General features: G+C 59.2%; 43 protein-coding genes. 28 read left to right on the top strand and 15 right to left on the bottom strand.

The features are described 5' to 3' along the window. The 8 genes from AB9K37_RS08055 to AB9K37_RS08020 form a co-directional block, all read left to right on the top strand. Positions 1-196 (top strand): hypothetical protein (locus AB9K37_RS08055; protein WP_369836946.1); only part of this gene is annotated, 196 nt, incomplete at its 5' end. A gap of 80 nt (positions 197-276) precedes the next feature. Continuing rightward, positions 277-1,152 (top strand): LysR family transcriptional regulator, encoded by an 876-nt coding sequence (locus AB9K37_RS08050; RefSeq protein WP_369836943.1) that lies wholly within the window; start codon positions 277-279, stop codon positions 1,150-1,152. A 101-nt stretch (positions 1,153-1,253) separates the two neighbouring features. After that, on the top strand, positions 1,254-2,687 hold the full coding sequence (ccoG, locus tag AB9K37_RS08045) for a cytochrome c oxidase accessory protein CcoG (RefSeq protein WP_369836940.1): 1,434 nt from the start codon (positions 1,254-1,256) through the stop codon (positions 2,685-2,687). After that, positions 2,687-3,160, top strand: a complete 474-nt coding sequence (locus AB9K37_RS08040; RefSeq protein ID WP_369836937.1) for a FixH family protein — start codon at positions 2,687-2,689, stop codon at positions 3,158-3,160. The genes ccoG and AB9K37_RS08040 overlap by 1 nt, the downstream gene beginning before the upstream one ends. Positions 3,161-3,164: 4 nt before the next feature. Beyond that, positions 3,165-5,357 (top strand): heavy metal translocating P-type ATPase, encoded by a 2,193-nt coding sequence (locus AB9K37_RS08035; protein WP_369836935.1) that lies wholly within the window; start codon positions 3,165-3,167, stop codon positions 5,355-5,357. 3 nt (positions 5,358-5,360) lie between these two features. Then, the gene (gene ccoS / locus AB9K37_RS08030) at positions 5,361-5,519 is read left to right on the top strand and encodes a cbb3-type cytochrome oxidase assembly protein CcoS (RefSeq protein ID WP_369836932.1); all 159 of its coding nucleotides are present in this window, start codon (positions 5,361-5,363) and stop codon (positions 5,517-5,519) included. Positions 5,520-5,681: 162 nt separating this feature from the next. Continuing rightward, complete coding sequence (locus AB9K37_RS08025) at positions 5,682-7,253, top strand: hypothetical protein (protein WP_369836929.1); 1,572 nt, start codon at positions 5,682-5,684, stop codon at positions 7,251-7,253. Between the two features lie 12 nt (positions 7,254-7,265). Then, positions 7,266-8,162, top strand: coding sequence for a hypothetical protein (locus AB9K37_RS08020; protein WP_369836926.1), 897 nt, complete (start codon positions 7,266-7,268; stop codon positions 8,160-8,162). Here the strand turns inward: AB9K37_RS08020 and AB9K37_RS08015 are convergent. The 3 genes from AB9K37_RS08015 to AB9K37_RS08005 form a co-directional block, all read right to left on the bottom strand. After that, on the bottom strand, positions 8,159-10,396 hold the full coding sequence (locus tag AB9K37_RS08015) for a glycosyltransferase family 2 protein (RefSeq protein WP_369836924.1): 2,238 nt from the start codon (positions 10,394-10,396) through the stop codon (positions 8,159-8,161). The two genes, AB9K37_RS08020 and AB9K37_RS08015, sit on opposite strands and share 4 nt — an antisense overlap. A gap of 122 nt (positions 10,397-10,518) precedes the next feature. Then, positions 10,519-11,964 carry a D-alanyl-D-alanine carboxypeptidase family protein gene (locus AB9K37_RS08010; RefSeq protein WP_369836922.1) on the bottom strand — a complete coding sequence of 482 codons (1,446 nt, stop codon included), beginning with the start codon at positions 11,962-11,964 and terminating at the stop codon, positions 10,519-10,521. A gap of 209 nt (positions 11,965-12,173) precedes the next feature. Further along, complete coding sequence (locus AB9K37_RS08005) at positions 12,174-12,875, bottom strand: HAD family hydrolase (protein WP_369836919.1); 702 nt, start codon at positions 12,873-12,875, stop codon at positions 12,174-12,176. Positions 12,876-12,963: 88 nt separating this feature from the next. On the opposite strand from AB9K37_RS08005, the gene clpS reads away from it, so the two are divergent. The 3 genes from clpS to AB9K37_RS07990 are packed head-to-tail and all read left to right on the top strand — an operon-like array spanning position 12,964 to position 15,145. Continuing rightward, positions 12,964-13,302: an ATP-dependent Clp protease adapter ClpS gene (clpS, locus tag AB9K37_RS08000; RefSeq protein ID WP_072708530.1), complete on the top strand. Its 339-nt coding sequence runs from the start codon at positions 12,964-12,966 to the stop codon at positions 13,300-13,302. A gap of 19 nt (positions 13,303-13,321) precedes the next feature. Then, a complete protein-coding gene (locus tag AB9K37_RS07995) occupies positions 13,322-14,305 on the top strand; it encodes a class I SAM-dependent methyltransferase (RefSeq protein ID WP_369836916.1) in 984 nt (327 codons plus the stop codon). Between the two features lie 30 nt (positions 14,306-14,335). After that, positions 14,336-15,145: an SDR family NAD(P)-dependent oxidoreductase gene (locus tag AB9K37_RS07990; RefSeq protein WP_369836914.1), complete on the top strand. Its 810-nt coding sequence runs from the start codon at positions 14,336-14,338 to the stop codon at positions 15,143-15,145. A 7-nt stretch (positions 15,146-15,152) separates the two neighbouring features. Here AB9K37_RS07990 and AB9K37_RS07985 read toward each other — a convergent pair whose 3' ends face one another. The 3 genes from AB9K37_RS07985 to AB9K37_RS07975 all read right to left on the bottom strand — a co-directional run bounded on the left by AB9K37_RS07985 (position 15,153) and on the right by AB9K37_RS07975 (position 16,628). After that, positions 15,153-15,521, bottom strand: a complete 369-nt coding sequence (locus AB9K37_RS07985) for a hypothetical protein (RefSeq protein ID WP_072708536.1) — start codon at positions 15,519-15,521, stop codon at positions 15,153-15,155. A gap of 63 nt (positions 15,522-15,584) precedes the next feature. Further along, on the bottom strand, positions 15,585-15,818 hold the full coding sequence (locus AB9K37_RS07980) for a DUF2798 domain-containing protein (RefSeq protein WP_369836911.1): 234 nt from the start codon (positions 15,816-15,818) through the stop codon (positions 15,585-15,587). 195 nt (positions 15,819-16,013) lie between these two features. Continuing rightward, positions 16,014-16,628 carry a DUF3047 domain-containing protein gene (locus AB9K37_RS07975; protein ID WP_369836908.1) on the bottom strand — a complete coding sequence of 205 codons (615 nt, stop codon included), beginning with the start codon at positions 16,626-16,628 and terminating at the stop codon, positions 16,014-16,016. Between the two features lie 178 nt (positions 16,629-16,806). Here AB9K37_RS07975 and hemF point away from each other — a divergent pair, with 178 nt between their 5' ends. Then, a complete protein-coding gene (gene hemF / locus AB9K37_RS07970; protein ID WP_369836905.1) occupies positions 16,807-17,700 on the top strand; it encodes an oxygen-dependent coproporphyrinogen oxidase in 894 nt (297 codons plus the stop codon). 78 nt (positions 17,701-17,778) lie between these two features. On the opposite strand, the gene nagA is transcribed toward hemF, so the two are convergent. From nagA to hemE, 3 genes are read right to left on the bottom strand one after another with little or no spacing between them, the layout of a single operon-like run. Next, positions 17,779-18,888, bottom strand: a complete 1,110-nt coding sequence (gene nagA, locus AB9K37_RS07965; RefSeq protein ID WP_369836902.1) for an N-acetylglucosamine-6-phosphate deacetylase — start codon at positions 18,886-18,888, stop codon at positions 17,779-17,781. Continuing rightward, positions 18,885-19,721 (bottom strand): BadF/BadG/BcrA/BcrD ATPase family protein, encoded by an 837-nt coding sequence (locus tag AB9K37_RS07960; protein ID WP_369836899.1) that lies wholly within the window; start codon positions 19,719-19,721, stop codon positions 18,885-18,887. Before AB9K37_RS07960 ends, nagA begins: the two co-directional genes overlap by 4 nt. A 4-nt stretch (positions 19,722-19,725) precedes the next feature. Beyond that, positions 19,726-20,760 (bottom strand): uroporphyrinogen decarboxylase, encoded by a 1,035-nt coding sequence (gene hemE, locus AB9K37_RS07955; RefSeq protein WP_369836896.1) that lies wholly within the window; start codon positions 20,758-20,760, stop codon positions 19,726-19,728. A gap of 122 nt (positions 20,761-20,882) precedes the next feature. Between hemE and hemC the strand changes: the two genes are divergently transcribed. After that, positions 20,883-21,842, top strand: a complete 960-nt coding sequence (gene hemC / locus AB9K37_RS07950; RefSeq protein ID WP_369836893.1) for a hydroxymethylbilane synthase — start codon at positions 20,883-20,885, stop codon at positions 21,840-21,842. Positions 21,843-21,971: 129 nt separating this feature from the next. Here hemC and AB9K37_RS07945 read toward each other — a convergent pair whose 3' ends face one another. Further along, the gene (locus tag AB9K37_RS07945) at positions 21,972-22,784 is read right to left on the bottom strand and encodes an LOG family protein (protein ID WP_369836890.1); all 813 of its coding nucleotides are present in this window, start codon (positions 22,782-22,784) and stop codon (positions 21,972-21,974) included. 162 nt (positions 22,785-22,946) lie between these two features. On the opposite strand from AB9K37_RS07945, the gene dapD reads away from it, so the two are divergent. The 7 genes from dapD (at position 22,947) to rnr (ending at position 29,596) form a co-directional block, all read left to right on the top strand. Further along, positions 22,947-23,774, top strand: a complete 828-nt coding sequence (dapD, locus tag AB9K37_RS07940) for a 2,3,4,5-tetrahydropyridine-2,6-dicarboxylate N-succinyltransferase (RefSeq protein WP_369836887.1) — start codon at positions 22,947-22,949, stop codon at positions 23,772-23,774. Between the two features lie 132 nt (positions 23,775-23,906). Then, positions 23,907-24,158, top strand: coding sequence for a GlsB/YeaQ/YmgE family stress response membrane protein (locus AB9K37_RS07935; protein WP_369836885.1), 252 nt, complete (start codon positions 23,907-23,909; stop codon positions 24,156-24,158). A gap of 76 nt (positions 24,159-24,234) precedes the next feature. Further along, positions 24,235-25,266 carry a sodium:calcium antiporter gene (locus AB9K37_RS07930; protein ID WP_369836883.1) on the top strand — a complete coding sequence of 344 codons (1,032 nt, stop codon included), beginning with the start codon at positions 24,235-24,237 and terminating at the stop codon, positions 25,264-25,266. A 60-nt stretch (positions 25,267-25,326) separates the two neighbouring features. Then, positions 25,327-25,662: a hypothetical protein gene (locus AB9K37_RS07925; RefSeq protein ID WP_072708474.1), complete on the top strand. Its 336-nt coding sequence runs from the start codon at positions 25,327-25,329 to the stop codon at positions 25,660-25,662. Positions 25,663-25,719: 57 nt separating this feature from the next. Beyond that, complete coding sequence (gene dapE, locus AB9K37_RS07920) at positions 25,720-26,865, top strand: succinyl-diaminopimelate desuccinylase (RefSeq protein ID WP_369836880.1); 1,146 nt, start codon at positions 25,720-25,722, stop codon at positions 26,863-26,865. Next, positions 26,862-27,287 carry a GNAT family N-acetyltransferase gene (locus AB9K37_RS07915; protein ID WP_369836877.1) on the top strand — a complete coding sequence of 142 codons (426 nt, stop codon included), beginning with the start codon at positions 26,862-26,864 and terminating at the stop codon, positions 27,285-27,287. Before dapE ends, AB9K37_RS07915 begins: the two co-directional genes overlap by 4 nt. Before the next feature lie 53 nt (positions 27,288-27,340). Beyond that, the gene (gene rnr, locus AB9K37_RS07910) at positions 27,341-29,596 is read left to right on the top strand and encodes a ribonuclease R (protein ID WP_369836874.1); all 2,256 of its coding nucleotides are present in this window, start codon (positions 27,341-27,343) and stop codon (positions 29,594-29,596) included. Here the strand turns inward: rnr and AB9K37_RS07905 are convergent. Further along, positions 29,577-30,281 carry a glutathione S-transferase family protein gene (locus AB9K37_RS07905; protein ID WP_369836871.1) on the bottom strand — a complete coding sequence of 235 codons (705 nt, stop codon included), beginning with the start codon at positions 30,279-30,281 and terminating at the stop codon, positions 29,577-29,579. The two genes, rnr and AB9K37_RS07905, sit on opposite strands and share 20 nt — an antisense overlap. Before the next feature lie 315 nt (positions 30,282-30,596). Here AB9K37_RS07905 and AB9K37_RS07900 point away from each other — a divergent pair, with 315 nt between their 5' ends. After that, complete coding sequence (locus AB9K37_RS07900; RefSeq protein ID WP_369836868.1) at positions 30,597-31,823, top strand: lytic murein transglycosylase; 1,227 nt, start codon at positions 30,597-30,599, stop codon at positions 31,821-31,823. A gap of 15 nt (positions 31,824-31,838) precedes the next feature. Here AB9K37_RS07900 and AB9K37_RS07895 read toward each other — a convergent pair whose 3' ends face one another. After that, positions 31,839-32,882: a succinylglutamate desuccinylase/aspartoacylase family protein gene (locus AB9K37_RS07895; protein WP_369836866.1), complete on the bottom strand. Its 1,044-nt coding sequence runs from the start codon at positions 32,880-32,882 to the stop codon at positions 31,839-31,841. A 117-nt stretch (positions 32,883-32,999) separates the two neighbouring features. On the opposite strand from AB9K37_RS07895, the gene AB9K37_RS07890 reads away from it, so the two are divergent. The 3 genes from AB9K37_RS07890 (at position 33,000) to AB9K37_RS07880 (ending at position 35,287) form a co-directional block, all read left to right on the top strand. After that, positions 33,000-34,022 (top strand): aspartate-semialdehyde dehydrogenase, encoded by a 1,023-nt coding sequence (locus tag AB9K37_RS07890; RefSeq protein ID WP_369836863.1) that lies wholly within the window; start codon positions 33,000-33,002, stop codon positions 34,020-34,022. Positions 34,023-34,185: 163 nt separating this feature from the next. Continuing rightward, positions 34,186-34,638 carry a hypothetical protein gene (locus AB9K37_RS07885; RefSeq protein WP_369836860.1) on the top strand — a complete coding sequence of 151 codons (453 nt, stop codon included), beginning with the start codon at positions 34,186-34,188 and terminating at the stop codon, positions 34,636-34,638. A 178-nt stretch (positions 34,639-34,816) separates the two neighbouring features. Continuing rightward, entirely contained in the window at positions 34,817-35,287 is a 471-nt protein-coding gene (locus AB9K37_RS07880) for a hypothetical protein (RefSeq protein ID WP_369836857.1), read from the top strand. 404 nt (positions 35,288-35,691) lie between these two features. Here AB9K37_RS07880 and AB9K37_RS07875 read toward each other — a convergent pair whose 3' ends face one another. Next, entirely contained in the window at positions 35,692-36,342 is a 651-nt protein-coding gene (locus tag AB9K37_RS07875) for a carbonic anhydrase (protein WP_369836855.1), read from the bottom strand. Positions 36,343-36,877: 535 nt separating this feature from the next. On the opposite strand from AB9K37_RS07875, the gene AB9K37_RS07870 reads away from it, so the two are divergent. From AB9K37_RS07870 to AB9K37_RS07860, 3 genes are all read left to right on the top strand, one after another. After that, positions 36,878-37,507 (top strand): response regulator, encoded by a 630-nt coding sequence (locus tag AB9K37_RS07870; protein WP_369836853.1) that lies wholly within the window; start codon positions 36,878-36,880, stop codon positions 37,505-37,507. A 69-nt stretch (positions 37,508-37,576) separates the two neighbouring features. After that, positions 37,577-38,959, top strand: coding sequence for a M17 family metallopeptidase (locus AB9K37_RS07865; RefSeq protein WP_369836851.1), 1,383 nt, complete (start codon positions 37,577-37,579; stop codon positions 38,957-38,959). Next, positions 38,956-39,795, top strand: coding sequence for a C40 family peptidase (locus tag AB9K37_RS07860; RefSeq protein WP_369836848.1), 840 nt, complete (start codon positions 38,956-38,958; stop codon positions 39,793-39,795). The genes AB9K37_RS07865 and AB9K37_RS07860 overlap by 4 nt, the downstream gene beginning before the upstream one ends. Here the strand turns inward: AB9K37_RS07860 and AB9K37_RS07855 are convergent. Both AB9K37_RS07855 and AB9K37_RS07850 read right to left on the bottom strand, forming a co-directional pair. Then, positions 39,782-40,117, bottom strand: a complete 336-nt coding sequence (locus AB9K37_RS07855; protein ID WP_369836947.1) for a DUF2794 domain-containing protein — start codon at positions 40,115-40,117, stop codon at positions 39,782-39,784. The genes AB9K37_RS07860 and AB9K37_RS07855 overlap by 14 nt on opposite strands. A 181-nt stretch (positions 40,118-40,298) precedes the next feature. Further along, positions 40,299-40,607, bottom strand: coding sequence for an I78 family peptidase inhibitor (locus AB9K37_RS07850; protein ID WP_369836845.1), 309 nt, complete (start codon positions 40,605-40,607; stop codon positions 40,299-40,301). Between the two features lie 163 nt (positions 40,608-40,770). Here AB9K37_RS07850 and AB9K37_RS07845 point away from each other — a divergent pair, with 163 nt between their 5' ends. Beyond that, positions 40,771-40,923 (top strand): hypothetical protein, encoded by a 153-nt coding sequence (locus tag AB9K37_RS07845; RefSeq protein ID WP_369836842.1) that lies wholly within the window; start codon positions 40,771-40,773, stop codon positions 40,921-40,923. Positions 40,924-41,037: the final 114 nt, after the last annotated feature.

The following is a 41,037-nucleotide window of genomic DNA, read 5'->3' as shown; positions in this document are numbered from 1 at the left end:
CTTCAAATACAAGTCCACGGTGTATATCCCCAAGCCCTCCCGAAATCCGAAAGGGCAAAAGTGGACGACTTTTACGCCGCCCGCGACAACACTATGCCGTCGCTACCGTGGCCGAGTATTGCTCCGCCGTTCACAATCATTTATATACATGCGGGTAGGAAAAATAGAAATTTCACCTGTTTTGCTGCTTGAGTAAGTATGTAATGGTCATATTAAACTTGTATGAGTGTGTTTTTTCCACGCTGCTTTTGTAATATTGTTAGTCGAGATTAATAAATGGATTGGCTTCGCATGCCTTCTTTGCCCGCGCTCCGGGCATTTGCTGCCTTGGCGCAGTCGGGGAGTGTCTCTCGCGCAGGGGCACTTTTAAACGTAACACACGCTGCAATCAGCCAGCAGATCCGGCAGCTCGAGGGGCATTTGGGGACGCCTCTTGTCGCACGCCAGGGTCGTGGTGTCATGCTGACACCAGAAGGCACGCAGCTGGCACAGGTCTTGTTGCCTGCGCTTGAAACTATCTACCAAAAAGTCGAGGAAATGACCGACGGTGATGAAACGCGCCCGCTGCAGGTTGCTGCCGCGCCGCTGTTCACCATCAACTGGTTGATGCCGCGCCTGGATAGCTTCCGCCAGCAACATCCCGAGATCGAGGTCCTCCTCAACCCAACCGCCGAGATTGTTGACCTGCGCCCTGCAGGGATCGACATGGCTGTACGCTATGGGGCAGGGGTGTGGCCAGCGCTCGAAGCGACGCTGCTGTTGCCATCGGATCTGGTTTTGGTGGGCAGTCCTTCGCTTGTCGGGGATCGTGAATTCACTGGGCCCGCAGATGCGCTTGACCTCAAGTGGCTGATGGAAACCGGTTCGAACGAAACCGGCGTCTGGCTCGATGTGCACGGCATCACCGCTGCCAAAGGTCCTGATGTGACGCAATTGCCCAATGCACAGCTGATCGATGGATTGCTCGATGGCGAGGGCATCGCACTGGTCAGCCGCGCCATGGTCCGCCGCCCACTCAAGGACGGTTCGCTCAAGGTTCTGTTCGAATCGCCGAACGAGGCACTGGGCTACTACTTCGTGACCCGTCCCGGTGTTCAGCGGAAATCTCTGTCGACATTTGCCGAATGGCTGAAGGGCCAATTGTCGCAATAGCTATGGCAGAGATTCGGGTTTGACCTGTGTCAAAGCCCGAAGACACGGCTCCTGCAAAAAGGGCAGCATCAAATGCCCTTTTTTTACATCGGAGCGATTCCGTGAGCCAAGCCGAACAGCCAGAAGACCAACTTTACGCAGCACGCGAACCCGTGTTTCCCCGTCGCGTCAGCGGCAAATTCCGGAACCTCAAGTGGGTGATCATGGCGATCACTCTGGGCATCTACTACATTACGCCTTGGCTTCGTTGGGATCGCGGCCCCAACCTGCCCGATCAGGCCGTTCTGGTAGATCTGGCGAACCGCCGCTTCTTTTTCTTCTTTATCGAGATTTGGCCCCACGAATTCTACTTCATCGCGGGTCTCTTGATCATGGCGGGCCTTGGCCTGTTCCTTTTCACATCTGCGCTCGGACGTGTCTGGTGCGGCTATACCTGCCCGCAGACGGTCTGGACCGACCTCTTTATTCTGGTCGAACGCTGGGTCGAAGGCGACCGCAACGCGCGTTTGCGCCTGCACCGACAGAAGAAGATGGACCTGCGCAAAGCGCGACTCAGGGCAACCAAATGGGCATTGTGGTTCCTAATCGGCCTCGCGACCGGCGGCGCATGGGTGTTCTACTTCACCGACGCGCCAACCCTGCTCAATGATCTGCTGCATTTCCGCGCGCACCCTGTGGCCTATACCACTATGGGCGTTCTGACCCTGACCACCTTTGTCTTTGGTGGCTTCATGCGCGAACAGATCTGCATCTACGCTTGCCCTTGGCCCCGTATTCAGGCGGCCATGATGGACGAAGACACCATTACCGTGGGCTACCGCGAATGGCGCGGCGAACCCCGAGGCAAGCACCGCAAGGCCGAAGGCGCCGAGAACCTAGGTGATTGCATCGACTGTATGGCCTGCGTGAACGTCTGCCCTGTCGGCATCGACATCCGCAACGGCCAGCAGTTGGAATGCATCACCTGTGCGCTCTGCATCGACGCCTGCGACGACATCATGGCCAAGGTGGGCAAGCCCCGCGGCCTGATCGACTACATCGCGCTCTCGGACGAGAAGCTCGAGCGCGAGGGCAACGCCCCCCGCCCGATTATGAAACATATCTTCCGCCCGCGCGTCCTGCTGTACACAGCACTGTGGTCGCTGGTCGGCGTTGGCCTGATCATCGCGCTTCTCAGCCGTCAGGACATCGACATGACCGTCGCGCCTGTCCGCAACCCGACTTTTGTGACCCTGTCCGATGGCTCGATCCGCAACACCTATGACGTACGCCTGCGGAACAAACATGGCGAGGATCGTGGATTTGTCGTAACCGTCGCGCCCTCTGATGTGTTCGAACTGAAGCTCGAAGGCTATGATGAGAACGTGACCGACGTTCCGGCAGACAGTACCAAGCTGCAGCGCGTCTATATCGTCGCCGCACCAGACACCGACGCCGCCCAAGCGGAGCGGACCGAAATGACCATCACGGTCACCGATCCGGTCGCCGAAGAGCAAGTCAGCAAAGACACCGTCTTTAACGGAAGGGATAATTGATGGCCCAAGCAGCGAAACAGGAATTCCGCCTCAAGGGATGGCACGTGTTTGCCGGATTTGTCGCGGCCTTCGGTGTGATCATCACTGTAAACCTTGTGATGGCGTACAACGCCATCCATACCTTTCCCGGGCTCGAGACCAAGAATTCTTATGTCGCCAGCCAGAAGTTCAACGAAGCACAAAAGGCGCAGCTTGCCTTGGGCTGGGATGCCCAGATCCGTTTGGAGCGGGGCAATCTGATCCTGTCGATCCGCGATGAAAACGGCCGCCCCGTAAACCCCGTGATCGAAGAGGCGATCTTGGGCCGCGCGACCGAAGCGCGGGACGACACCACACCCGTCTTTGCGTGGACCGGCACCGACCTGTCGGCCCCCGTCACTCTGGGCCGTGGCAACTGGAACCTGCGCCTTAAGGCGCGGTCCGAAGACGGAACTCTGTTCCAGCAGCGCCTTGTGCTGCACGTGAAAGGCTAATCCAATGACAGTCGCGATCAGTCGTCAGGCCCCTTCGGCGTGTCCGGCCTGTGTTGCTGCCCCCTCGGCCGAGGCGATCGCCGCCCGCGCCGAGGCGCTCAAAGACACACGGATCGCGCTGTCCTTGCCTACCATTCACTGCTCGGCCTGCATCAGCGCGGTCGAGTCTGCCCTCAACGCCTATCCGGGCGTCAAGGATGCGCGGGTTAACCTGACCCTTAAGCGCGCCAATGTGGACGCCGAGATGTCCGTCGACCCCTCCGATCTGGTCGGCTTGCTCGAAGGGATCGGCTACGAAGCGCACGAGCTTGACGTGGCCACGATCCAGTCCACCGCCACGGACAAGGCGGGCCGCGATCTGCTTATGCGTCTGGCCGTTGCGGGCTTTGCCTCGATGAACGTGATGCTGCTGTCGGTGTCGGTCTGGGCCGGTGCCGCCGACGCCACCCGTGACATGTTTCACTGGATTTCTGCGGCGATCACTCTGCCTGCCATCGGGTTCTCGGGGCAACCCTTCTTCCGCAACGCGTGGAAGGCGCTGTCGGCAGGTCGCCTGAACATGGACGTTCCGATCACGCTGGCGATCCTGCTGGCCGTCGTCATGTCCGTCTGGGAAACCGCCCTGTCCGGCCACCACGCCTATTTCGACGCCGCGCTCACCCTGACCTTCTTCCTACTGGCGGGCCGCTATCTGGATCATCGCACCCGCGCCGTCGCCCGCTCCGCCGCCGAAGAACTCGCGGCATTGGAAGTCCCCCGCGCCATCCGCCTCACCGACGGGGCAGAGGAAACCGTCGCCGCCGCAGACCTGCGCATCGGGGACATGGTGCTGGTCCGCCCGGGTTCGCGCTGCCCCGTGGACGGCGAGATTGTCACCGGCACCTCGGAACTGGACCGTTCGCTCCTGACCGGAGAAACCGTGCCCGTGGCCGCTGCACCGGGCCAAGCGATCAGCGCAGGCGAGGTTAATCTGACCGGCCCCCTGACCATCCGCGCGACTGCCGTGGGGCAGGACACTTCGCTGCACCGTATGGCTGATCTGGTCGCGATCGCGGAATCCGGTCGCTCGCGCTATACCTCGCTGGCGGACCGCGCCGCGAAACTCTATGCGCCCGGTGTTCACATCCTGTCGGCGCTCAGTTTTGTCGGCTGGTTCATCTACTCGCAGGATCTGCGCACCTCTCTCAACATCGCGGCAGCTGTTCTGATCATCACCTGCCCCTGCGCTTTGGGTCTGGCCGTGCCTGCCGTGACCACCGCCGCCTCTGGTCGCCTGTTCCGCAAAGGGATGCTGATCAAGCACGAAACCGCGCTAGAGCGTCTGGCCACCGTGGACACAGTCGTATTCGACAAAACCGGCACCCTGACCGAAGGCACCCCCGTGCTGTCCAACCTTGGCGATCACAGCACCGCCGATCTGGAAATCGCACTGGCCTTGGCCGAGGGGTCCAGCCACCCCCTGTCCCGCGCCATCACCACCGCCGCTCGCGCCGCTGGCATCAAGCCAGCCCAGATCACCGACATCACCGAACGCCCCGGCCAAGGGACGAAGGCCAAGTGGCAGGGTCAGACTGTGCGCTTGGGCCGCAACGACTGGATCGGCGCAGAGGCGGGCGACGTGACCTCGGCTTGGCTGCGCGTGGGCAGTAATGCGCCCGTGCAGTTCCGCTTCGCCGACGACTTGCGCGCTGGCGCTGCAGAGACAATCACCGCGCTCAAAGCTGCGGGCAAACGGGTCATGCTGCTGTCCGGCGACAGTGAAACGCCCGTGGCCGATCTGGCGCACCGCCTTGGCATCACCGAATACGAAGCGAACTGCCTACCCCAGACCAAGCTCGCCACCATCGAATCCCTGTCCGCAAGCGGCGCGCATGTTCTGATGGTCGGCGACGGCCTGAACGATACCGCTGCGCTCGCCGCCGCCGATGTCTCGATCAGCCCTGCCACAGCACTGGATGCGGCCCGTGTTGCGTCGGATATCGTGCTCTTGGGTCGCGACTTGTCCCCCGTCGCGGACTCGCTCGTGACCGCTCGCAAAGCCACCAACCGTATCAAAGAAAACTTCCGCATCGCGACCGCCTACAACGTGATCGCCGTTCCCTTTGCGATCATCGGTCTGGCGACTCCCCTGATTGCCGCGCTGGCCATGTCCTCCAGCTCGATCATCGTGTCGCTCAATGCGCTCCGCCTGAGGTAACCCATGCAAGTATTAACAATGTTGATCCCAATTTCTCTGATACTTGGTGGCCTCGGCCTTGTCGGGTTCGTCTACACCCTGCGCTCCAGCCAGTACGAGGACCCCGATGGTGATAGCCAGCGTATCCTAAGCGACCAGTGGGACGATCACCCCAAACCGTAATTACCAAAGACGCTAAATCATAAGGGATTGTTTCTGCTAAACGCGGAATCTCTCCCATTTTTTGAGGCTTTGAGCCAAGAAGTGCTGGAAAAAGTCCATCTACCCCAAGTAACCTGCATCCAAGTATGCACCTTGTAGCACGAAGGTAGAGACAGGTTTCTGATGGCTAAACAAAAGTACACGATCGCGGCTCTGTGGATGGAAGGCCCGCTAAGCTATCTGGAACAGCTCTGCATGAAATCCTTTGTGGATGCGGGGCACCACACTGTTCTCTACCATTACGGTCCTCTGGAAAATGTGCCTGACGGGATTGAACTGGCAGATGCCAATGAAATCCTGCCGCAGACGAATTTCTTACAGCATGAACGCACCGGCAGCCCCGCGCTGCACTCGGACCTGTTCCGCTACAAGATGCTGAAGAAGATGCGCAACACCATCTGGGCTGACACGGACGCCTATTGCATGAAGCCGTTCGAAACTCCGAATGGCCACTTCTACGGCTGGGAGTCCAAGCATCATATCAATGGCGGCGTACTTGGACTGCCTCATGACTGTGACACCTTGAATGCGCTCTTGGATTTCACCAGCGATGAATTCGCGATCCCCAGCTATTATGGCCCCGAATACGAGGCAGAGCTGATCGCCAAGCGCGATGCTGGTGATCCTGTCCATGCCAGCGAACAGCCTTGGGGCGTTTGGGGGCCGCACGCGGTCACCCATTTCCTTCAGGAAACCGGCGAGGCGCGGTTCGCCCTCCCCCAAGAGGGTCTTTATCCCTTCACCTTCAAAGACCGCCGTTTCATGTTGCGGCGCAACTTCGACACGTCGGATTACATCACGGAAAACACCTATTCCGTGCACCTCTACGGCCGCCGGATGCGGGCACGCTTGGGCGAAGCTGGCGAACCGCCCCACCCCAAAAGTCTGATCGGCCAACTGCTGAACAAACACGGCATTGACCCCGAAAAGGCCCCCATCCGCCGCAAAGCCAAAGTGGCCGAGGACGGAACAGTCGTCGCACCCCTGTCCCCCGTTCGCGCCGCTGAAAAAGTGGGCCGCGGCAAAACCAACCTGACCGATCTGGCCGACAAGTACGGCACCAATAAGGGTGGCAACAAATTCCGCTACACCGAAGCCTACCAGATGATCATGCAGCCTCACCGGAACCGCGCGGTCTCTTTGCTAGAGCTTGGTTTGCAAGACGGTGGCCCCGAACGCGGTAACGATGTGGATCGCGAAACAACTGATGCACCATCCGTCCGCATGTGGCTCGACTATTTCCAAAAGGGCGAGATCACCGGCATCGACATTTCGGACTTTAGCTGGCTCAAGGATGATCGCTTTACCTTTGTCCAATGCGACTTGGGCGATGAAGCGGCACTGGACAAAACCGCCGACCAGCTTGGTGAATTCGATTTCATCATTGATGACGCCAGCCACGCGTCTCCGCATCAGCAGAAGGCCTTCGTTAAGCTGTTCCCGAAGCTGCGCTCTGGCGGGTTTTATTTGATGGAGGGCCTGCGCCGCCAACCCGCAAAGCTGGAACCTGCCAAGTTCACGACGACCACCGAACTGTTCGACAGCTACAACAGGGACGGCATCTTCCGCCATTCGGACCACGAGATCGGCAACCAGTTCAACGATCTGCGGCTGGACATTTCGGGGGCGATGCTGGTGCCCGCCTTCTATATCAAGGCCAAGCAACCCAACCTGTTGATCGTGCAGAAACGCTAAGGGGCCGCGACCGTGGCCAGCTTTGACTTTTCCCTGATGCAACGCCTCGCGGCCGAGGAAAAGGGTGAATACCACGAGACGCCTCGGCACGTGGTTGTCCATATCCCGGGCAAAGACCGCCTTCTGGTCGGCTTCGACAACCTGTCTTGGAACCGCGAAGAAGGGCCGCGCAAGCCGTGGGCCTTTGACCTCGCGCGGAAAAATGGCTGGGGCGTTGTGGGCGTGATGTGCAAAAAATCGGACTGGTTCCGCGATCTGGCCCTGTTCCGCATCCTAGAGGGGATGCGCGATTGCGGTGTCTTCTCGTCCTATCCGGCGGTCAGTATGTACGGCTCCAGCATGGGGGCCTACGGGGCCTGCGCCTTTGCTGGCCTCGCGCCCGGATGCACCGTCGTCGCATTCAGCCCCCAGTCCACGCTGGCCAAGGACCTTGCCCCCTTTGAAAACCGCTACGACCGCGCTGCAAACCGCGCCGACTGGAGCCAAGGCCCCTATCGCGATGCGGCCACCGGTCTTGCGGCGGCGGGCAAGGCGTATCTGGTCTACGACCCCCTCGTCCCCGAAGATCAGGCCCATATCGACCGCCTGACCCAACCCAACTGCGAAGTTCTGGGCTGGAACCATCTGACCCACAAGGTGCCCCCCAGTTTTAAGCGAATGGAAATCCTGAAGCCCGTTTCGATGGAAATGCTCGACGGCTCCATGACCCGTCAGCGGTTTTACGAACTGCTCCGCAACCGCCGAAATGCCATCCCATATACCCTGCGTTTGCTGGAACAAGCAGTCGAGAAGGGGCACACGAAATTGGCCCTGTCTGCCACTGCCTATGCCCGCAGTCAGAAGGACAACTGGAAACTGCGCCAATTTCAGAAAGACCTGAAAGAGCAGGTCAAGGGGCAGGGGCTCTAGAACTCCTGCTCGCCTTCCATTTCTTCGACGGTGAAAAAGAAATCCGCAGGCTGGTCTTTGAACACCACGTCGTCTGGCACGCAGTCAGGGCCGGTGTGGAACACTGCTGACCCGAAATGCAGGTGCATCCGGCTCAGCCGTTCCATCCGTTCGCCCGTGATATCGCCATAGAATTTGCGGTAATTCTCGGTCCCCATCAGGCGGTCGATATGCGCGCGGTGTTCAGCAATGCAATGCTCGTGGGCGGCGCGAATCTCGGGATCTTCGAGCAGGCGCGCCATCTCGGCCTCGACCCGGGGGATCATCCGCATGATGCTGCGGTTTTCCTCGTAATTGTTGTTCATTCGGAACCAATACGCCAGCCCCTGGTCCCGATCCACGTGGTTCACCCGTCCACGATCCCGCTTCACCAAGAAACTCTCGGCCGAGCGCACCGCATAGTGGTTCAGCGACACCATGTTGTAGCCTACAGTTGACGCGGTCGAGCGCCACGCTGTCCGGTATTCCTTTTCCGGCATCGGCTTGCCAGAGCCATTCACCCAGTTGATCTCGTCGACCAACTGCGGCTTCAGTCCCTTGGGGCGGTGTACGCCCATCTTCTTGAACAGGCCAATGTTGCGGAACAGAGTTTTGAAGCCCCACGCCTGATGGGGTTTACGGGACATTTCCGGTGCGCACCGGTCGAACTGCCCAATAATCGGGCGCGGGTCGAATTCATGGACGTCCGCATTGCCATAGAGCCGCCACGTCATGCTGATCATATTCGCGTCGGGAACAGCGTTGAACAGTGCCTTTAGCGTTCCGTCGCCCACGTGGATATTGATGTATTCATCCACGTCCATGCAAATGCACCAACCGGCATTTTTCATGATCGGCTCATTCTCTGCCGCAGCAAGCGCGGCGTGCTGCGGCTTCAGGTCCATCTCGCGGAACGGATTCTCGCGGTGCTCAACCAGCCCCTTGCGCTGCAACAGATCAAAGAGAGTGTCCGTCCCGTCCGTGCAATCATTTGTAAAAACAAGAAATTTCTCCACGCCAATGACGCGGTGATAGGCCAGCCACTCTAGGATGAAGGGGCCTTCGTTCTTCATTGTTGTGACGATTGCCACATCGTTCTTGCGCTGATTGGCGGCACGGGTTTTCGCCTCTGGCAGGCGCCGGGGTTTGTGATTTGCGGCCTTGGCGATAGAGAGCAGGAGTTCGCTTTCGACCAGACTGGATTTCGGAACCAGACGAGACACCTGTTGGCCGCCGTCGGTCTCTTCGCCATAGCGCAGGGCCATGCAGCGGTAAAAGCGGATGGGTTGCTTCTGAACATCGGTGCCGACGATACGCCGCCAGCGCCAAACCGCCTGCATTCCGGATTTGGGAGCATAACACCACCGCCCATGACCTGCGCCTTCGTCAAAGCGAAGGCAGATGTGGTCAGCGAATTCGGGCAGAGCATTCGGGCGAATCGCCCAAGGGTAGGCGCGGTGACCGACCAGCTGTACATACTGGCCGGGGTGTGCCTCGGCTGCGTCAAAGACATTGGCGTGCCGCGCATCGGGCGCGGGCAACAAATCCAGCGGGTCTAGCGCCAGAACCGACCGAGCCTCAGCCAAATAGACTTCGCGCGCCATCTCGTAGAACGAGCCAAAAAGAATCGGCGAATGCCACGGGTCGGCTTCGGGATGATCCATCCGGTCCTTGCCCGGGGCGTCGGGGGCATTCATGGGGTGGGCTTCGTGGCCCAATTCGGGATGACCCAAAGGCACATCGGCAGAGAGTATGACCACAGTTAAGTGCTTTAGCACCTTGGACTTCTGCAGGACTGCCTTGATCTTTTTAGCATCTGCTTCTGCGGCATTGGGTGCTGAACGGTCCAGGATCAATGCCGCTTCCAGCCCGTGGTGCCGGACCAAACCCTCTAGCCATTCGCGCAGGATTGCAGGGCGTTCGCCGTTCCGGACCGCCAGCACACAGCGCTTTCCTGCAAAGAGTTCGGTTTCCGCGTCCTGCAACATGACACCATCAAAGTGGGGGGAGCGAATGGTCAGGCTGTCTTTGAAACCGTCCACCTCGACGGGGTGCAAAAAGAACGCTTTGGGATCGCGCCCGCGTAATAGCTCTGGTTGCAGATAGAGCGTCACGCCCTCGGGGCGGCGCAGGCAAAACAAGGCTTTGGGGGCATCAGGGCTGGCAACAGTCTCGGGCAGGGACTGTGCCTTTAGGATCCGGCGTTCGAATTGCACACGCAACTCCGTTCGAATTTAGAAAACAGCTTCGCTTGATAAAACAATATGCTGCAGATGCAGCGGTCTGTACACGCAATGTGCCCAATGTTTGCGAATATCGTTAAAAAAGGAAAGGGCCCTTAAGAGGGCCCCACCATGAAACAGTTCATATTGCGTGCCTGAAGGCGCCTACAGGCCAAATCCGCGGTGTCTCTGGACAGGCCCATAAAGTTGGCATCGTAGCCAGTGGACCGCACCGCAACCTGACGTTCGGCACCTTGCAGGGTCTCGACTTCCTTAAGTGCAGTTGTCACGAGCGCGCGCTCGGCCAGATGGCGATTGCCGAACCGGCCGACATTGATCCCCCACAGTTTCTCGTCTGTCAGATTACGAGAGATAACGCGTGGCTTGGCGGGCTTGACCGGTGCAACGGCTGCTAGGCTGGCCGCAACTGCTGGACCCGCATCGACGGCCTTGACCAGCGGTCTGGCGCGCGGGGTTATGGGATTCATGTCGATGGTTGGCTCTTCGGCATCGCCTTGGGCCAAGGGGCCTTCTTCGGCGGCCATGGCCAAAGCGGTTGCAATATCGTTGTTCAGGCCCGCCAGTTGGATCGGATCTTGGGGCAGGGGGCGAAGAACAGGGCGCAGACTCTTGGTCATGCTGGTGCTGGCGTAGTTCTGCCCGCCGCCGATGCCCGCGTTGCCTTGGTAGGGTGGACGCGAGGTCCGGCGCACAGCCACGCGGCTCGGCGCCTTTTTGAAGCCCAGATCCATGAGGGCTGCGACCTTCTTGTTACGGGCAGCGGTCGATGTTCCGCCAAATACCGTAACAATGATCCGCTCTTTGCCGCGCAGTGCCGACGCCGTCAGGTTAAAGCCCGCCGCCGAGGTGTAGCCGGTCTTGATCCCGTCCGCGCCCGCATAGTCCCGCAGGAACCGGCGGTTGGTGTGATACAGGGTCCGTCCCCCCACATCCACCGTGGTCCGTTTGAACAGCGAATAATAGGCGGGGTAATCATATAGTAGGTGACGGCCCAGAATGCTCATATCCCGCGCTGTGCTCAGGTGGCCTTTTTGCGTCAGACCATGCGCGTTCTGGAAAGTGGTGCGCGTCATCCCCAGCGCCTTGGCCGTGCGGTTCATCCGTGCGGCAAACGCCTTTTCCGATCCCGAAATCGCCTCGCCGATCGCGGTGGCGGCGTCGTTCGCCGACTTCACCGCTGCGGCGCGAATCAGATACCGCAGGCGGATCTTCTGTCCCGCACGCATCCCGAGTTTCGAGGGGGGTTCTTTCGCAGCGTTGGCCGAGATGGTGACCAGATCGTCTACGCCGATCTCGCCGTGCTCAATCGCCTCAAAGGCAATGTACAGCGTCATCATCTTGGTCAGCGATGCAGGGTGCAATCGCGCGTCTGCGTTGTCGGTATGTAGGACCTCACCTGTTCGTGCATCCATCACGAGCGCTGCATGGGGCGCTGCAATTGCCGTAAGGGGAAGGACCACTAACACCCATACAAGTGCAATAAGCACGAGCCCAAACCGGGCCCACTGCACTGACGGGGGTGCCTTAACTGCTCTAGCCATGTTCTGCCTCAAACCGCCGAATTTTTTCGATCAGTCATTTTTGTTTTATTGGGAAAAAGCTAACACAGCGTAAGCGTGTAATAAAGTCAGACTCTCAAAAACGAGAGAAAGAATTGATCGTATTTCGGCATCCTTTTGCCCACAAGATGTAGTTCCTGTGGATAAGTTTTGGTCCATTCGGAGAGGTCACCCTCACCAGTAGAGGGGAATCAGGTCAGGGATTCCAGCAACTCCGGAAGTGCATGAAGCGATGCTATTTCTCGGAATTTTGCGGATTCTTTGGGCGCCTCGGCATGTTCCAGCGCCCACGTGATCTCGCTCGGGACATAAACGCCCCATGCACCGGCCTCGATTGCGGGAATCACGTCCGATTTCATCGAGTTCCCGATCATCATCGCGCCGCCCGATCCGTTAGACCATTTAACAAATAGCTGCTCATAGATCGCCGCCGTTTTGTCACTGACAATTTCGACACCATCGAACATCTCGCCCAGCCCGGACTGCGCCAGCTTGCGCTCTTGGTCCAAAAGGTCGCCCTTGGTGATCACGATCAGCTTGTAGCGGCCCGCCATCTGCTCGACCACCTCGCCCGCTCCGGGCATCAACTCGATCGGATAGCTCAGCAAATCCTGCCCGCTCGCGATCAATTCCTTGATGACACGGGCCGGAACACGCTCGTCCGTGACCTCGATCGCGGTCTCGATCATCGACAGGACGAACCCTTTGACCCCGAACCCGTAGTGACCCACGTTTTTCTTTTCCGCAGCCAGCAGCCGTTCGGCCAAATGGTCAGGGTCGGCATAGTCCTTTAGCAGGTCTGCAAAGCGTTCCTCGCTCATGCGGAAGTGCCGTTCATTGTGCCAAAGGGTATCATCGGCATCAAATGCCAGCGTTGTAACCGTATGTGCCATGCGCAATTCGACCTTAAGGGGCTTTAATCTCTATCTATAACAGCTATATAAGGCGGTCAGAGGCCACGGAAGGGATGAATTCATCTCCATGACCCAGTTCCCTTGGACGATGTCAGACGAAAACGAAAACGAAGGCGACGGTTCTGTTGTTCTTCAAACCCGTCGCAAGACGCAGCGACCACCGATGTACAAGGTGCTGCTGCTGAATGACGACTACACGCCGATGGAGTTCGTGGTTCACGTGCTCGAGCGGTTCTTTGGCTTGAACCACTCACAGGCCTTCGAAATTATGCTTACCGTGCACAAAAAGGGTGTCGCCGTTGTTGGCGTCTTCAGCCACGAGGTGGCCGAAACCAAGGTGGCGCAGGTGATGGACTTTGCCCGCCGCCACGAACACCCTCTCCAGTGCACTATGGAAAAGGAGTAGGGCCGCGGCCCTGCCAATCATGGAAAACATCCGACTCTCTCTTGCGCTCGAGGCAGGTCTGACCCTGCCCGAGGATGGCGCTATTGCTGTCTTCCGTCCGCGCGGCGACACACCGCTCGATCCCCTGCCCCGCGACCGGGTCGAGGCGATCCAGAGCTTTGCCCCCGATCACGCCATGCTGACCGCGCGCGGCTACCGCGCCGTGGCTGCGGAAACTGGTCCCTACGCGCTGTCCATCGTCTGCCTGCCCCGCGCCAAGGACGAGGCCCGCGACCTGATCGCCCGCGCCATGGCCACCACATCCGGCGGCACAGTGGTGATCGACGGCGGCAAAACCGACGGCATCGAATCCGTGCTCAAGGATGTGCGCAAGCGCGCTGATGTCCACGGCCCGATCTCCAAGGCCCATGGCAAGATTTTCTGGTGCGCCGCGTCCGATGCCTTTGCCGACTGGCGCAAAGCGCCGTCCAAAAACGCAGATGGCTACCTGACCGCGCCTGGCGTGTTCTCGGCGGACAAGGTGGACCGCGCCTCGCAACTCCTGGTCAACACCCTGCCCAAGAAACTGGGCCGCCGCGTGACCGACCTCGGTGCAGGTTGGGGCTACATCTCGGCCAACATTCTGGACCGCGAAGGGCTGGAAAGCCTGCATCTGGTCGAAGCCGAAGCCACCGCGCTGGACTGCGCCCGCGAAACGATCAAGGACGACCGCGTGCGGTTCCACTGGGCCGACGCGACCCGCTGGCACCACCCCGAAAACATGGATGCCGTCGTGATGAACCCGCCGTTCCACACCAGCCGCGATGCTGATCCAGCCATCGGTCAGGCGTTTATTCGGGCAGCTCACGGGATGCTGGCGCAGAACGGCAAACTATGGGTAGTCGCAAACCGCCATCTCCCCTATGAATCAACCTTGGGCGAGTTCTTTGCCGATGTGTCAGAGATCGCCGGTGACAGGTCTTTCAAGGTGCTCGAGGCTGTGCGCCCGCGCCGCAGCCGCTAACGCAGCGGATTTACCAAGAGGTTTCGAGCTATGGGTTTTTCTATCCAAGGCAAGACGGCAATCGTCACAGGCTCTGCCAACGGCATCGGCTTGGCCATCGGCCGCCACTTTGCCAACAAGGGCGCGAACGTCATGTTCGCGGACATGGACGAAGCGCAACTCAAGGCCGAAGTCGGCGACATGGCCAAGAAAGAGGACAACGTCCAATTCTTTGCCGGTGATCTGCGCGAACGTCTGACCCAAGCGAACCTGCTGTCGGCCACCATCGACGCGTTTGATCGCGTCGACATCTTGGTCAACGCCTCGCGTCAGGTTCTGACCTCGGACCCTCTGAACTCCGAAGATGACGCGGTCGAGCAGCTCTTGCAGCAGAACATGATGACCAGCCTGCGGATGACCCAGATGGTCGCCAAGCGTATGATCAAACAGGCCGAAAAAGAGGGCAACGACAGCAACTCTGCCGGTGCCATCGTCAACCTGTCCTCGATTCTCGCGACCCGCACGCACCCCGATCTTCTGGCGTTCTCGGTCAGCGCCGCCGCGCTCGACCAGATGACCCGATCCATGGCGGTCGCGCTGGCCCCCAACCATATCCGCGTGAACGCATTGGCCTTTGGCAGCGTCATGAGCTGCTCGCTCAAGGACACGCTCAAGGACAACCGCGACTTCCGCAACGACATCGAGAGTCACACCCCCATGGGCCGCATCGCCAGCCCCACCGAGGTGGCAGAGGCTGTGCATTTCCTTGTCTCGGATGCGGCCAGCTTCATGACCGGTCAGATCGTCACCGTCGATGGCGGCCGGACCCTGCTGGATACCGTCGCCGCCCCCGCGCACTAATTCCCGATCACGCGGGCGGACAGAACGCTTGCGCCTGCGCCGTCTGGCTGACCAGAGCATCCCTGCGCGACAGCAGCTGATCCAGCTTGCGTTGTTCGGTCGGGATATCTACGGCCACAGGCCGCTCGACCGTCCGCAGATTGCGCCCGTTGCACAGCCGGATCGACACATTCCCCCCAGTTCCCGCACAGAACTGCACGCGGCTGCGGCTTTCCAGCGTCTGATCCATGCGGAAGCCCCTGTTCACCACCACCCGCTGCTCGGCAATCAGCCCATCCAGAATCCGCAGATCCTCGGACGCATCAGACAAGCATTTCTCGCGGGGCGTGGCGCACGCGGCCAGCACCAGCAATAGCGGCAGAGTGTATCGGAACATCACGGGTCTCCTGTGGATTGCACCCCTTATACGCAGCCAGCGGGACAAGGGGCAAATCACAGATCAGACGACGACCTCTTCGCGCAGAACCTTGCGCGCAAGAGCAAAGCCGATCGGCCCCACCACCATGCTCGCCACAAAGGCAATCGGCCACGCAGTCAGGAAATTCGGCCCCCACTGGGCCAGCCACGCCTGACTGAAGCCCATGTGGATCACGCTCATCACGCCGGACATGAACAGCGCCATCATCCCAGAAATAAAGAACTGCGCGACGATGATCATTTTCTTGGGTTGCATAAAGTCCTCTTTCTTCAAAGAGGGGGAGCCGGTTTTCACACACTGGTCAGCATCCCCCAAAAGTTTGGGTTGGATGCCGCGGGTTCAGAGCACGCCCTGACTAAATCCTGCACGATGGCAGTGACCGGGATAACCGAACCGGTCCTACATTTTTCGGCCATTCATCTTTAGCTGCACCGCAGCACGCTGTCAATTCTAGGGACCAATGAGCGCCAGATCGGATAGGGTCGCCCGCACTTGGCTGTCCGTGTCGTCACTGTCTGCGGACAGGGCAATCCCCACCAGCGAACCGGCATCCCCGCCAAAGGCCCGTGCATAATCCGCACGAAGATCAACCTTTTCCGAAAATTTGCCCGCACCGGCCGCGCGTTTAACGAACATCGCGCCCTGATTATTCATATAAGGCGACGCGGCGATCAGCCCGACGTCTTGGTCACGCCCACCCCAAGTGTACAGCAGGACCCGGACCGCAGTCTGCTTCAGCATCCAGCGGATGCCTCGCGCCTCGGCCTCTGCGACCAGATCGTCCGGCAAAAAGACGAAATACAGCGACAGGTTCCGATCATCACCGCCCTTTTGGGTCAAGTCGGTCGGGGGCACGGATTCTTTCACCTCCCACGACCAGCGGGCCTCAACCGTGTCCCGATCATAGGTCGGCACACGCTGCCACAGCAGCGAAACCGTCCCGTCGGACGCGACATCAACCGCATTTCCGCGTTGCAAAAATTCGTTGGAAGCGAACAGCGAAAAGCGTTGCTCCTTCCAGTTTCCGTCAAAGGGAACCGACGCGCCTGCAAAAGTTGCAGACATCATCAGAGCACCAGACAAAATCAAACAAATGAATCGGGTCATACCGCCAATATACGTTGGGAATTTACAGTGTCTTGCGTGATTCCTATCACATTTGCGTAAAGCCCTGCATCGCGTCCCTCTGGTCAGTCTCCCGTCCACCTGCTAGCCATTTCCCAACGAACGAACGGAGGGGCCAATGACCGAAGAACTCGTCACCGAACGCGAACGTGCATCCGCGTGGTTCAAAGAATTGCGCGACCAGATCGTCGCCGCGTTCGAAGGGCTCGAGGACAGTCATACGGGCCCTCTTTCGGACAGCATGCCCGCAGGCCGGTTCGAAGTGACCCCGACCTCGCGCACCGCTGACGATGGCTCGGACGCGGGCGGCGGCCTGATGTCCGTGATGCGCGGGGGCCGCGTTTTTGAAAAGGTCGGCGTAAACATCTCGACCGTCTACGGCACCTTGGGCGAACGGGCGCAGATGGCCATGGCCGCGCGCAAGGGCATCCCCGGCATGAAAGAGGACCCGCGCTTCTGGGCTTCGGGCATCTCCTTGGTCGCGCACATGCAGAACCCGCACGCCCCTGCGGTTCACATGAACACCCGCATGTTCTGGACGCCCCATGCGTGGTGGTTCGGGGGCGGGTCCGACCTGAACCCCTGCATTGAATACGCCGAGGACACCCAGCATTTCCACGACACGCAAAAGGCGCACCTCGACCCCCACGGGGCCGACTGGTACCCCAAGCTCAAGGCATGGGCGGATGAATATTTCTACGTCCCCCACCGCAAGCGCGCGCGCGGCGTTGGCGGAATCTTTATGGATGACCAGTGCAGCGGTGATTGGGAATCGGATTTCACCCTGACCCAAGATATCGGCAAGGCCTTCTTGCCCGCCTACCTCCCGCTGGTGGAAAAGCGCCGCGACACCGAATGGACCGACGCGGACAAGGACACTCAATTGGTGCACCGCGGGCTCTATGCGGAATACAATCTGGTCTACGATCGGGGGACGAAATTCGGCCTCGAAACCGGCCACGATGCGAACGCCGTTTTGATGAGCCTGCCGCCTCTGGCCAAGTGGGTCTAATGGATCGCGTCATGCGCTGACGTATGTACGTAAGCCATACGTCAGCCATACGCGAACCAGACACTGTTTTTGGTAGGGTCAGAGGATCCTTTGCCCGCCTCGCCAGACGCCTTGAAGCGTCAGATCGTCACTCAAATGGATCAAATCTGCGGGGCGTCCCATCTCGATCCGCCCCAGATCATCGCGCCCTATAATGTCCGCAGGAATACGTGTGGCCATGGCCAATGCATCGATCAAAGGCACACCGGCTGCAGCCATATTGCGCACCGCCGCCGACAGGTTCAAATCGGCCCCCGCGAGTGTCCCGTCTGCTAAGGTCAGGCGCCCCTGATTTCGGATAACCCTACGTCCATTAAGGGTAAATTCCGTTTGTCCCGTGCCCGCGACCGCCATGGCATCGCTCACCAAAAACAGCCGATCAGTCCCCGCCTTGGCCCGCCAGACCATCGCCAGCAGCCCCGGATGCACATGTTCCTTGTCCGCGATTAGCCCCGCAGAAAGCCTAGGATCGGACAGCGCCGCGCCGACACAGCCAGGCTCGCGGTGATGCAGACCCGTCATCGCATTGAACAGATGAGTCACCACCGTCGCACCCGCCTTCGAAGCGACGCGGCAGCGGTCAAATGTAGCATTGGTGTGACCCAAGGAAACGATCACTCCAGATTCGTGTAACCTACTGATTTGACTGTCAGATGCCATCTCCGGCGCGAGGGTCACCTTCATGCAGCCCACCACCCGTGCGGCATGGCAATAGAGGTCCACGTCAGTGTCTGTCATCGGTCGCAACAGGGCTTCGGAATGCGCGCCTGCGCGGCCCAGATGCGGACCTTCGAGATGCAAACCGACGATGCTTTTGATCCCCTCGTTGCGTGCCTGCGCGATAGCGTTGACGGCGGCCTGAAAGGTCTCGATCGGGGCGGTGATCAGTGTCGGCAAAATAGAGGTTGCCCCAAGGTTCAGATGGGCTTCTGCCATCGCCCGCAGCGTCTCGACCGTGGGTGCTTCGTTGAACATTGCGCCGCCGCCACCGTTCACCTGTAGGTCGACATAGCCCGGGCACAAGATACCGCCGCCCAAATCGGTACCCTGCCGCTCTGTCAGTCCGGCGATCCGCCCTTGGTGATGGGCAAGGCTGAAACCCTCGTGCAGCTTAACCCCGTCGAAAATCCGTGCCCCAGATAAAATCATGCAATTTCAGCCGCGTAGAGGAAGGCACCATCCAGTGCGGAGCCTTCTGGTTTCTGGAGAGTCGCCTGCATCTTTGCTGGCAGATAGTCCGCATAAACTGGTCCGAGACCGCCCGTCAGAACCAGCGGCACACTCTCTTTCCAACCTAAACGACACAAGCCGGTTTCTAGATAGGTTGCGCCTGCCTTTAAAATCGCGACAGCAATTGGATCACCTTGCTGCGCGAACGCGACAACCTCTGGTGCAAATTGGCCCAACCGGTGCGGGGCGGCATCTGCCGCCAGCCGGATCAACCCCGATGGCGGTGTGGTCAAAAGGTGCTCTGTCAGCGCAGAGGACTCCGCCCCTTCGGAGGCAAAGAGCGCAGCACGCAACGCCTCTCGTCCGATCCAAGCGCCGCTTGCCTCGTCACCCAAGGCAAGGCCCCAGCCACCTGCAAAGCGCGCTTTGCCGCCTGCTAAAATGCCAAGGTAGGACCCCGTGCCGACCCCAGCGACGCAGCCTGCGCCAGAACGACTGAACGCCCCACGCAAAGCAATCGCGCGGTCATCGAGAATTCTGAGATAGGGTAGGGAGAGTGCGTGCAGGACCCGCGCTGCGTCTGCCTCGTCCAAAACGCCAGCAAGCCCCATGCAGATGCGCGCATCCTGCATTTCGCCCGAAGAAAGCCCTAGTTTTTCTAGGCCCGAACGCAGGTTCGCCAGCGCGCCGTCAAAGTCACTCGAGACATTCGCGGGGCCGGCAGCAGCCTCGGAATGGTCCGCGCCACGCCGCATGGCATAGCGCGAACCGGTGCCGCCGCCGTCCACTGCAATCAGGATCGGCGCGGTCAATGCCTTAGCTTTCGCGGACGGTGTCGATCATCAGCTGGACGTTGTCGGGGTTCGCGTCCGGGGTGATCCCGTGGCCCAAGTTGAAGATGTGCGGCCCGTTCTTGAAAGTCTGCACAATGTGCCGGGTCTCATCCACCAGCGCCTGACCACCGGTCACCATGTGCGAGGACGCCAAGTTGCCCTGAACGCAGCCATCGACCTGCACGTTCTCTGCCGCCCATTCGGGGCTGACCGAGTTGTCCAGTGCCACGCAGTTCGCGCCAGTTTCCTTGGCAAAGCCGATATACTTGTCGCCCGCTTCACGCGGGAAGGCGATCACGGGCACACCGGGGTGACGGTCCTTGATTTCGCTGATGATTTTCTTGGCGGGAGCCAAGGCGTATTTGTCGAATGCCTCGCCCTTCAGCGATCCGGCCCAGCTGTCGAACAGCTTTACACACTCGGCGCCCGCTCGGATCTGCGCAGACAGGTATTCGATGGTCGAGTCGGTCAGACGGTCGATTAGCGCCTCGAACAGAGGGGTGTTTTCCTGCATGAGCGTGTGCGCCGGACCTTGGTCCTTGGTGCCGCGGCCCGCGATCATGTAGGTGGCCACGGTCCAAGGCGCACCGGCAAAGCCAATCAACGCGACCTCTTTGGGCAGAGCAGAGGACAGGTTGCTGACGGTCTGGTAGATCGGGGCCAGATGGTCGTGGATGTCGTCCGCGCCTTTAAGCTTTGCGAAATCTTCTTCGGTTGTGATTGTGGACAGACGCGGGCCTTCGCCGGTCACGAACCACAGATCAGCCCCCAGCGCATCGGGGATCAGCAAAATGTCGGCGAACAGGATCGCAGCGTCGAAACCGTAGCGACGGATGGGCTGCAAGGTCACCTCGGTCGCCAGATCGCTGTTGTAGCACAGGGACAGGAAATCGCCTGCTTCGGCGCGGGTGGCGCGGTATTCGGGCAGATAGCGGCCTGCCTGACGCATCATCCAGATCGGCGGTGTGGGCAGGGTCTCGCCCGACAGGGCACGCAGCAGCGGTTTGGTTTCGGCCATGATGTCCTCTGTTCTCTTTGAACGGTTGGTCCCTTGTCTGCGACCCTGTGTCAAGGTCTTGGCGGTGTGGCGCAACGTATCGCGCTTGCGTTGGGCATCAAGGGCAAGCTATCGATTGCGCCATGACACAGATGCTTCCGACCCCCGATCAGCCGCTGAAAATCGGCACCCGAGGCAGCCCGCTCGCGCTGGCACAAGCCGTAGAAACCCGCGCCCGTCTCATGGCCGCGTTCGATCTGCCCGAGGCAGCGTTCGAGATCGTGGTGATCAAGACGACCGGTGACAACCGCGCCATGATCGACGCGGACCGCCCGCTGAAAGAGATCGGCAACAAGGGTCTATTCACCAAAGAGATCGAAGAAGCCATGCTGTCCGGCGGCATCGACATCGCCGTCCACTCGACCAAGGACATGCCGGTTCTACAGCCCGAGGGGCTGATCGTGGACTGTTTCCTGCCCCGCGAAGACCACCGCGACGCATTCATTTCATCGAACGTGGACAGCATCGCGGACCTGCCCTCTGGCGCTGTTGTCGGCACATCCAGCCTGCGCCGCCGCGCGCAGCTGTTGAACAAGCGCCCTGATCTGACCGTCGTGGAATTCCGCGGCAACGTTCAAACCCGTCTGAAAAAGCTGGCGGATGGCGTGGCCGACTGCACCTTCCTTGCCATGGCGGGCCTGAACCGTCTGGGGATGGACAGCGTCGCAACCTCGCCCATTTCCGAAGAGGACATGCTGCCCGCAATCGCCCAAGGCACCATCTGCATCGAGCGCCGCGCGGATGACGATATGGCGGGCCAGATGTTGGCCGCGATCCACCATGCGGACACGACGATCATGATGGCGGCAGAACGGTCCTTGCTCGCGGGCTTGGATGGATCGTGCGAGACCCCGATTGCGGGTCTGGCCGAACTGAAGGACGGCATGGTCCGTCTGCGCGCCGAAATATTGCGCCCCGATGGATCGGAAAGCCTGACAGACGAGGCGACTGCCCCCGCCAGCGAAGCGGCCAAATTGGGCTCCGAAATGGCGGCAAGGCTTCTTGAAAGAGCGGGAGAAGGCTTCTTCGACTTCAAAGCGTAACCCAGCGGAGTGCGGCCAAGGCCGCACGCATTATTTCTGGATCAGCAGCCTCTTTCTTGGTGAAAATACCCCCGCGGAGCGGCACTGAACCGTGCCGATGTCTCCGCCGGGGGAATGTTGCGCAGGAGCTTATGCTTCGGACGCCTTGATCAAGTCGATCGCCTCTTGTGCGGTTTCGACATAGTGGAACAGGTCCAGATCTTCGGGCGCGATAGTGCCCGCGTTCTTGAGTGCGTCCCAGTTCACGATGCTCTCCCAGAATTCGCGACCGAACAGTAGAATCGGCACGGGGTTCATCCGCTTGGTCTGGATCAGGGTCAGGGTTTCGAACAATTCATCCAACGTCCCGAAGCCACCGGGGAAGATCGTGATGGCGCGGGCGCGCATCAGGAAATGCATCTTGCGGATAGCAAAGTAGTGGAAGTTGAAGCTGAGTTCGGGCGTCACATAGGGGTTGGGCGCCTGCTCGTGGGGCAATACGATGTTGAAGCCGATGGACCGGCCACCCGCATCAATGGCCCCTAGGTTGCCAGCTTCCATCACACCGGGGCCGCCACCGGTTGCGACGACATTCTCGGTGCCGCCGGTTTTCAGCGATTCCTCGGTCATCAGGCGGGCAAACTCGCGTGCCTCGTCATAGTAGTGCGACAGCTCTGCCATGGCGGGGCTGCGGGCCATATCGCGGCGCTCGGGGCTGGGAATGCGTGCGCCGCCAAACATGACGACGGTCGACTGTACATTCTGTTCGTTCAGGATCAACTCGGGCTTCAGAAGCTCCAGCTGCAACCGCACGGGGCGCAGTTCGTCCTGTTTTAGAAAGTCCAGATCGTGGAAGGCCAACTGGTACGAAGGGGACAGAGTTTGCGGTGTGCGGGGCACGCCTTCGGCCAGGCGAATGTCGCGTTCGGCGTCGGGCAGCGGGTTCTGTCGATGGTCTTTCATAATGGCTCCGATAGGGATCTGTTCTTTAAGAGCTAAGTGTTTCCCATCAGCTTTGCCAGTCGGGCTTGTCAAACATGTGTATTTCCCGTTCACAGTGACCGATTATCAGGCTAAAAGCCCGCAAGTTTTGAAACAGCCAAACACTTGCTAAGGAGCCTGCCAATGTCCAACGCGCAGCTGGAAGCCGCCATCGAGGCAGCGTGGGAAAACCGCGACCAGATCACCCCCGCCACCACCGGCGAGACCCGCGAAGCGATCGAAGACACGCTGAACGCTCTGGACAGCGGCAGCCTGCGCGTCGCCGAGAAAACCGAAAGCGGCGACTGGCACGTGAACCAGTGGGCGAAAAAGGCCGTTCTGCTTGGCTTCCGCATCAAGGACATGGAAATCCAGACCGGTGGTCCGCAGGACAGTGGCTGGTGGGACAAAGTCGATAGCAAGTTCAAAGGCTGGGACGAGACCCAGTGGAAGGCCGCTGGCTTCCGCGCCGTGCCCAACTGCGTTGTGCGCAAGTCGGCCTTTATCGCGCCCGGCGTTGTTCTGATGCCGTCGTTCGTGAACCTTGGCGCTTACGTTGACGAAGGCACCATGGTCGACACTTGGGCGACCGTCGGGTCCTGCGCTCAGATCGGCAAGAACGTGCACCTGTCCGGCGGCGTCGGCATCGGCGGCGTGCTGGAACCCATGCAGGCGGGCCCGACTATCATCGAGGACAACTGCTTTATCGGTGCGCGTTCCGAGGTCGTCGAAGGCTGTATCGTCCGCGAAGGCTCGGTTCTGGGCATGGGCGTTTACATCGGCAAATCGACCAAGATCGTTGACCGCGAAACCGGCGAAGTCATGTACGGCGAAGTGCCCCCGTACTCGGTTGTCGTTTCGGGTTCGATGCCTTCGAAGAACGGCATCAACCTGTATTGCGCGGTCATCGTGAAGCGCGTGGACGAAAAGACCCGCAGCAAGACCGGCATCAACGAACTGCTGCGTGACTGATCAGAGAAACCTCGCGGTTTCGTGAACTTTGATAGGGCGGTCCACTGCGGGCCGCCCTTATTTCTATGGGAACTATTTCTCCGAGTAGGACTTGAGCCAGCAGTAGTTGTTTCGCTTTTAAGGAGAATGGATATGGCTGGTCTTGGTTGGCTTGCAGCAATTATTGTCGGCGCTTTGGCAGGTTGGATTGCTGAAAACCTGATGAACGCAAAAACAGGTCTGATCCTGAATATTGTTCTGGGTATCGTCGGTGCGATTGTTCTGAACGCGGTTCTGATGGTCGTGTTCGGTGGCACACTTGGCGGCATCATTGGACAGCTGATCGTGGGCATCATCGGTGCATGCATCCTGATTGCATTGGTCCGCGCTGTGAAAACCGCCTGATAGGGCGCATTGCCAAATAATCGACTTGGGCCGGCGTTCCACGGGAACTGCCGGCCTTTGTCTGTGTTAACTCCTTATGTTTGCTGATCTCTTAACCCCGCTTTTGTTTTCTGTCTTTGCGATTGCTGCGTTTGTCGTTGTCGTCGTGTCGATCAAAGCCACCGAATTGGCCGATATTATCGCCGACCGCACCGCCTTGGGCGAGGCGATGGTGGGTGCGTTGATCCTTGGTGGGGCCACGTCCTTGTCGGGCGTCGTTGTCTCTGTAACGGGGGCTTATAGCGGGGATGCCAGTTTCGCGTTTTCGAACGCGGTCGGGGGGATCGCGGCGCAGACGCTTTTCTTGGCGATCGCGGACCTACTGCACAAGCGCGCCAATCTAGAGCACGCTGCCGCAGAACCTGCGAACCTGTTCCAGGCGGTCCTGCTTCTGATCCTGCTGTCCTTGCCCATTGCGGCCATGTCGGGACCGGATATCGCCTATTTCGGCGTGCATCCGGCCTCTATCGCGCTGTTTCTGGCGTATGTTTGGGGTGTCCGTATCGCTGGGGATGTCAGCGATAACCCCATGTGGAAGCCAGTGGAAACCCGCGAAACCCGCCATGATGAACCCGAGAGCGAGCACGAGGCAGGCAAGTCCGCATCTAAACCCATCGCCGTATTCGTTGTGCTGGTGGCGATCATGGGTGCCTGCGGCTTCGTGATTTCGCAGGTGGGCGGTGAATTTATCGAACGCTTTGGACTGTCGTCGTCCTTGGTTGGCTCACTTGTGACGGCAGTCGTGACGTCTCTGCCCGAGTTTGTGACGACGTTGGTCGCCGTGCGCCGCGGGGCGCTCCAGCTCGCGGTGGGTGGGATCATCGGCGGCAACACATTTGATACGCTGTTCCTTGTGTTCTCTGATGTGGCCTATCGCGACGGTTCGCTCTACCACGCGGTGGGGATGAGCGATCTGTATTGGTTGGCCACTGGCATGTTGATGACTGCGGTTCTGCTCGGGGGACTAATCCTGCGTCAACGCAAGGGCCCTGCGAAGATCGGGATCGAGAGTGTGCTCATGATGGCAGTCTACGCCACCGCCGTTGCGGTCGAGGTCACAGCCCGCTAAGGCTTGACTTCGCGCCCGCCGCGCCCCATCGACAGGCCGTCCAGTTATCCAGAGGCCGATATGTCCGAGAAAAGCGAAAAACCCCGCAAGAAGCAGCAGGTCTACACGCTGGTGATCGAGCTGGGCAGGAAAAAGGGCGACGGCCTGCCCAAGAACGCCACCGGCGCGGGCCTTATGTGCTATGCCAGCGGCGTAGACGAGGCTGAGGCGGTTCGTGAAACCGTCGCCATCCTGAAGCAGGCCGACATGGCCCCGCTGGATGTGACCGGCTACGGCACGCTGGAAGAGCGAGAAAAGCAGGGCCACGAGATCGGCGATGAAGAGCGCGAGTTGATGGAACGCGCGTTGGCCGAGAACTCTGTGATCATCGCGCAGATGGACCCCTATTACGACTGACCCCTGTCATCCTGTTCGGATTTCGATAAAAGTGGCCCCGAAGCAAAGGAGCCACCTATGACTGACACCTGCCCTGTCGACCTGACCGCAAACCTGATCCGCTGCCCCTCGGTCACCCCCGAAGAAGGTGGTGCACTGGAACTGCTGGCTGGTGTGCTGGGAGATGCGGGCTTTGAGTGCACGCGGGTGGACCGGAACGGGACGCCAAACCTTTTTGCCCGTTGGGGTGCCAAAGGCGCGGCGAAAGCGCTGGGGTTCAACGGGCACACGGATGTGGTGCCCGTGGGCGATGTGGCCGACTGGACCGTCGATCCCTTTGGTGCCGAAATCAAAGGCCCGAACATGTACGGCCGCGGCGCTTGTGACATGAAATCGGGCGTGGCGGCCTTTGCCGCTGCCGCAGTGGATTTCGTCCAAACCCAAAAGCCCGACGGCGCAGTGATCCTGACAGTCACCGGTGACGAAGAAGGTCCGGCGCGGGACGGCACTGTTGCCTTGCTGGACTGGATGGACGCGCAGGGCGAGCGCATGACTGACTGTCTGGTGGGCGAGCCGACTTGCCAGAATGAAATGGGCGAGATGATCAAGATCGGTCGCCGCGGGTCGCTGACAGCCAAGTTTACCATCATCGGCCAGCAGGGGCATGTCGCCTATCCCCATCGCGCGAAAACGCCGATGGCGCCTATGGTACGCCTGATGGATCGCCTTGCCAGTCACACGCTGGACGAGGGGACCGATCACTTCGATCCTTCGAGCCTGCAGATAACGACGATCGACACGGGCAATGCTGCGACGAACGTGATCCCAAATCAGGTGAAATCCACGGTCAACATCCGCTTTAACGACGCGCACACAGGCGACAGTCTGATTGCGTGGATGCGGGCAGAGGCGGACAAAGTCGCCGTAGAGTTCGGGGTCGACGTCCAAATGACCACCAACATCTCGGGCGACAGCTTTGTCACCGAACCGGGCGCCTTTAGTCAGATGATCGTCAGCGCGGTAGAGGCCGTAACGTGCAAAACCCCGGAACTCTCGACCTCTGGCGGGACATCTGACGCGCGCTTTGTCAAAAACCACTGTCCTGTGGTGGAATGCGGGCTGGTTGGTACCTCGATGCACCAAGTTGATGAATACGTGGTGGTCGAGCAAATTCGCCAGCTCAAGGACATCTACACCCGCATCCTGACGGACTATTTTGCATGAGTTACAAGATTACCCCGACCGATGATCTGGATGCCTGCATGGCGATCCGGTTCACCGTGTTCGTTGACGAACAGGGCGTCCCCGCTGAGATTGAGCATGACGACTATGACATGGTCGCGCGGCACCTTCTGGCGACCAAGAACGGCCGTCCCGTCGGCACCGCGCGTATCGTTTTGCAGGGCAGCGCGGGTAAAATCGGGCGTGTTGCAGTGCTGAAAGAGGCTCGGGGCACCGGCCTTGGCGCGGCGCTTGTTCGGGCGTGCGAGAAGGAGATGAAGAAGCTGCCCGAGGTCAAGGAAACCATCCTGACCGCGCAGACCAGTGCGCTCGGCTTCTACGAAAAACTGGGCTACGTGGCCGAAGGCGATGAATTCGAGGATGCGGGAATTCCGCACCTCTTGATGCGCAGGCCCCTACGATAAGGGCTCTCGCTTTGTGAATGACGGCGCCTTTTGCCTGTGATAGGGGCGAAGGTATGAAGCAGATGCCCACAAAAGCTGACATCCTGAACTGGATCGAAGCGAACCCGACCCAAGCCAACAAGCGTGACATTGCCAAAGCCTTTGGCATCAAAGGGGCTGCGCGTATTGAACTCAAGCTGTTGCTGCGCGAGCTTGAGGACGAGGGGCATCTGGAAAAGCGCAAGAAATCCTATCGCGATCCTGATAGTCTGCCGCCCGTCAGTGTGCTGATGATGCACGCCCCCGATATCGACGGTGACCAGTTTGCCAAGCCCTTGGAATGGCATGGCGAAGGGGTGGAGCCGCGCATCCTGTACATCAAACGCCAGACCGACCCTGCCCTCGGCGAAGGGGACCGCATTCTGGGCAAGCTGCAGGCGGTCAAGGATCAGGATTACCATTACGAAGCGCGTCTGATCCGCAAGATCGGCGCGAACCCGCAGCGGATGCTAGGGGTCTACCGCGAAGGCTCCGAAGGGGGCCGGATCGTGCCCATCGACAAAGGCTCGGACAAGGAATGGATCGTGCCCGCAGGTCTGACCGGCGGCGCCAAGGATGGCGAGCTGGTTGAGGCGGAAACCGCTGGACCCAAGCACCGGATGGGCTTGCCCAAAGCGCGGATTGTAGAACGCCTTGGCGACCCAAGCGCGCCGCGCGCCGTGTCCCTGATCGCGATCCACCATCACGGGATTCCCGATGCCTTCCCTGACAAGGTGATTGCCGAAGCTGACAACATGAAACCTGCGGGTATGAAGGGTCGCGAGGACATGCGCGACATGCCCTTGGTTACGATCGACCCTGCGGATGCGCGCGACCACGATGACGCCGTTTGGGCGTACCGCGACGAAGACCCAAATAACGAGGGCGGCTTCGTCCTGTGGGTCGCGATTGCGGATGTGTCCCATTACGTTCAGCCCGGATCTTATCTGGATAACGAAGCGCGCAAGCGTGGCAACTCCAGCTACTTCCCCGATCGCGTGGTGCCAATGCTACCAGACCGTCTGTCGGGTGACCTGTGTTCGCTGCACGAAGGGGTGCCGCGCGCTGTGATTGCCTGCGAAATCCGGATTGATGCCCACGGCAAGAAGATCGGCCACCGCTTTGTGCGCGGGATGATGCAGTCGGCGGCCTCTCTCACGTATGAGCAGGCGCAGGCTGGCCGCGATGGCAATCCGGACGACAAGACCGCGCCGCTGATGGATGATGTGATTCATCCGCTGTTCGATGCCTATGCCGCGCTGGTCGAGGCCCGCAAGGATCGTCAGCCGTTGGAACTTGACCTGCCGGAGCGTCGGGTGGAGCTGGGGGATGACGGCAAGGTCGCCTCGATCACGATGAAAGAGCGTCTGGACGCGCACAAGCTGATCGAAGAGATGATGGTGCTGGCCAACGTCTGCGCCGCCGAAACGCTGGAAAAAAAGCGCACGCCGCTGCTGTACCGCGTGCATGAAGAGCCGCCGGCAGACAAACTGGAGTCCCTGCGTGAGGTCGCGAGCGAGTCAGGTTATACGCTGGCCAAGGGGCAGGTGCTGCAGACGCGCCACCTGAATAAACTGCTGAATGATGCGGCGGGTAGTGACGAGGCTGAACTAATCAATCTGTCCACCCTGCGGGCGATGACTCAGGCCTATTACTGCGCGGACAACTTCGGGCACTTTGGTCTGGCGCTGATGCGGTACGCGCACTTCACCTCGCCTATTCGCCGTTATGCGGACCTGATCGTGCACCGCGGTCTGATCTCGGCGCACAAGTGGGGGGATGATGGTCTGTCGCCCGAGGATATCGAGCGACTGGAAACCACAGCCAAGCATATCTCGGACACTGAGCGCCGGTCCATGATGGCCGAGCGGGACACGACTGACCGCTATCTGGCGGCCTATCTGTCAGAGCGGGTGGGCGCAGAGATGACTGGCCGGATCAGCGGGATCGCGCGGTTCGGGGCCTTTGTGAAGCTGGACGAAACCGGCGCAGACGGGCTCTTGCCGATCCGTACGCTGGGGCGTGAATTCTTCCACCACGATGCAGAAAGCCAGACCCTGATGGGGTCCGAAACCGGTCTGTTGATTGGTCTGGGCCAGCGCGTCACCGTTCGCATCGCCGAAGCGGTTGCCGTGACCGGTGGTCTGACGCTGGAATTGCTAGAGATCGAAGGCAAAGCCTTGCCCCGCGGCAAGCAGCGCCCTGCAAGGGGCCCGGCCAAGCGCAAGATGGTGAAGGAAAAGCGCAAGCGCGACCGGATTGAACGCAAGGTCAAGCGTAAGCGGAAATGAAAGCCTGATCGCACCGGTCCAGATAGAGCATGATTCGCTTGTCGGACCGGATGCGGTGGCGCAGGGGTGTTTCCATCGGTAAATTGCGGATCGCCCCCAAAACAGCCAGACATGCCGCATCCACAGCCGTGGCAGTGTTCCCCAGAACGAACGGGCGTTCCCCCAAAAACTCTGCCAATGCGGCCAAGTCGCGTCCCACGAGCGCCATGCGTTCCGCGTCGGTGCAGCGCGCAATGCCGTGGCGTTCCAATCCGCGCCGAACGCCTTTGCGGATTGTGTCTCCTACGGGGTGACGCAACATTGCCGGCATACCCGCAAAGAAAGCGGCCCGGAATATCGCCCAACCGTCCTCGTGGATCCAGCGGTCGTAAACGAGCGCGTGATAGGGCCAATCTTCGATCATCCGCATGATGGCCTGCCCTTTGGCACGCGCCTCGGGCGCGCAATTGGGGTAAAAATCGGTGCCAGCCCGCTCGAGCGCGGCCTGAATAAGGTGACTGTCTGCAATCGTCACATCATTCCACAGTGCCACGGGCAGCTTGCCGTGCGGCATCCGTGACGGGTTTGAAACGCTCTTATGTGCCCATGCCTGACCCGACATGTTCAGCAGATAGATCATTTTGGTGCAAAAGGGGCTGAGGGAAGGTTCATGCAGCCCTGCGGGGAATGTCAGAAGCGTGATCATTGGCGTGTTCTGGTTGAAATATCTTGGGCAAAGCTATCACAGGATTTTCAAACCACAGGGATCCGTCTGGCACTTTCGGCGAAATGCCGCGCTATTCGCTTGTAATGCGCAAAACACTGCCATTTCCTAGGGAAACAGGGGCTGTCAGGTTGTCGGGCGGTATGTGTGCGTTAGCCTTTGCAATATCAAAGATAAGAGCAGGTATCACAAATGACCCCATGCAGGATATTTATCCTGATCAGCACGGCGTGTTGCGCAACTGCTGTGGCAGCCAGTGAACTAGCCCATGATCTAGGGGCAGGAGATGCGCCTTCTGTGGCAGTTATTGAAAGCAAGGTTTATGCTGCTTCGGCAATCCGGCCCAAGCTGCGACCTGCTTTGGCCCAACAGTCAGAGGTGCCACAGGTGACCGAAATAGCAGCAGAGTCCGGCTATGCCGCTTGGGTGAGTGGGTTTCGCGGCCGTGCCCTGTCGCAGGGGATCAGCGAAGCCACGCTGCAAAAAGCATTTTCTGGCGCCAAGTACCTGCCAGATGTCGTGCGCCGCGATCGAAATCAATCCGAGTTTACCAAGACCCTTTGGGACTATCTGGATAGCGCGGTGTCCGACGCGCGCGTTCGGAACGGCAAGGCCGCCTTGCAGCAGAATGCGAGCACGCTGAACGCGATCGAAAAGCAGTATGGCGTGGAGAAAGAGATCGTCGCTGCCATTTGGGGACTCGAAAGTGCCTATGGCTCGTACCGAGGTGATACCGATATTGTCAGCGCGCTTTCGACTTTGGCATTTGACGGCCGCCGCGGAGCCTTTTTCGAGCAACAGTTGATTGCAGCGCTTCAGATTTTGCAAAGTGGCGACGTGTCGGCGCGCAATATGAAAGGCTCTTGGGCAGGGGCGATGGGGCACACCCAGTTCATTCCCACAAGCTACCTGGATTATGCCGTTGATCACAACGGCGATGGGCGGCGGGATATCTGGAGTGATGATCCTACGGATGCTTTGGCTTCGACCGCTGCCTATTTGTCCAAGTTCGGATGGGTGACCGGGATGCCTTGGGGCGTAGAAGTCATTTTGCCCGACGGCTTCGACTATACATTGGCTGACAGAAGCATCCTGCGGATGCCGTCGGATTGGGCCCGTCTCGGGGTCACCGACACCAAGGGCGTACCAATTCGTGACTTCGGCTCGGCATCAATTCTGTTGCCCGCTGGCGCCGAAGGTGCGGCCTTCATGATTTTCAAGAACTTCGAGGTGCTCGAGCGCTACAACACGGCGGACGCTTATGTCATCGGTGTTGGTCATTTGGGCGACCGCCTGCGCGGAGAGGGACCGATCAAAGCCAATTGGCCGCGCGGGGATCGCGCTTTGACCTTTGACGAGCGCAAGGAGCTGCAAGATCGCTTGACGCGCGCTGGTTTCACAACCAAGGGCGTCGATGGCCGCATCGGACCCAACACGATTGATGCAGTAAGAGCCTATCAGGTTGCCAAAGGACTGACACCGGACGGATACCCCTCGCTCCGCTTGCTAGAGCGGCTGCGATAGGACGACGGCGCGGATTTAGATGATTTCGTCTTCGTCGAACATGGGGGCTTCTAGCAATTCAGCCTCCATCTGTTCGACGGTTTCGCCCGCCTGTTCCATGCGTTTGATCTGAGCGATGTGGTAGATCGCATCACCTTCGTTCACCACGGGCATGACTGCGCGGCCTACAATGATCCCGCTGCTTTCTGCCAAGATTTCGGATTCCATTTCACCAAACGGGTCCGAGATCAGTCCCAGAATATCGCCTTCGTTCACCACTTCACCGCGCCGTTTGAAGGTCCGCATCAGGCCGCCCATCGGCGCACGGGTCCAGCTTGATCCCAGCGACAGCATGGGTTGCGCCTTGACCGTAGGTACGCCCTTCCTTGCGATCATTCCCAGGTCGCGCATGACGCGCAGAATCCCTGCAACGCCGGTGCGCACGGCCATCTCGTCAAACCGTAGTCCTTCGCCGGCCTCATACAGCAGGATGTCCACGCCGCGCTCTTTCGCGACGCCGCGCAGCGATCCGTCCCGAAGTTTCGAAGTCATGATCACCGGCGCGCCAAAGCTCTTGGCGAGGTCCATCAAGCGATCGTTGCCGGGCGAGATCCGGATTTGGGGCAGGTTGGTGCGGTGCACCGCAGCCGAATGCAAGTCGATCCCCAGATCGGCCCGCAGAACCACATCGTTCAAAAAGATATGGGCCAGACGGCTGGCCAGTGACCCTGTCGGATGGCCCGGAAAACTGCGGTTCAGATCGCGCCGGTCCGGCAGGTAGCGCGAGTGACTGAGGAAGCCGAACGAGTTTACGATCGGCACCACGAGAAGGGTGCCCGCCAGACGGTTCAACGAAGGCACACGCAGCAAACGCCGCACGATTTCCACGCCAATCACCTCGTCTCCGTGGACGCCCGCACTGACGAACATGGTCGGCCCGGGTCTGCTGCCGTGAATCACATGCACAGACAGATTGACCGGTGTGTGATCGGATTGGACGGTGACAGGAAGGTCAACGGTTGCACGAAGTCCGGGCGGGATGCTGCGTCCGGCGATTTCAAAGGGCTTACGGCGGGTCATATCTGCAACTTTCTAGCGTGTTACATCTCTTTCACGAAGAATCCAAAGGGTGAAGCCCTTTTCGACAGCCACAGGATAGAGTACACCGCCCGCCGTACTGTAACGGAGGACCCTGATATGGGCTATAAGGTCGTCGTCGCTGGCGCCACGGGCAATGTGGGCCGCGAAATGCTGAATATTCTGGTGGAACGCCAGTTCCCTGTCGATGAGTTGGCGGCGCTGGCAAGCCGCCGCAGCCTCGGCACTGAAGTAAGCTTTGGCGACAAGACCGTGACCACCCAGGATCTCGATACCTTCGATTTCTCTGGCTGGGACATCGCTCTGTTCGCCGTCGGTTCTGAGGCCACCAAGAAGTATGCGCCCATCGCGGCGGCAGCTGGTTGCGTCGTGATCGATAACTCCTCGCTCTACCGCTACGACCCCGAGATCCCGCTGGTCGTTCCGGAAGTGAACCCCGAGGCCGTCGATAACTACAAGAACAAGAACATCATCGCGAACCCCAACTGCTCGACCGCGCAGATGGTTGTCGCGCTGAAGCCCCTGCATGACCGCGCCAAGATTAAGCGCGTTGTCGTCAGCACCTACCAGTCGGTATCTGGCAGCGGCAAAGACGCGATCGACGAGCTGTGGGACCAGACCAAGGGCATGTATGTCCCCGGTCAGGAAAAGGAGCCGAAGGTCTACCCCAAGCAGATCGCCTTTAACTGCATTCCGCAGATCGACGTGTTCATGGACAGCGGCGATACCAAGGAAGAGTGGAAGATGATTGTCGAGACCAAGAAGATCGTCGATCCGTCGATCAAGGTCACTGCAACCTGCGTCCGCGTTCCTGTGTTTGTTGGCCACTCGGAATCGATCAACATCGAAACCGAAGAGTTCCTAGACGAAGACGAAGCGCGCGACATCCTGCGCGAGGCACCCGGTATCATGGTGATCGACAAGCGCGAGCCCGGTGGCTATGTCACGCCGGTCGAGTGCGTGGGTGATTATGCAACCTTTATCAGCCGCATCCGTCAGGACGTGACCGTTGAAAACGGTCTGAACCTGTGGTGCGTTTCGGACAACCTGCGCAAGGGCGCGGCCCTGAACGCAGTTCAGATCGCCGAAACTCTGGGCAAGCGTTGCCTGAAGAAGGGCTGATTTCAGCCCTACATCGCTGAATAGAACGTACAAGGCGCGCTCCGAACGGGGCGCGTTTTTTCATTTTGCGGACCAATATGTAATTTTTCCTGAGGTTGTCCCCCAAGTGCGATCCCAACCATACTAGAGCGGCATTTTCATCATCAGAATGTTTGGAAACCCCATGCTCAAACTTTGTATGGTTGCGCCTTTGGCGTTGGTTGTTAGTTGGTCGTTTGCTTTGGCCGGAGAAAAAGAATTTATCGCCTCGACAGGGAATGCCTACCAGTACGGCAACCCCTATCAGATGAAGGCAACCGTCTATGCCCCGGATGCTGCCGTGCTTGGCGGGCGCTACGTGGTACTGCCCGAAGGTGTCTGTGCGAATGACCGAGAGCGCATTCTGGACTGGGCTGCTGGCACCCACGGTTTCGGCGCGGTTGCCGTGCCATCACTGCCAGAAGACATCGAAACAGACTGTCAGATCGTCAATCCGAACCTGCGCGGTGGGTTCGCCGACGGATTTGCGTCGCAAGAAGATGCGGATGCCACAGCACTGGCCCGATGCGAAGCCAAAAGACTGGATGGATACGGAGAATGTTTTCTCATTGCGCGGGTTGCGGACGGTCGCGAATAAGGGTCTGCATAGCTTGATTTGTGCCAATCTCACAGGCGCTTAGAGAAAGTCTAGGAGTTACACCTGTAACTCACGGTTGATCACAGAGCCGCGAGACTCGGGTTTTTGTAAGTTTGTCTCGGAACGTTTTCTGGGCGCTCGACGTTGGGTGCCCAGAAATGACCGAGAGGAATTAGTTATGACTTTCAAGACCTTCGTAGTGACTTCGACTATTGCCCTGCTGCCCATCGCCGGCTTTGCCGCGTCCGAAGAGCAGTTGATTGAATCAACAGATAACCCTGTTCAATACCATGGTCCCGACTCGCCTATGGTTGATGTCGCGACTGACGGCTCGATGTTCCCCGAAGCACGTCACCTGACCGTTATTGAGAATGTTTGCGAGAACGACAAAGCCGACATCATCGATTGGGCCGCCGACACTGAGGGCTACGCATCGATGGCGGTTCCCGCACTGCCCGCAGGCACTTCGAACGACTGTAGCATCCAGAACCCCGAAGTTGTGACTGGCTTGGCTCAGGACTTCTCTGGGTTTGAAATCAGCGACAAGGTCGCGCTTGATATCTGTAATGCTTCATTGCTTGACGGATATGGTGAGTGCTTCGTGATTGCCCGTGTCACTGACCAAGACAACGTCGTGACCACCCAATAATAATTCATATATTTCGAGTTCCAGGCGCGGTATTCACCGCGCCTTTTTCGATTCGTTTCATCCGATTCCCGTTGAGACAGGTCCACGCCGCAGTGCGCAGGCGTAGAGGCGTCTACTCAAAAAGACGGTGTGGGCGTCCGAATCCATCAGGTTTCCACCCATAGGGCAGTCGGGCGAGTGGCGCGCTTCGTCAGTAGACTAAGTGCACACACTTCGGACGGAGGCCTCTCAATGTTTACACTCGGACATTTTCTTGCCGCGCGCAGGCTTTCGTCCTCGTCTATCGCTGCGGAGCCCTTGGAAGAGCCTGTTCGGAAAAAAGTCAGCCGCTCCGAAATAGAGCGGCTGTTTGAAACGGACCTTCGGGCCCACACAGAGATTTTGTGCCGTGGTTCAGTCTTGGGTCAGACCTTCGAGAACCGATCGGTCGCAGGATCGTAGCATTCCAAAGAGCCCTCGCCGATGTCAGTCCACAGACCGTGTAGCGACAGAGTGCCTTCTTTGACTGCGGTTTCGATGAACGGGAACGTCATGAGGTTCTCTAGCGATACGCAGACCGCTTTTTTCTCGAGCGCGCGCAGGCGCTCTTGCTCGCCCTGAATATTCTCGATCTCCGCATAGCCGGGACGCAGGATGTCCATCCACCGTCCGACAAAGCTGGTCTTCTCGTCCAACTCGGGAGCATGACCGCTGCACATGCTCATGCAGCCCGCAACACCGCCGCAGTTTGAATGACCCAAAACGATCAAGTGCGCGACCTTGAGCGCCGTGACCGCATATTCCACGGTCGCAGATGTCCCGTGCTGGAGGCCATCGGGCTCATACGGGGGGACCAAGTTTGCGATGTTGCGATGGATAAAGAATTCGCCGGTATCCGCACCAAAGATCGAGGTCACGTGCACACGAGAATCACAGCACGAAATGACCATAGCGCGCGGGCGCTGACCTTCGTCCGCGAGCCGGCGATACCACGCCTGATTCTCGGAATAAGTCGTCGCGTGCCACCCGTGATAGCGCTGCAGCAGGTAGGAAGGCAGCGGCTTCGCAAATTTCATAAGAGATCCTCCGACGCATTTTACGCAAAATTAGCGCTGTATATCCCAATTGGCGAGGGGAATTAAACAACTGTTCTGTATAGAAATAACGGTTTTGCGGGAGATGAACGCGAAAAACGGCGTCACGATATGTAAGCTAGAATTATACTAAGGTTTCTCGCCAGACACAAAGGTATACCAGAGGGTTTAAATGGTATGCGGGCGATTTACGCAGCCATTCTTTGATTTAATCTCGCGTTCGTTGGGTATCGGGCGCACCTGATCGATTACCTCACAACAGGCGAAACGGTCCCATTGGTGTCATCATCACGGCATCTGGATCGTAGTCGCCCTTAGCCAGTGCGGCCTTTCGGGGGAAGGTGACACTGGCTACGGTCGATGATCTGTTTCATGCGCTCCGAAGTCAATTGACTTGCACCATGTGGTGTATGTCGTCCGCGCCGCGGACACCTATGTGGGTCATTCGCACACGCGTTCGACCAAACCAAAGTAAGGGCTTGCTCGGCAGGCTCATTGAAGTGGAGTGAACAGACCTATGATTGCAGAGAACGCAGGGTCAAAACGCATCCTGATGATCGACGATCATCAACTCATCCTCGACGTGTTGATGCGTTACTTTAATGCAGCGCTCGAAGCACAAGTCGACACTGCCCCCGATTTGGAAATCGCCCTCGGTTTGATCGAAGAGCACCATTATGATCTCATCTTGCTGGACTACAACCTGCCGGGTGTGTCTGGTTTGTCTGGTCTGTCGCAGGTGCTGGAACGTTCGGAAAACACCCCGACCGCGTTGATTTCGTCTGATCTGCCCCGTGAGGCAATTTACGACGCAATGGCGATGGGCGCCAAAGGCTACATTCCCAAAACCAGCCGCGCCGAAGCGTTCGCCAACGCGATCCGGTTCCTGCTGATGGGGGAAACCTTCCTGCCTGCGGAATTCTTTACCCGTAAAGCAGAGCCCAAGAAGCCCCGTATCGAGAACCTGTCCTCGCGTGAGAGTGACGTTCTCTTGCTGGTCGCCGAAGGCCGCTCGAACAAGGACGTGGCCAACGAGTTGGGTCTGAGCGAGACCACCGTAAAGATGCACCTGCGCTCGATCTACTCCAAGATTGGCGTGGATAACCGCACCCAAGCGGCACTCTGGGCCAACCAGCGCAAGTTGTGATCCGGTCGGCCTTGCGGTCACCGCGCGGCACGCTAGGCTGCGCGGCAAGACCGCAGTCAGGAGGCCGCAATGACATTGCAATTCGCGCAGCAGACCACCGACGCTCTGCCACTTCACGTGGTTGGGGCCGATGATCTGGATAGCTTTATCGAGACATTGACGCCCGCCCATGCCGCATGGGTTCGGGCGTCTGTTTTTTCTGGCGCAATTGGTCAGTCCTTGGTGCTGCCGGGGGCGGATGGAGCACCTGCAGGCGCTCTGGTCGGTTACGGCACTTCTGCCAATCGCGCCCGTGGCCGTTTTGCTTTGGCCGCCGCTGTGCCTGCCCTGCCGCCGCTGACCTTTGCCTTGGCAGGCGGTATCCCGGCCGAGATGCTGGAGCAAGAGACCTTGGGTTGGTTGCTGACCGGATATCGGTTTGACCGCTACAAATCGCAGGCTTCGCTGGGGGCGCAACTGGTCGCGCCCGAGGGCGTAGATGCCGCCCGCGTCGAAGTTCTGGCTAATGCCGAAGCGCTAACTCGCACGCTTATCAACACCCCTGCCGCCGACATGGGCCCCGCGCAACTGGAGAACGCAGCTCGAGAACTGGCCGACGCCCATGGCGCCTCAATTGACGTTACCTTGGGCGAGGCACTGCTGGAACAGAACTTCCCCATGATCCACGCGGTTGGCCGTGCCGCCGAACAAGAGCCGCGCCTGATTGATATGCGCTGGGGCGATTCTGGCCCGACCCTGACCTTGGTGGGCAAGGGCGTGTGCTTTGACACGGGTGGTCTGAACCTGAAGCCCGGCAGCTCTATGGGCTTGATGAAAAAGGACATGGGTGGATCGGCGACCGTTCTGGGTCTGGCGCAGATTATCATGGCGTCCGGCTGGCAAGTGCGTCTGCGTGTCCTGATTCCCGCGGTCGAGAACAACGTATCGGGGAACAGTTTCCGTCCCGGCGATATTCTGACAGCTCGCAATGGAATGACCGTCGAAATCAACAATACCGACGCCGAGGGGCGTTTGGTCCTAGCTGATGCGTTGGCATATGGGGCCGAGGAAACCCCCGATTTGATGTTGACCATGGCGACCCTGACAGGGGCGGCACGTGTGGCCGTCGGTCCCGACATCGCGCCGTTTTACACCGATGATGCGGCGCTCGCGCAGGCGCTGATGGCAGCAGGTCCAAAGATGGCGGACCCCGTCTGGCAGATGCCGTTTCATGAGCCCTACGAGCCGATGATCGAGCCGGGAATTGCCGATCTGGACAATGCCCCGTCCGGCGGCTTTGCCGGGTCCATCACTGCTGCCCTTTTCCTGCGCCGTTTTGCGGGCGCAGGACGGTATGCTCATTTCGACATCTACGGCTGGAACCCGACCCCGCAACCTGCGCGGCCCAAGGGGGGCGTTCAGCAGGGCGCCCGCGCGCTATTTATGGCTCTGCACAAGGTGCTAGATCTGTGAGTGATCGCCGCAGAACGCCCGCTAATGCCCGTGTCGCGCTGAATTCTTTGCGTGGGCAGGTCGATGCTGAACGCTTTGTGGGCGGGACCCCAAAACGCGTGATTTCCGCTGTTGTCGACATCTGTGCGGCGCCCGCTGGCGCCCGTGACCGGCAGGCTCTGTACGGTGCAGAGATGCTGGTGATCGAGGAAAAAGACGGTTGGGCCTTTGTGCAGGCGCGGGCGGACGGGTATGTGGGCTACCTTCCAGCCGAAGCGCTTGGTGATCCGGTCGAGGTCAATCAGGTCGTGAGCGCACTTGCGACCCATGCTTATTCCAAGCCTGATTTGAAATCGCCCGAAATCCTGAGTCTCTCTCATAGCAGCCGGTTGCGCATCGTTGGTGCCGAAGGTGATTTTTTTGAGACTGTCGAAGGATGGTATGTTCCGCGCCAGCACTTGCGAGCCTTCAATGCGCCTCTTCGGGATCCGGCAACAGTGGCGCAGCAGTTCTTTGGCGTGCCTTACCTATGGGGAGGTAATTCGAGTTGGGGGATCGATTGTTCCGGGCTGGTGCAGGCGGCGTGTCTTGCTTGCGGGATTGCTTGTCCCGGAGACAGCGATATGCAGGCCGATGAACTGGGGGCAGAGTTGCCATCAGCCACGGCGCTACAGCGCGGCGATCTGGTCTTCTGGAAGGGGCATGTGGCCATGATGGTGGATGCCGAAGTGCTGATCCATGCAAATGCTCACACGATGTCTGTGGCATATGAGCCTTTGGATGCTGCGATCTTTCGCATTGGTGCGGCCGGAGATGGGCCCGTAACCAAGATGCGACGGATCACTAGACCGACCTGATCAGCTTTTTCTCCAAAACGCGCAGGACCACGCGCAGATCCTGGCCGCGCTTCAGGATCTGCCCATCCATGCCGATGACGGCGTACATGCCTTGGCGGTGACGAAGCTTTGGCCGCTTTTCGATCCGGTAAAGGGGGTGCTCTGCGGTGCGCCGGAACACGGAAAAAACGGCGACATCCTTTAGCATCGACAGACCATAGTCGCGCCATTCTCCGGCAGCGACCATGCGTCCGTACAAGGATAGAATCACGGATAACTCAAGACGATCGAACGCGACGCGTTCTGTACCGCCCGTCAGATGAGAAGGCGTTTGTATGTTCATTCCAACAGATTTGCGCCTTGGTTCACGCAAATCAAGAAAATCGAGCGGGTTTGTCGCGAAAATGCCGTGATCTTGCCCATCCGGTTCCACAACCGACTGACAGGTTTGGTATCAGCGATGCGCTAACCCGGTGCGGTGGGCCTAAGCCCCCACGAGGGCCCGCTGCACCGGGGTCCATTGCTCACTGGCAGTACAGGTTCACCACCGTGCCGTTCCCATCCACAAAGATGTTTAGGCGCTCGGGGCGGTAGTCCTCGGTGTAGATATCGTTGACCCCCAGAACACGAACGGGTCCGGTATGCGCAGCCGAGTCGAATTCGCTGATGTTCTGCCCCAGAAGGTGCTGCAATTTTTCCGAACCGCAAGTATCCGCGATGGTCTTCGTTTCTTCCCATGGTTCGCTGACGCCGACCACGTCTTCGGCGATGTCTTTTGTTTTCGCGCAAGAACTGATCAAAGCGACTGCAATCAAAAAGGCTGCGGTTCTCATGTCCCCTCCAGAATATCATTGGGGCACGCGTGGCAGCGGTGCCCGCGGGGACACTAAGTCAACTTCTCTGCAAATGATAAGAAAAACTGACATGGAATTGTCAGAGGAGGCCACGACCGCTATGGCATGAGGCAGGCGTCCCTTGCCCGAGAAGGAAACTGCTGTGCTTATCCGACCCGCCACCCCCCAAGATTCTGATGCCGTTTGGGTCATGCTCGAGCCGGTTTTTCGCGCCGGAGAGACCTATGCGATACCCACGGATATTTCGAAAGAGGCTGCATTGGCCTACTGGGTCACGTCCGTCAAGGTGGTGTAATTTGTCGGGTGGCCTGAGGTCATGATCAGGCGGCTTTTATGCTGAGAATTGGGTCTGTCTCCTCGTTGTCGATCTGAGCGAATGCCTCGACCATCATGTAGCGGCTGGCGGTTT

Origin of the sequence: Donghicola sp. XS_ASV15 (genome assembly GCF_041224595.1) — a bacterium.
Lineage (GTDB): Bacteria > Pseudomonadota > Alphaproteobacteria > Rhodobacterales > Rhodobacteraceae > Donghicola.
This window is presented reverse-complemented; position numbering and strand designations above follow the sequence as displayed.

Excerpts from the sequence above, each read along its gene's own strand:
- AB9K37_RS08050 (WP_369836943.1), top strand. The coding sequence starts at position 277 with ATGGATTGGCTTCGCATGCCTTCTTTGCCCGCGCTCCGGGCATTTGCT.
- AB9K37_RS08040 (WP_369836937.1), top strand. The coding sequence starts at position 2,687 with ATGGCCCAAGCAGCGAAACAGGAATTCCGCCTCAAGGGATGGCACGTG.
- AB9K37_RS08035 (WP_369836935.1), top strand. The coding sequence starts at position 3,165 with ATGACAGTCGCGATCAGTCGTCAGGCCCCTTCGGCGTGTCCGGCCTGT.
- ccoS (WP_369836932.1), top strand. The coding sequence starts at position 5,361 with ATGCAAGTATTAACAATGTTGATCCCAATTTCTCTGATACTTGGTGGC.
- AB9K37_RS08025 (WP_369836929.1), top strand. The coding sequence starts at position 5,682 with ATGGCTAAACAAAAGTACACGATCGCGGCTCTGTGGATGGAAGGCCCG.
- AB9K37_RS08010 (WP_369836922.1), bottom strand. The coding sequence starts at position 11,964 with ATGGCTAGAGCAGTTAAGGCACCCCCGTCAGTGCAGTGGGCCCGGTTT.
- AB9K37_RS08005 (WP_369836919.1), bottom strand. The coding sequence starts at position 12,875 with ATGGCACATACGGTTACAACGCTGGCATTTGATGCCGATGATACCCTT.
- clpS (WP_072708530.1), top strand. The coding sequence starts at position 12,964 with ATGACCCAGTTCCCTTGGACGATGTCAGACGAAAACGAAAACGAAGGC.
- AB9K37_RS07995 (WP_369836916.1), top strand. The coding sequence starts at position 13,322 with ATGGAAAACATCCGACTCTCTCTTGCGCTCGAGGCAGGTCTGACCCTG.
- AB9K37_RS07990 (WP_369836914.1), top strand. The coding sequence starts at position 14,336 with ATGGGTTTTTCTATCCAAGGCAAGACGGCAATCGTCACAGGCTCTGCC.
- AB9K37_RS07985 (WP_072708536.1), bottom strand. The coding sequence starts at position 15,521 with ATGTTCCGATACACTCTGCCGCTATTGCTGGTGCTGGCCGCGTGCGCC.
- AB9K37_RS07980 (WP_369836911.1), bottom strand. The coding sequence starts at position 15,818 with ATGCAACCCAAGAAAATGATCATCGTCGCGCAGTTCTTTATTTCTGGG.
- AB9K37_RS07975 (WP_369836908.1), bottom strand. The coding sequence starts at position 16,628 with ATGTCTGCAACTTTTGCAGGCGCGTCGGTTCCCTTTGACGGAAACTGG.
- hemF (WP_369836905.1), top strand. The coding sequence starts at position 16,807 with ATGACCGAAGAACTCGTCACCGAACGCGAACGTGCATCCGCGTGGTTC.
- nagA (WP_369836902.1), bottom strand. The coding sequence starts at position 18,888 with ATGATTTTATCTGGGGCACGGATTTTCGACGGGGTTAAGCTGCACGAG.
- hemE (WP_369836896.1), bottom strand. The coding sequence starts at position 20,760 with ATGGCCGAAACCAAACCGCTGCTGCGTGCCCTGTCGGGCGAGACCCTG.
- hemC (WP_369836893.1), top strand. The coding sequence starts at position 20,883 with ATGACACAGATGCTTCCGACCCCCGATCAGCCGCTGAAAATCGGCACC.
- AB9K37_RS07945 (WP_369836890.1), bottom strand. The coding sequence starts at position 22,784 with ATGAAAGACCATCGACAGAACCCGCTGCCCGACGCCGAACGCGACATT.
- dapD (WP_369836887.1), top strand. The coding sequence starts at position 22,947 with ATGTCCAACGCGCAGCTGGAAGCCGCCATCGAGGCAGCGTGGGAAAAC.
- AB9K37_RS07935 (WP_369836885.1), top strand. The coding sequence starts at position 23,907 with ATGGCTGGTCTTGGTTGGCTTGCAGCAATTATTGTCGGCGCTTTGGCA.
- AB9K37_RS07930 (WP_369836883.1), top strand. The coding sequence starts at position 24,235 with ATGTTTGCTGATCTCTTAACCCCGCTTTTGTTTTCTGTCTTTGCGATT.
- AB9K37_RS07925 (WP_072708474.1), top strand. The coding sequence starts at position 25,327 with ATGTCCGAGAAAAGCGAAAAACCCCGCAAGAAGCAGCAGGTCTACACG.
- dapE (WP_369836880.1), top strand. The coding sequence starts at position 25,720 with ATGACTGACACCTGCCCTGTCGACCTGACCGCAAACCTGATCCGCTGC.
- AB9K37_RS07915 (WP_369836877.1), top strand. The coding sequence starts at position 26,862 with ATGAGTTACAAGATTACCCCGACCGATGATCTGGATGCCTGCATGGCG.
- rnr (WP_369836874.1), top strand. The coding sequence starts at position 27,341 with ATGAAGCAGATGCCCACAAAAGCTGACATCCTGAACTGGATCGAAGCG.
- AB9K37_RS07905 (WP_369836871.1), bottom strand. The coding sequence starts at position 30,281 with ATGATCACGCTTCTGACATTCCCCGCAGGGCTGCATGAACCTTCCCTC.
- AB9K37_RS07895 (WP_369836866.1), bottom strand. The coding sequence starts at position 32,882 with ATGACCCGCCGTAAGCCCTTTGAAATCGCCGGACGCAGCATCCCGCCC.
- AB9K37_RS07890 (WP_369836863.1), top strand. The coding sequence starts at position 33,000 with ATGGGCTATAAGGTCGTCGTCGCTGGCGCCACGGGCAATGTGGGCCGC.
- AB9K37_RS07885 (WP_369836860.1), top strand. The coding sequence starts at position 34,186 with ATGCTCAAACTTTGTATGGTTGCGCCTTTGGCGTTGGTTGTTAGTTGG.
- AB9K37_RS07880 (WP_369836857.1), top strand. The coding sequence starts at position 34,817 with ATGACTTTCAAGACCTTCGTAGTGACTTCGACTATTGCCCTGCTGCCC.
- AB9K37_RS07875 (WP_369836855.1), bottom strand. The coding sequence starts at position 36,342 with ATGAAATTTGCGAAGCCGCTGCCTTCCTACCTGCTGCAGCGCTATCAC.
- AB9K37_RS07870 (WP_369836853.1), top strand. The coding sequence starts at position 36,878 with ATGATTGCAGAGAACGCAGGGTCAAAACGCATCCTGATGATCGACGAT.
- AB9K37_RS07865 (WP_369836851.1), top strand. The coding sequence starts at position 37,577 with ATGACATTGCAATTCGCGCAGCAGACCACCGACGCTCTGCCACTTCAC.
- AB9K37_RS07855 (WP_369836947.1), bottom strand. The coding sequence starts at position 40,117 with ATGAACATACAAACGCCTTCTCATCTGACGGGCGGTACAGAACGCGTC.
- AB9K37_RS07850 (WP_369836845.1), bottom strand. The coding sequence starts at position 40,607 with ATGAGAACCGCAGCCTTTTTGATTGCAGTCGCTTTGATCAGTTCTTGC.